General features: G+C 73.1%; 51 protein-coding genes, 1 pseudogene and 1 riboswitch (2 of these 53 running past the window's edge). Of the genes and pseudogenes, 15 read left to right on the forward strand and 37 right to left on the reverse strand.

The genetic code is table 11. The features are described from left to right. Positions 1 to 533: the 3' portion of a hypothetical protein gene (locus PV343_RS12540; RefSeq protein WP_319146943.1), read on the forward strand. The gene continues 364 nt to the left of window position 1, outside the view; 533 of the gene's 897 nt are visible here — the last part of the coding sequence; its start codon lies off the left edge, out of view; it ends in the stop codon at positions 531 to 533. Between the two features lie 107 nt (positions 534 to 640). After that, positions 641 to 1,741: a hypothetical protein gene (locus PV343_RS12545; protein ID WP_319146944.1), complete on the forward strand. Its 1,101-nt coding sequence runs from the start codon at positions 641 to 643 to the stop codon at positions 1,739 to 1,741. 22 nt (positions 1,742 to 1,763) lie between these two features. Here PV343_RS12545 and PV343_RS12550 read toward each other — a convergent pair whose 3' ends face one another. Beyond that, complete coding sequence (locus PV343_RS12550) at positions 1,764 to 2,894, reverse strand: sulfite oxidase (protein ID WP_319146945.1); 1,131 nt, start codon at positions 2,892 to 2,894, stop codon at positions 1,764 to 1,766. Between the two features lie 54 nt (positions 2,895 to 2,948). Then, positions 2,949 to 4,040 carry a hypothetical protein gene (locus tag PV343_RS12555; protein ID WP_319146946.1) on the reverse strand — a complete coding sequence of 364 codons (1,092 nt, stop codon included), beginning with the start codon at positions 4,038 to 4,040 and terminating at the stop codon, positions 2,949 to 2,951. A 128-nt stretch (positions 4,041 to 4,168) separates the two neighbouring features. On the opposite strand from PV343_RS12555, the gene PV343_RS12560 reads away from it, so the two are divergent. Together PV343_RS12560 and PV343_RS12565 are read left to right on the forward strand one after the other, a co-directional pair. Then, a complete protein-coding gene (locus tag PV343_RS12560) occupies positions 4,169 to 5,071 on the forward strand; it encodes a GNAT family N-acetyltransferase (RefSeq protein ID WP_319146947.1) in 903 nt (300 codons plus the stop codon). Between the two features lie 193 nt (positions 5,072 to 5,264). Beyond that, entirely contained in the window at positions 5,265 to 7,283 is a 2,019-nt protein-coding gene (locus PV343_RS12565) for a discoidin domain-containing protein (protein WP_319147085.1), read from the forward strand. Positions 7,284 to 7,340: 57 nt separating this feature from the next. Here PV343_RS12565 and PV343_RS12570 read toward each other — a convergent pair whose 3' ends face one another. Continuing rightward, positions 7,341 to 8,141 carry a thioesterase family protein gene (locus PV343_RS12570; RefSeq protein WP_319146948.1) on the reverse strand — a complete coding sequence of 267 codons (801 nt, stop codon included), beginning with the start codon at positions 8,139 to 8,141 and terminating at the stop codon, positions 7,341 to 7,343. Between the two features lie 238 nt (positions 8,142 to 8,379). Between PV343_RS12570 and PV343_RS12575 the strand changes: the two genes are divergently transcribed. After that, positions 8,380 to 8,508 (forward strand): hypothetical protein, encoded by a 129-nt coding sequence (locus PV343_RS12575; protein WP_319146949.1) that lies wholly within the window; start codon positions 8,380 to 8,382, stop codon positions 8,506 to 8,508. 25 nt (positions 8,509 to 8,533) lie between these two features. Here PV343_RS12575 and PV343_RS12580 read toward each other — a convergent pair whose 3' ends face one another. The 3 genes from PV343_RS12580 to PV343_RS12590 form a co-directional block, all read right to left on the reverse strand. Next, complete coding sequence (locus PV343_RS12580) at positions 8,534 to 9,061, reverse strand: GNAT family N-acetyltransferase (RefSeq protein ID WP_319146950.1); 528 nt, start codon at positions 9,059 to 9,061, stop codon at positions 8,534 to 8,536. Between the two features lie 14 nt (positions 9,062 to 9,075). Then, positions 9,076 to 10,488, reverse strand: a complete 1,413-nt coding sequence (gene lpdA / locus PV343_RS12585; protein WP_319146951.1) for a dihydrolipoyl dehydrogenase — start codon at positions 10,486 to 10,488, stop codon at positions 9,076 to 9,078. Positions 10,489 to 10,637: 149 nt separating this feature from the next. Continuing rightward, positions 10,638 to 12,029, reverse strand: coding sequence for an MFS transporter (locus tag PV343_RS12590; RefSeq protein WP_319146952.1), 1,392 nt, complete (start codon positions 12,027 to 12,029; stop codon positions 10,638 to 10,640). Positions 12,030 to 12,159: 130 nt separating this feature from the next. Between PV343_RS12590 and PV343_RS12595 the strand changes: the two genes are divergently transcribed. From PV343_RS12595 to PV343_RS12615, 5 genes are all read left to right on the forward strand, one after another. After that, complete coding sequence (locus PV343_RS12595; protein WP_387953262.1) at positions 12,160 to 12,747, forward strand: helix-turn-helix domain-containing protein; 588 nt, start codon at positions 12,160 to 12,162, stop codon at positions 12,745 to 12,747. 196 nt (positions 12,748 to 12,943) lie between these two features. Beyond that, entirely contained in the window at positions 12,944 to 13,357 is a 414-nt protein-coding gene (locus tag PV343_RS12600; protein ID WP_319146954.1) for a hypothetical protein, read from the forward strand. Continuing rightward, the gene (locus PV343_RS12605) at positions 13,354 to 15,264 is read left to right on the forward strand and encodes a GMC family oxidoreductase (protein ID WP_319146955.1); all 1,911 of its coding nucleotides are present in this window, start codon (positions 13,354 to 13,356) and stop codon (positions 15,262 to 15,264) included. The genes PV343_RS12600 and PV343_RS12605 overlap by 4 nt, the downstream gene beginning before the upstream one ends. Positions 15,265 to 15,315: 51 nt before the next feature. Continuing rightward, on the forward strand, positions 15,316 to 17,169 hold the full coding sequence (locus tag PV343_RS12610) for a peroxidase family protein (protein WP_319146956.1): 1,854 nt from the start codon (positions 15,316 to 15,318) through the stop codon (positions 17,167 to 17,169). Position 17,170: 1 nt separating this feature from the next. Then, positions 17,171 to 19,297, forward strand: a complete 2,127-nt coding sequence (locus PV343_RS12615) for a serine protease (protein WP_319146957.1) — start codon at positions 17,171 to 17,173, stop codon at positions 19,295 to 19,297. Here the strand turns inward: PV343_RS12615 and PV343_RS12620 are convergent. The 7 genes from PV343_RS12620 to PV343_RS12650 all read right to left on the reverse strand — a co-directional run bounded on the left by PV343_RS12620 (position 19,290) and on the right by PV343_RS12650 (position 26,455). After that, complete coding sequence (locus PV343_RS12620; RefSeq protein ID WP_319146958.1) at positions 19,290 to 20,159, reverse strand: carbohydrate ABC transporter permease; 870 nt, start codon at positions 20,157 to 20,159, stop codon at positions 19,290 to 19,292. The two genes, PV343_RS12615 and PV343_RS12620, sit on opposite strands and share 8 nt — an antisense overlap. After that, positions 20,156 to 21,118 (reverse strand): carbohydrate ABC transporter permease, encoded by a 963-nt coding sequence (locus PV343_RS12625; RefSeq protein ID WP_319146959.1) that lies wholly within the window; start codon positions 21,116 to 21,118, stop codon positions 20,156 to 20,158. The genes PV343_RS12620 and PV343_RS12625 overlap by 4 nt, the downstream gene beginning before the upstream one ends. Next, positions 21,112 to 22,452, reverse strand: coding sequence for an ABC transporter substrate-binding protein (locus PV343_RS12630; protein WP_319146960.1), 1,341 nt, complete (start codon positions 22,450 to 22,452; stop codon positions 21,112 to 21,114). Before PV343_RS12630 ends, PV343_RS12625 begins: the two co-directional genes overlap by 7 nt. Next, the gene (locus PV343_RS12635; RefSeq protein WP_319146961.1) at positions 22,449 to 23,429 is read right to left on the reverse strand and encodes a GNAT family N-acetyltransferase; all 981 of its coding nucleotides are present in this window, start codon (positions 23,427 to 23,429) and stop codon (positions 22,449 to 22,451) included. The genes PV343_RS12630 and PV343_RS12635 overlap by 4 nt, the downstream gene beginning before the upstream one ends. A 192-nt stretch (positions 23,430 to 23,621) precedes the next feature. Beyond that, positions 23,622 to 24,818 (reverse strand): DUF1343 domain-containing protein, encoded by a 1,197-nt coding sequence (locus PV343_RS12640; protein ID WP_319146962.1) that lies wholly within the window; start codon positions 24,816 to 24,818, stop codon positions 23,622 to 23,624. 159 nt (positions 24,819 to 24,977) lie between these two features. Beyond that, the gene (locus tag PV343_RS12645; protein WP_319146963.1) at positions 24,978 to 25,913 is read right to left on the reverse strand and encodes a hypothetical protein; all 936 of its coding nucleotides are present in this window, start codon (positions 25,911 to 25,913) and stop codon (positions 24,978 to 24,980) included. A gap of 104 nt (positions 25,914 to 26,017) precedes the next feature. Continuing rightward, positions 26,018 to 26,455 carry a hypothetical protein gene (locus tag PV343_RS12650; RefSeq protein WP_319146964.1) on the reverse strand — a complete coding sequence of 146 codons (438 nt, stop codon included), beginning with the start codon at positions 26,453 to 26,455 and terminating at the stop codon, positions 26,018 to 26,020. A gap of 163 nt (positions 26,456 to 26,618) precedes the next feature. On the opposite strand from PV343_RS12650, the gene PV343_RS12655 reads away from it, so the two are divergent. Then, positions 26,619 to 27,029, forward strand: coding sequence for a MerR family transcriptional regulator (locus tag PV343_RS12655; RefSeq protein WP_319146965.1), 411 nt, complete (start codon positions 26,619 to 26,621; stop codon positions 27,027 to 27,029). A gap of 56 nt (positions 27,030 to 27,085) precedes the next feature. Here PV343_RS12655 and PV343_RS12660 read toward each other — a convergent pair whose 3' ends face one another. Both PV343_RS12660 and PV343_RS12665 read right to left on the reverse strand, forming a co-directional pair. Continuing rightward, positions 27,086 to 27,862 (reverse strand): CbtA family protein, encoded by a 777-nt coding sequence (locus tag PV343_RS12660; protein WP_319146966.1) that lies wholly within the window; start codon positions 27,860 to 27,862, stop codon positions 27,086 to 27,088. A gap of 37 nt (positions 27,863 to 27,899) precedes the next feature. Continuing rightward, positions 27,900 to 28,121, reverse strand: coding sequence for a CbtB domain-containing protein (locus tag PV343_RS12665; protein ID WP_319146967.1), 222 nt, complete (start codon positions 28,119 to 28,121; stop codon positions 27,900 to 27,902). Between the two features lie 36 nt (positions 28,122 to 28,157). Continuing rightward, positions 28,158 to 28,313, reverse strand: a riboswitch (cobalamin riboswitch). 94 nt (positions 28,314 to 28,407) lie between these two features. Between PV343_RS12665 and PV343_RS12670 the strand changes: the two genes are divergently transcribed. Then, a complete protein-coding gene (locus PV343_RS12670; RefSeq protein ID WP_319146968.1) occupies positions 28,408 to 28,989 on the forward strand; it encodes a histidine phosphatase family protein in 582 nt (193 codons plus the stop codon). A 39-nt stretch (positions 28,990 to 29,028) separates the two neighbouring features. Here the strand turns inward: PV343_RS12670 and PV343_RS12675 are convergent, their stop codons facing one another. The 7 genes from PV343_RS12675 to PV343_RS12705 form a co-directional block, all read right to left on the reverse strand. Then, positions 29,029 to 29,475: a hypothetical protein gene (locus PV343_RS12675; RefSeq protein WP_319146969.1), complete on the reverse strand. Its 447-nt coding sequence runs from the start codon at positions 29,473 to 29,475 to the stop codon at positions 29,029 to 29,031. A 48-nt stretch (positions 29,476 to 29,523) separates the two neighbouring features. Further along, positions 29,524 to 30,126 carry a DUF2231 domain-containing protein gene (locus PV343_RS12680; protein WP_319146970.1) on the reverse strand — a complete coding sequence of 201 codons (603 nt, stop codon included), beginning with the start codon at positions 30,124 to 30,126 and terminating at the stop codon, positions 29,524 to 29,526. A 123-nt stretch (positions 30,127 to 30,249) separates the two neighbouring features. Further along, the gene (locus PV343_RS12685; protein ID WP_319146971.1) at positions 30,250 to 30,660 is read right to left on the reverse strand and encodes a hypothetical protein; all 411 of its coding nucleotides are present in this window, start codon (positions 30,658 to 30,660) and stop codon (positions 30,250 to 30,252) included. A gap of 188 nt (positions 30,661 to 30,848) precedes the next feature. Further along, positions 30,849 to 32,684: a GMC family oxidoreductase gene (locus PV343_RS12690; protein WP_319146972.1), complete on the reverse strand. Its 1,836-nt coding sequence runs from the start codon at positions 32,682 to 32,684 to the stop codon at positions 30,849 to 30,851. Beyond that, positions 32,681 to 34,102: a hypothetical protein gene (locus PV343_RS12695; RefSeq protein WP_319146973.1), complete on the reverse strand. Its 1,422-nt coding sequence runs from the start codon at positions 34,100 to 34,102 to the stop codon at positions 32,681 to 32,683. The genes PV343_RS12690 and PV343_RS12695 overlap by 4 nt, the downstream gene beginning before the upstream one ends. After that, positions 34,099 to 34,818, reverse strand: a complete 720-nt coding sequence (locus PV343_RS12700; protein WP_319146974.1) for a FadR/GntR family transcriptional regulator — start codon at positions 34,816 to 34,818, stop codon at positions 34,099 to 34,101. Before PV343_RS12700 ends, PV343_RS12695 begins: the two co-directional genes overlap by 4 nt. A 48-nt stretch (positions 34,819 to 34,866) precedes the next feature. Next, positions 34,867 to 35,355, reverse strand: a complete 489-nt coding sequence (locus PV343_RS12705; protein WP_319146975.1) for a cupin domain-containing protein — start codon at positions 35,353 to 35,355, stop codon at positions 34,867 to 34,869. Positions 35,356 to 35,545: 190 nt separating this feature from the next. On the opposite strand from PV343_RS12705, the gene PV343_RS12710 reads away from it, so the two are divergent. Further along, positions 35,546 to 36,976 carry a hypothetical protein gene (locus tag PV343_RS12710; protein ID WP_319146977.1) on the forward strand — a complete coding sequence of 477 codons (1,431 nt, stop codon included), beginning with the start codon at positions 35,546 to 35,548 and terminating at the stop codon, positions 36,974 to 36,976. Positions 36,977 to 37,005: 29 nt separating this feature from the next. On the opposite strand, the gene PV343_RS12715 is transcribed toward PV343_RS12710, so the two are convergent. From PV343_RS12715 to PV343_RS12740, 7 genes are all read right to left on the reverse strand, one after another. After that, positions 37,006 to 37,227, reverse strand: coding sequence for a hypothetical protein (locus PV343_RS12715; protein WP_319146978.1), 222 nt, complete (start codon positions 37,225 to 37,227; stop codon positions 37,006 to 37,008). 4 nt (positions 37,228 to 37,231) lie between these two features. Further along, positions 37,232 to 37,915 carry an HAD family hydrolase gene (locus tag PV343_RS12720; protein ID WP_319146979.1) on the reverse strand — a complete coding sequence of 228 codons (684 nt, stop codon included), beginning with the start codon at positions 37,913 to 37,915 and terminating at the stop codon, positions 37,232 to 37,234. 140 nt (positions 37,916 to 38,055) lie between these two features. Next, positions 38,056 to 38,256, reverse strand: coding sequence for a hypothetical protein (locus PV343_RS12725; RefSeq protein ID WP_319146980.1), 201 nt, complete (start codon positions 38,254 to 38,256; stop codon positions 38,056 to 38,058). 411 nt (positions 38,257 to 38,667) lie between these two features. Continuing rightward, positions 38,668 to 38,841, reverse strand: coding sequence for an alpha/beta hydrolase (locus tag PV343_RS40410; RefSeq protein WP_387953141.1), 174 nt, complete (start codon positions 38,839 to 38,841; stop codon positions 38,668 to 38,670). A gap of 17 nt (positions 38,842 to 38,858) precedes the next feature. Continuing rightward, positions 38,859 to 39,290: a hypothetical protein gene (locus PV343_RS12730; protein ID WP_387953140.1), complete on the reverse strand. Its 432-nt coding sequence runs from the start codon at positions 39,288 to 39,290 to the stop codon at positions 38,859 to 38,861. Between the two features lie 174 nt (positions 39,291 to 39,464). Continuing rightward, positions 39,465 to 41,111 carry an APC family permease gene (locus PV343_RS12735; protein ID WP_319146981.1) on the reverse strand — a complete coding sequence of 549 codons (1,647 nt, stop codon included), beginning with the start codon at positions 41,109 to 41,111 and terminating at the stop codon, positions 39,465 to 39,467. Positions 41,112 to 41,192: 81 nt separating this feature from the next. Continuing rightward, positions 41,193 to 42,464 carry an FAD-dependent oxidoreductase gene (locus PV343_RS12740; protein ID WP_319146982.1) on the reverse strand — a complete coding sequence of 424 codons (1,272 nt, stop codon included), beginning with the start codon at positions 42,462 to 42,464 and terminating at the stop codon, positions 41,193 to 41,195. Between the two features lie 349 nt (positions 42,465 to 42,813). Here PV343_RS12740 and PV343_RS12745 point away from each other — a divergent pair, with 349 nt between their 5' ends. Then, complete coding sequence (locus PV343_RS12745; RefSeq protein ID WP_401700502.1) at positions 42,814 to 43,923, forward strand: PP2C family protein-serine/threonine phosphatase; 1,110 nt, start codon at positions 42,814 to 42,816, stop codon at positions 43,921 to 43,923. Between the two features lie 96 nt (positions 43,924 to 44,019). On the opposite strand, the gene PV343_RS12750 is transcribed toward PV343_RS12745, so the two are convergent. Then, on the reverse strand, positions 44,020 to 45,447 hold the full coding sequence (locus tag PV343_RS12750) for an FAD-dependent oxidoreductase (RefSeq protein WP_319146984.1): 1,428 nt from the start codon (positions 45,445 to 45,447) through the stop codon (positions 44,020 to 44,022). Between the two features lie 83 nt (positions 45,448 to 45,530). Between PV343_RS12750 and PV343_RS12755 the strand changes: the two genes are divergently transcribed. Beyond that, the gene (locus PV343_RS12755; protein WP_319146985.1) at positions 45,531 to 46,154 is read left to right on the forward strand and encodes a TetR/AcrR family transcriptional regulator; all 624 of its coding nucleotides are present in this window, start codon (positions 45,531 to 45,533) and stop codon (positions 46,152 to 46,154) included. 115 nt (positions 46,155 to 46,269) lie between these two features. Here PV343_RS12755 and PV343_RS12760 read toward each other — a convergent pair. The 7 genes and pseudogenes from PV343_RS12760 to PV343_RS12790 all read right to left on the reverse strand — a co-directional run. After that, positions 46,270 to 46,518: pseudogene (locus PV343_RS12760) on the reverse strand (VOC family protein); the annotation flags it as partial. Between the two features lie 181 nt (positions 46,519 to 46,699). Then, complete coding sequence (locus PV343_RS12765; RefSeq protein ID WP_319146986.1) at positions 46,700 to 46,906, reverse strand: cold-shock protein; 207 nt, start codon at positions 46,904 to 46,906, stop codon at positions 46,700 to 46,702. A gap of 232 nt (positions 46,907 to 47,138) precedes the next feature. Continuing rightward, positions 47,139 to 47,672 (reverse strand): GNAT family N-acetyltransferase, encoded by a 534-nt coding sequence (locus PV343_RS12770; RefSeq protein WP_319146987.1) that lies wholly within the window; start codon positions 47,670 to 47,672, stop codon positions 47,139 to 47,141. Between the two features lie 78 nt (positions 47,673 to 47,750). Beyond that, positions 47,751 to 48,611: an alpha-L-glutamate ligase gene (locus PV343_RS12775; protein WP_319146988.1), complete on the reverse strand. Its 861-nt coding sequence runs from the start codon at positions 48,609 to 48,611 to the stop codon at positions 47,751 to 47,753. Continuing rightward, on the reverse strand, positions 48,608 to 49,612 hold the full coding sequence (locus tag PV343_RS12780; protein ID WP_319146989.1) for an ATP-grasp domain-containing protein: 1,005 nt from the start codon (positions 49,610 to 49,612) through the stop codon (positions 48,608 to 48,610). The genes PV343_RS12775 and PV343_RS12780 overlap by 4 nt, the downstream gene beginning before the upstream one ends. 175 nt (positions 49,613 to 49,787) lie before the next feature. Next, positions 49,788 to 54,062: a discoidin domain-containing protein gene (locus PV343_RS12785; RefSeq protein ID WP_319146990.1), complete on the reverse strand. Its 4,275-nt coding sequence runs from the start codon at positions 54,060 to 54,062 to the stop codon at positions 49,788 to 49,790. 924 nt (positions 54,063 to 54,986) lie between these two features. Then, positions 54,987 to 55,827: the 3' portion of an XdhC family protein gene (locus PV343_RS12790; protein WP_319146991.1), read on the reverse strand. 302 nt of this gene lie beyond the right edge of the window; 841 of the gene's 1,143 nt are visible here — the last part of the coding sequence; its start codon lies beyond the right edge, outside the window — the gene reads right to left on this strand; its stop codon occupies positions 54,987 to 54,989.

Below are 55,827 nucleotides of genomic sequence, written 5' to 3' on the forward strand. Positions count from 1 at the left end.
CGGCGAAGAAGGCCACGGCCACGAAGGCGCCGGCCGAGAAGTCCGCGCCGGCCACGAAGTCGCCGGCTGACAAGGCCACGGCCACCAAGACGCCGGCTGACAAGGCCACAGCCTCGGCCACGGGCACGGGCACAGCCACCAAGGCGACGACCGACAAGGCCACCAACGCCAAAGCCACGAACGTCAAGGCCACGGCCACCAAGGCACCGGCCGTGAAGTCGGCGGCCAAGCGGGCGCCGGCCAGGAAGTCGACGGTGAACAAGGCGGCCGGCAAGAAGGCGACAGGAGAGGCGACGGCGGCGAAGGCCGCCCGGCCGACACTGATCGATCTCGTCCTCAAGCACCTGACGGGTCAGCAGGAACCGCGCTCCGCCGCGGAAGTGGCCCAGGCGCTCGACCGGGAACACCCCGAGCGCGGTGTCCAGGCCACCGTGGTGCGCACCTCGTTGGAGAACCTGGTGGCCAAGAACAAGGCGCAGCGCAGCAAGCAGGGCACGTCCGTCTTCTACACCGCCGGGGCGGTGACCGACTGAGCCTTTACTTCGCCGGGGATCATGACCGAAACTTGTACGCCCCACGTACTCATCCGGTTCATGAGACGGTGCCCCACCCCGCCTCCACCCTCAGGTGAAGGACACCCATGCGACGCTCCACCTTGTTCACGCGCCTGTGCGGAATCGCCTCCCTGGGCTGCGCCGCACTTGCCCTGATCCTGGTGTTCGCACGCTACGACGCCCCCGCCCCGCGCTGGGACATCCTGGCGGCCCTCGGGGCGGGCGCCGTCACCGCCGGTGCCTGGGTGCTCGCCTGCCGGGCGGCGCCGCTCCTCGGGCCTTCGACGGCCCCGGCCGTTCCCGGACCGCGGGCCGAGGTGCCACCGCCGCCGCGCCGGCTCCCGTCGCCGGCGCGGGACACCGGCCGTACGGCGGGCGCCGTCCTGCTCCTGGTGACGCCGCTCGTCCTCGCCCGGCTGGCGGCCGGTTCGGGCGGGGTGCTCTCCGGGGTGGTGATCCTGCTCGTCGCCGTGTCGACGGTGAAGACCCTCGGCTTCGCGCGCCGCCGGGTCAGCCAGGCCGACGTACGCGCCAAGCTGCGGGTGCTGTCGGAGGACGCCGGGCGGAGCGAACTGCACGCCGTGCGCGTGCGGGTGGGGGAACCCGTCCGCATGCGTCACCTGGAGCGGGGCGACAAGCCCGGCCAGGTGAGCGCCACGCAGTACCACTGGATCGTCCTGCGTGCCGACGGGCGGGAGCTCAAGCTGGCCGCTCCCTGCGAGGAGGTGGGCAGGGCCGCCCTGTGTCTCGACGGCCGGGAAGGCTGGCTGTGCTGGCCGCAGCGGTGGAAGCTGATCGAGGCGGAACTGCCCGCCGCGTTCGTGGCGGACAGCGGCGAGGTGCTGACGGGGCTCTCCGACCCGGACGAGGCACGCCCGTACCTCAGGGCCGCCGTCCACCCGCCCGCCGCGGACCGTCCCGTCCGGCGGCTCCCCAGGACCGCCAAGTTCTCCGCCCCCGTGCACATCCCCATGCTCGGCGGCGCCCTGCTCGCCGCGCTGCTCGCCGCCCCGGTCCTGTACGTCGGCCCGGACCGGCTGCCCTGGGCCCTCGACTGGCTGCTGTGCGCCCTGGCCGCGGCCTCGGTCGTCGTGTTCCCGCTGCGCGGGCTCGGAGCGGCGAGTGCGGCCCTGCCGAAGGGGGTGTCCTGGACGGTGCGGGAGGAGTCGGACCCGTCGATCGCCTGAGCCGGACCGCACCACGGCGTCGTCACTCCGGGTCGTCGGGGTCCGGGCAGCACACCGGCACGCGCTGGACGGTGTTGTTGGCGAAGCCGCCCCGGTTCCAGGGCTGGTCCAGTGGCTGGGTGTTGCCCGTCTCGTCGCGGGCGCGTGCGCTGAGCACGTGGTCGCCGGGTACGGCGAACCAGCCGCAGGTCCACCGGCGCCAGGCCCAGCGGTGCCCGCGGTCGGGTTCCAGCTCGGCCTGCCGCCAGGTCGCGCCGTCGTCGGTGCTGACCTCCACCGACGTCACCGGGGCACGGCCCGACCAGGCCCGGCCCTCGAGGAGCACCGGGCCGGGCGGCACCACCCGCGTGCGGGACATGAAGTCGGGGAAGCCCGGCGGTGTCAGCAGCGCCCGGGGCACGATGCGGGTGACCGGCTCGCCCGCCTCCTCCGGCCGCTGCCTGATCCGGTAGGCGACGGACTGCTGGAAGCCGGTGAAGGGTGCGTCGACGACGGTGACCGCGCGCAGCCACTTCACCTGGGCCATCCCGTACCAGCCGGGCACCACGAGACGCAGTGGCCTGCCGTGCTGGGGCGGCAGGGGTGCTCCGTTCATGGCGTAGGCCACGAGCACGACCGGCTCGTCGGCGGTGGCGACGTCGACGGGCAGGCCACGCTCGTAGTCCTGCTCGACACCGCGCTCCACTCCGTGATCGGCGCCGGTGAACACGACGTCGACCGCGTCGGAGGCGAGGCCGGCCTCGGCCAGGAGCAGCCGCAGGGGCACCCCGGTCCACTCCGCCGTGCCCACCGCTTCCACCAGCCACGGCTGGCTCACCGGCCGCGGTGACAGCAGGGCCCTGCCGTTGCCCGCGCACTCCAGGGTCACGCGGGTGGTGACGGCCGGGCGGGTGCGCAGTTCCTCCACGGAGAGGTCAAGCGCGCGGCGGACGCGGCCGCCCACCGTCAGCCGCCACGCGGTCTCGTCCGGCGCGTACGGGATGTCGTAGTGGGTCAGCACGTAGTGCAGGCCGGGCGGCGTCACGTCATAGCGCAGGGCCTCCAGTGGCAGCCCGTGGTTGCGGGCGGCCAGCGCCAGCTCGTCCTGCCCCAGCCCCTCGCCTGTGGCGGCCAGCCGGGCAGGAGCGCTCACGTCGGAGAGCCGGCGCCCCATGCTCCGATTATTCGCCTCACCCGCCGCTCGCGCACGGGCGGCGGGTGAGGCGTTCTACCGGAGCCACGGCCGCCTCGCCTCGGCGGTCGCCGGCCTCGCCCACCGCGCCGCCCGGACCCTCCCCTGCTTCAGGTCCCGCTGGGGCAGGCGCAGGCCGAGTGCGGTGTCCAGGGCGTGGAAGAACAGCTCGAACTCGTCGGTCAGTTCGGGGTGGTCCAGTTCGGCCCGGCGTATCGCCTGGTTCAGGAAGTCGAGCCGGCCGCCGCGGTAGAAGGGTGCGCGGCCGCGGTCGTACCCGATCAGCTCGATCGCGCCCGCGTCGTCGGCGACCCGCTCGCCGTCGCGCGTGTGCTCGAAGGTGTAGATGGCCTTGGCGGAGCAGGCGCTCAGCAGCACGGTGTCCCTGACGCCGAGCCCGGCGAGCGCCGTGCGGTCCGCCCGGGTGCCGGGTGGCGCGTCGTGGTGCAGGAGGTACGTCCAGTCACCTTCCCGCCCGAAGCAGAGCGTCTCCCAGGGGATCTCCCCGAGGTCGCGGCCGGAGCCGTCCGTGTCGCACAGGTCCGACAGGCGGGTCCCGGCGGCGACCTGTACGGGGTCGGCCCCGTGGAGCAGGGCGATCTGCTCGGCGCTGACGTCCGCCCCGCGGAAGAAGGCGAGATGGGTGTAGGGGGCCTGGTCGCGCCAGGCGTCCGCGATCCAGGCGAGGCGCTCCAGCGGGTCGCGTCCGCACGGCCGCGCCGGCACCGTCCCCGTCCCGTCCACTCCGCCCGAGCGGAACCTGTCGCCCCATGCGGGGTCGATCCGGTCCAGCAGCCCGGCCTGGCCGGTGACCAGGTTGGCGGCCGGGCCCTGGCCCGGAGAATGGGCGACTATGTGCTCGGCGAGTCTGCGGACGGTGTCCTCGGCGGCGAAGTACAGCGCCCGGTCCAGGTCCTGGGTGGCGAAGACCTCGCGGTAGGGGTTGCGGTGGCCGCGCACCGTACCGGCCTCGTCCAGGACGAGGAAGAGGCCGCCGGGTTCGGCCACGCGTTGTGCGTACTGGTCGGGTGAGGTGCCGGTGGGCGGAAGCATGATGTCGTCGAGCAGGTCGGAACCCGCGGCCGTCCGGTGCCAGGCCCGCCTGAGTACGTGCTCCGTGATCCGCATGGTCGTCAGTATGGGGGTGGCCACTGACAACGGGCCGGACCAGGCCGAGCCGCCGCCACCGGGGGACGCCGGCAGGCGACTGCCGGGGGAAGCTCTCGCCGGGGCGAGCGGGTGAGGGATCATCGAGCATGCACTCGGACGACTGGCACCTGACCGAAGACATCGACGACTTCCTCGCCCGGGCCGGGGACTTCCTGCGTTCGCGCCCCACCCTGCACAACACACCGCTGACCGTCATCGAGAAGCTGCGGACCCGCGGGGCCGAGGCGTTCGGGGCCGGGCCCACCCTGTTCGGCCGGCTGGAGTCGCGGGGTGAGGTCCACGCCGTCTTCTACCGCCTTCCGACCCAGCGCCTGACCCTCACCCCGCTCTCCCCCGAGCACGCCGACGCCCTCGCCGTCCGCCTGTCCGGTGTCGGCCTGCGCCCGGCCGGTGTCACCGCGGACCACGACACGGCCACCGCGTTCACCGAGGCGTGGCAGCGGCACGCGGACGCGGTGGCGGTGCCCCACTGGTGGGGCCGCCTGCACCGGCTCGGCACGCTCACGCCGCCCGGGCCCCGCCCGGAGGGCCGGGGCCGCACGGCGGGCGAGCGGGACCGTGAGCAGGTCATCGGGATGTGCAACGCGTTCGCCGTCGACGTCGGAGAGGCGCCGTCCCCGGACGCCGCCGCCTGGCGCGTCTCACGCTTCGGCGACAAGCACTTCACGTTCTGGGAGACGCCGGACGGCGCCCCGGTCTCCATGGCGGGTTCGACCTCGATGGTCGCGGGCATGGTCCGGGTCGATCCCGTCTACACCCCGGCCCACCTCCGCGGTCGCGGCTACGCGGGCGCCGTGACGGTCGAGGTCAGCCAGGCGGCGCTGGACGCGGGCGCGACGGACGTCGTCCTGTTCACGAACCCGGCCAACCGCACGAGCAACGCCCTCTACCAGCGCATCGGATACGTCCCGGTGGCCGACTTCACCGGGTACGCCTTCTCCTACGACGCGCCGGAAGCCGGTCAGGGATCGCCCCCGCAGCGGTCTTGACGTCTTCGGCCGCAGCGGCGACCCTCAGGGGCGACCTTGTGTCGTACATGACAATCCGAGCCATGGCGCGAGGGAGCCCCGGGGTCCGCGGACCCGGGCGCCCGGGTCCGTCGACCGCGCCATCCCGCCGACCGAGGGAACGTGGGTCGTGACCGTACGCAGAAGCCCGGACCGCCGGCGCAGGGACATCGGCATGGTGTCCCTGCTGCTCCTCCTGCTGACCGCCGTCCTGAGCCCCACGCCGAGTTCGGCGGCGGACGGCGACTGGTGGAACCCGGTCTCCCGCCCCGCACCGGACTCACAGATCAACGTCACCGGTGCGCCGTTCACGGGCACCGACGCCCAGGGCAGGGTGCGGGGCTTCGTCGACGCCCACGACCACATCTTCGCCAACGAGGGCTTCGGCGGTCGTCTCATCTGCGGCAAGCCGTTCTCCCGTGCGGGTGTCGCCGACGCGCTCAAGGACTGCCCCGAGCACTACCCCGACGGCTCGCTCGCCGTCTTCGACTTCATCACCAAGGGCGGTGACGGCAGGCACGACCCGGTCGGCTGGCCCACCTTCAAGGACTGGCCCGCCCACGACTCGCTGACCCACCAGCAGAACTACTACGCCTGGGTGGAGCGGGCCTGGCGCGGCGGCCAGCGCGTGCTGGTCAACGACCTCGTCACCAACGGCGTCATCTGCTCGGTGTACTTCTTCAAGGACCGTGGCTGCGACGAGATGACGTCCCTCCGGCTCCAGGCGAAGCTGACGTACGACCTCCAGGACTACGTCGACGGCATGTACGGCGGTCCCGGCAAGGGCTGGTTCAGGATCGTCACCGACAGCGAGCAGGCCCGCGAGGTCGTCGAGCAGGGCAAACTGGCGGTCGTCCTCGGTGTGGAGACCTCCGAACCGTTCGGCTGCAAGCAGATCCTGGACGTTCCGCAGTGCTCCCGGCACGACATCGACGCCGGCCTGGACGAGCTGTACGGGCTCGGGGTGCGCAGCATGTTCCTGTGCCACAAGTTCGACAACGCGCTGTGCGGGGTGCGCTTCGACTCCGGCACCCTCGGCACGGCGATCAACGTGGGGCAGTTCCTGTCGACCGGCACCTTCTGGAAGACGGAGAAGTGCGCAGGAACCCAGCACGACAACCCCATCGGGAACGCGACGGCGGCCGGGGCCGAGGCGAAGCTCCCGGCGGGGGTCACCGTCCCCGCGTACTCCGCGGACGCGCAGTGCAACACGCGCGGGCTGACCGATCTGGGCGAGTACGCCGTGCGCGGCATGATGAAGCGTCACATGATGTTGGAGATCGACCACATGAGCGTGAAGGCCGTCGGCCGCGCGCTCGACATCCTCGACACCGAGTCCTACCCCGGCGTGCTCTCCTCGCACAGCTGGATGGACATGAACTGGACCGAGCGGGTCTACGGTCTGGGCGGCTTCATCGCCCAGTACATGAACGGCTCCGAGGGATTCACCGCCGAGGCCAGGCGCACCAAGGCCCTGCGCGACAAGTACGGCGTGGGATACGGCTTCGGCACCGACATGAACGGCGTGGGCGGCTGGCCGGGACCGCGCGGCGCCGACACCGCCAACCCCGTCAAGTACCCCTTCCGCAGCGTCGACGGGGGCTCTCTCATCGACCGGCAGACCACGGGCCGGCGCACCTGGGACCTGAACACGGACGGCGCGGCGCACTACGGCCTGGTGCCGGACTGGATCGAGGACATCCGGCGTGTGGGCGGCCAGGACGTGGTGGACGACCTCTTCCGGGGCGCCGAGTCCTATCTCGGCACCTGGGGGGCGACCGAGCGGCACCAGGCGGGTGTGGACCTGGCCAAGGGGGCTTCGGTGACGGCCAGTTCGACCGAGTGGAACCCGTTCACCAGCTACGCGGCGGGCCGGGCCGCGGACGGCTCCCGGGACACGCGCTGGGCCAGCGGGTGGAGCGACGACCAGTGGCTGCGGATCGACCTGGGCTCGACCCACCTGGTCAGGCGGGTCACGCTCGACTGGGAACGCGCGTACGGCAGGTCGTATCGCGTCGAGCTCTCGACGGACGGCGAGAACTGGCGCACCGCCTGGTCCACCACGAGCGGCGACGGCGGTCTCGACACCGTCCGGTTCAGCGGCACACCCGCCCGCTACGTCCGCGTCACGGGCACGGAGCGCGGCACGCAGTGGGGCTACTCGCTGTACGAGGTCGGCGTCTACAGCGGCTGAGGACGGCACCCGGAGGCGCCGCCGGCCGCTGAGGGCAGCGCCGGCGGCACCGCCGGCTCAGGCGCGCGCCGCCACGTACAGGCTCTGGGTGCTGCGGCCGAGCGGTCCCTTCTCGTCGTGCAGGGCGGACTCGGCGAGGCCGATGCCCGCGCCGTCCACCATCGTCCGGGCGTCCAGGCAGACCCACTCGCCCTGGGGATGGCGGTGCAGGGTGACGGTGAGGTCGCTGTTGACGAAGACGTAGCGCTTGAAGTCCAGTTCGGCACTGATGCCGTTGCCCGAGTCGGCGGCCGTCAGTACCCGGCTGAGCGGCCTGACCTCCTCGCCCGCGACCAGGGGCACCCGCATCCGCATCCACGCCGTGGCCGGCCCGGTCTCCAGGAACGAGCCCGCGGCGAAGCGCACCTCCATGGCGGTGTGGTAGCCCTGCTCCCAGGGGACCGGGAAGAAGGCCTTCTCGGGCACCACCCCGGGTCCGGGCAAGCGGGGCCCCGGCGCGACGTCCGGCACCGAGTCCGGCGCCGTCCGCATCAGCAGGGCCGTCACGCGCATCACCTCTTCGCCGCCGTCGGGGGCGAGCCCCGCCTCCACGAGTTCGACGCTGCGGCCGGCGCGCAGGACGCGCGTGGTCACGGTGAGCGGCCTGATCAGGACCGGCCGCATGATCTCGTACGTGAGCCGGGCGATCCTCATGTCCGCTCGTGCGCCCGGCCGTTGCTCGACGGCCAGGGCGAGCAGCGCGGCCGGCGGACCGGCGTGCTGGGAGCCCGCGTCCCACGGCCCCCGGGTGTACCCGGTGGGCAGGAAGCGCTCCGCGGTCTGCCGCTCGTAGAAGGCCTCGGCTTCCGACACGGACATGGTGGTCCCTCCTGACACGCGCGACTGTCCGCCGACCATGTTACTGAGCGCTTGCTCATTCCGGCAGGGCCGGCGGCGTCCCTGTCGGCGTGACCCGTCCCGGACGGCGGTGGGCGGCAGTCGGGCGGGGCTGACCCGCTCGCCCAGGCGAGCCCGGACCGGCCCTCCAGCGGCCCGCCATGGTCGCCGGGTAGAAGTCGTCGGCCTGCCGGATCGCCCCGTCGAAGTCGGCCAGCGCGTGCTGCAGCGGCTCGTAGACGGCTTCTGGTTCTTCGCAGCGGTGGCCCTGCCGGCCGTCGCCGCCGTCCTCACCCTGCCGGACCGGTCCGCGCCCGCACGGGAGGAAGCGGCCGGACCGGCACTGTGACGCGCGGTGCCCGAGGCGCCGCCCGTCACCCCTCCCCCAGTCCCCCCAGTTCCTTCTCCATCAGCGTGAAGGACTTGGGCGCCCCGCCCGGCTGCGGCTTGCCCTCCTTGCGGCCCACGACGCGGTAACCGGCGTTCAGGTAGTAGGCGTTGAGCGGCGCGTTGCCGGCCAGGCAGTCCAGCCGCGCGTACGACCGTCCCACCGCGGCCACCCGGTCCTCCGCTGCGCTCAGCAGCACCCGCCCTGTGCCGGGCGCGGCGGCGCCCCGGTCCACCATGAGCCGGTGCACGTATCCGGCGACGGGTGGCCGCGGCCCCCAGGCGTCCTCGTCCTGCCACCACAGCTCCCAGGCGCCGACCACGCTCCCGCCGGTCTCCGCGAGCCACACCTCGCCGTGCGCCATGACCCGGCGGAAGTGGTCCTCGCCCAGTTCCCCGGGCCGCCACTGCCCGGTGACACCCCGGCCGAGCATCCAGCGGGCCGCGGCGTCGCGAAGCCGGACGAGGGCCGCCAGGTCGGGTTCGGCGGCCGGGCGGAGACGCAGGTCGTCCATCAGGTCGGGCCGGCCTAGAAGTTGATCATGTGCCCGGCCAGGCCGTGCACGGCCTCCTTGACCGCCTCGCCCAGGGTGGGGTGGGCGTGGACGTTGCGGGCGACCTCGTGGACCGTCAGGTCCCACTGCTGGGCCAGGGTGAGTTCGGGCAGCAGCTCGGTGACGTCCGGGCCGATCAGGTGGCCGCCGAGCAGTTCGCCGTACTTGGCGTCGCTGATCAGCTTCACGAAGCCGCTGGCGTCGCCGAGGCCGTGCGACTTGCCGTTGGCGGTGAAGGGGAACTTGGCGACCTTGACGTCGTGTCCGAGCTCCCGGGCCTGCGCCTCGGTGTAGCCGAAACTGGCGATCTGGGGCTGGCAGTAGGTCGCGCGCGGGATCATCACGTAGTTCAGCTCCATGGTCTCCGCGTCGGCGATGGTCTCGGCGGCGACGATGCCCATCGCCTCGGCGGCGTGCGCGAGCATCAGCTTCGCCGTGACGTCGCCGATGGCGAAGATGTGCGGCACCGAAGTGCGGCAGCGGCCGTCCACGTCGATGGCGCCGCGGTCCGTCAGCCGTACGCCGGTCTTGTCCAGGCCGTAGCCCTCGACGTTGGGGCCGAAGCCGATCGCCTGGAGCACCTTGTCGGCCTCCAGCACCTGCTGCGCGCCGTCCTTCGCGGTGACCGTGACCCGGACCTTGGGTCCGGACTCGTCGATGGCGTCGACCCGGGTCGAGGTCAGCACGTCGATGCCCAGCTTGCGGTACTGGCGGGCGAGCTCGGCCGAGACCTCGGCGTCCTCCAGCGGGGTCATCCGGTCGAGGAACTCGACGATGGTGACCTTCACGCCGTAGTTGTGCAGCACGTAGGCGAACTCCACGCCGATCGCCCCGGCGCCCGCGATCACGATGGACCCCGGCAGTTCCTCGGCGAGGATCTGCTCCTCGTAGGTCACCACCCGGGAGGTCCGGCGGGTGCCGGGCAGCAGCTTCGGCGTGGCACCGGTGGCGATGATGCAGTGCTCGAAGCCGATGGTGCGGGTCGAGCCGTCGTACCCCGCCACCTCCAGCGTGTGCGGGTCGAGGAAGGTGCCGCGGCCGTCGAGCTCGGTGATCTTGTTCTTCTTCATCAGGTAGTGGACGCCCTTGACCCGGCCGTCGGCGACCTTGCGGCTGCGGCGGAAGGCCTCGCCGTAGTCGAACGACACCTGTCCGTCGACCTTGATGCCGAAGGTCTTCGCCTCGCGGGTGAAGATGTGCGCCAGCTCGGCGTTGCGCAGCAGCGCCTTGCTCGGGATGCAGCCCACGTTCAGGCACACCCCGCCCCAGTACTTCTCCTCGACCACGGCGACGCGCTTGCCGAGCTGCGCGGCCCGGACGGCGGCGACGTAGCCGCCGGGTCCGGCTCCGAGGACCACGACGTCGAAGCGTTCGTCCAGCTCGGGCATGGGGTGTGTCCTCTCGTGGAGCGGTACGGGGCGTCGGACGGGATCGGCCGCCCTTCCCGTGGATCATCCATGCGCCGGACCGGCCACCGCAACCGCTTCTCGACGATCTTGCCGGGCTTCGTCCGGAGCGGGTCCGCGGACGGGCGGGTTCACCCCCGGCGTTCCGCCCCCGGCCGCGCGGCGCGGGCCAGCAGGAGCACCAGCAGTCCGCAGCCGGCGACCAGCAGCCAGCCGGGGCGGGTGGCGCGGGCGAGCTGGGCGGGCCCGGTGCCCGCGACCAGGCCGCCGGCCAGCGCGACGCCGAGCGCGGAGCCGAGCTGGCGCGCGGTGGACGTGAGGGCGCCCGCCACGCCCGCGCGTGCGGCCGGCAGTCCGCCGACGGCGGTGTCGGTGATCGGCGCGTTGGCGAAGCCGAACCCGACGCCGATGAGCAGGTGGGCGAGGAGGATCAGGTACAGGCTCGTGTGCCGGTCGAGCCCGGTCAGGCAGAGTCCGCCGGCCGCGAGGAAGCCGCCCGCCAGGAGCAGCGGCAGCCGGGGTCCGAGCCGCCCCACCAGGCGGCCGGACCAGGGGGCGCAGACGGTCGCTCCGAGGGCCATGGGGAGGGTCGCCGTCCCGGCCTGAAGGGCCGTGAATCCCCGGGTGTGCTGGAGGTAGAAGGTGTTGAGCAGCAGGGTGGTGTTCAGGGCGACGAAGACGGCGACCGCGCCCAGGACCGCGCCGGTGAAGGCGGGGCCGCGGAAGAGGCGCGGGTCCATCAGGGGCTCGGCCCTGCGGGACTCCACCCAGCCGAATCCCGCCGTCGCCGCGGCGACGACCAGGCAGGCGGACGTGGCGGCGGGCGAGGTCCATCCGACGCGGGGGCCCTCGATGAGCACGCCGACCCCGGTCGCCATGGCCACGGCGAGCAGGGTCTGCCCGGGCAGGTCGAGCCGACGCGGCCGGGCCGCCCGCGACTCGGGTACGAAGCGCGCGCTGAGCACCAGGGCGGCCGCGACGACCGGGGTGTTGACCCAGAACAGGGAGCGCCAGCCGAACCCGGCGACGAGCGCGCCGCCGGTGACGGGGCCGACGGCCATGCTGAGGCCGAACACGGACGCCCAGACGCCGATGGCCCGGGCCCGTTCCCTCGGGTCGGGCATCGCGTTCACCACGATGGCGAGGGCGACGGGGCTGAGCATCGAGGCGCCGACGCCCTGCACCGCGCGGGCCGCGACGAGCGCGCCCACCGAGGGCGCCGCCGCGCACGCCAGCGAGGCCACGCCGAACACCGCGAGCCCGGACCGGAACACGCGCCGGCGTCCGAACCGGTCGGCCAGCGCGCCGGAGGAGATCAGCAGACCGGCGAGGACGACGGTGTAGGCGTCCACGGTCCACTCCAGGCTCCGCGTCCCGGCGCCCAGGCCGCGCCCGACGGCGGGCAGGCCGACGTTCACGACGGTGGTGTCAAGACCGACCAGGAACATGCTCAGACAGCAGACGGCCAGCACCGTCCACCGTCCGCGGGCGCTCAGCGCGGGCGGCGCGGAGGGAGTCGTCATCGTGGTCATGGTGGGCCTCTCACGTCCGGGAGCAGTGCCCGGTCAGGCTCGGCGAGGGCGGCGGCGCCCGGCGAGCGGATTTGCGGAAACCGCAAAAAGGCGGGTGCTCCGCGCCGCCGTCCGTCGGACACTGTGCCGTGTGGACGAGGAACTGCAGCGGCTGCTCGACGGCATCGGACCCCGGTTGCGGGCACTGCGCCGGGACCGCGGGCTCACACTCGAACAACTGGGGACGGACACCGGATTGTCGGTGAGCACGCTGTCCCGGCTGGAGTCGGGCAGGCGGCGCCCGACCCTCGACCTGCTGATCCCGCTCGCGCGTGCGCACCGGGTCGCCCTGGACGACCTGGTGGCGGCGCCGGCCACCGGCGACCCCCGGGTGCACCTGAAGCCGGTACGCAAGGGCCGTGCCGACGTCGTGGTGCCCCTGACCCGGTACCCGGGCCGGGTCCAGGTGTTCAAGCACCTGCTGGCTCCCAGGGAACCGAAGCTGGTGAGCCACGAGGGCCATGAGTGGCTCTACGTCCTCGCGGGCGAACTGCGCCTGCTCCTCGGCACGCGGGAGCACCTGCTCCGCCCGGGCGAGGTGGCCGAGTTCGACACGAGGGAGCCGCACTGGTTCGGCCCGGCCGGCTCAACACCCGTGGAGATCCTGCACCTCTTCGGCCCGCGGGGCGATCAGGCCGTCGTCCGCGCGAAGCCCTCGGCCGACGGGTGAGCGGCTACGGCGGCGCGACGAAGCCCATTTGGTTGAACAGAACCCCAAAACCGCAGGTCGCCCCCGAGATGCACGCGGACGGCGGGTCCCCTAGCGTGGTGATTGAGAGTGCGTCCAGGGTGTTCCTCTCCCTTGTCGTGGGGTTCGGCGGACGGTCCCGTCATCGCCGGCTACACCACACCCCCCAGGAGACATCATGGGCACGGTTCCCACCTCCCACCGCCCTGTCCCGGTGTACGCCCTCGCCGGGATACGAATCCTCAACGGCGCCGCCGGTCTGCTGGCTCCCGAGTTGCTCATCCGGCGGTTCGACCCCGACCGCCAACCCCCGAGCCCGGCGGCCGTCTACGCGTTCCGCCTCTTCGGCATCCGGACGGTCCTGCTCGGCCTCGATCTGCTGATCCACACCGGCGATCGACTGCGCGCGGACCTGTACGAGGGCATCCTCATCCACGGCAGTGACACCGCGACGGCGGCCACCCTCGGCGTCCACCGGCAGGTGTCGACGCGCACCGCGGTGACGACCACCCTGATCTCGGCCGTCAACACCGCGCTGGCCATCAGCGCCAGTGCCTCACTCGCCAACTCGCCCAAGGACAAGCCGAAGTGAACGCAGAGCCCTGGGCCGCCCCGGCCGCCGAGACGGGCTTCGACTACGTCGTGGTCGGCGCCGGTGCCGGTGGCGGACCGCTCGCGGCCAACCTCGCGGCGGCGGGGATGCGCACCCTGCTCCTCGACGCCGGGGGCGCCGAGGACGACGACAACTACCTGGTGCCGGCCTTCCACGCCGACGCCTCCGAGGACCCCGTCCAGTGCTGGAACTACTACGTGCGGCACTACGCGGACGAACAGCGGCAGCGGCGCGACAGCAAGCTCGTGCCGGACCGGGGCGTCCTCTATCCGCGTGCGGGGGCGGTCGGCGGGTGCACCGCGCACCACGCGCTGATCACCGTCTATCCGTACAACCGTGACTGGGACGCCATCGCGGAGGAGACCGGGGACGCGAGCTGGCACAGCGCGGCCATGCGGCGCTACTTCGAGCGCCTCGAGCGCTGCAGCTACCTGCCCAGGCCCAAGGAGCCGCCGGGCAACCGGCTGCTGGCCACGCTGCTGCGGGCCCTGCCCGTGGTGGGCGCCCGGTACCGCAACGACGCCCGGCACGGGTACGACGGCTGGCTGCCGACCGCGCTGGCGGATCCTCACCTGGCGGTGCGGGACGAGCAGTTGCTGAAGATCGTCCTGTCCGCCGCCGAGGACCAGCTCGCCGAACTCCTCGACCGGCCGCTGTCCCCGCTCGAAGGGCTCGGCTCCCTCGTCGATCCCAACGACTGGCGGGTGCAGACCCATGCCCTGCAGGGGCTGTGGCAGATCCCGCTGTCCACGGCGGGCGGCCGGCGCAGCGCGGTCCGCGAACGCGTCCAGGCCGTCCAGCGGGACCATCCGGACGGGCTCGTGGTCCGCACCCACGCGCTGGCCGCCCGGATCGTCCTGGACGGCGATGGCGAGGCGGCCGGCGTCGACTACCTGGACGAGCGGCACGCCTACCGGGCCGACCCCGCCGCCGGACCGGACGCCGGGCCGCCGGTGCTGCGCCGGGTCCTCGCCTCCCGGGAGGTGATCCTGGCCGCCGGCGCGTTCAACACGCCCCAGCTGCTGATGCTCTCGGGCATCGGACCGCCCGAGGAGCTGCGCCGGCACGGCATCGCGGTGCGGGCCGCTCTGCCCGGGGTGGGCACGAACCTCCAGGACCGCTACGAGGTCGGCGTGGTCAGCCAGATGGACCGGGAGTTCCCGGTCATCAAGGAGTGCGACTTCCACGCACCGGGGCCGGGCACCGAACCGGACCCCTGCTACCGGGCCTGGCAGCGCGGGGAGGGCCTCTACACCACCAACGGCGCCGTCCTCGGCATCACCCGCAAGTCACGCCCGGACCTGGACGCCCCCGACCTGTTCGTCTTCGGCGGCCCCTTCGACTTCCGCGGCTACCGACCCGGCTACTCCCTCGACCTGACCCGCCACAAGGACCGCTTCACCTGGGCCGTCCTCAAGAGCCGTACCCACAACACCGGGGGCCGGGTCCGGCTGCGCTCCGCCGACCCGCGCGACACCCCGCTGATCGACTTCCACTACTTCGACGAGGGCACGGACGCGGCCGGCCTCGACCTGGAGGCGATGGCCGACGCCGTGGAGTTCGTCCGCGGGATGAACCGCAGGGCCGGCTCGGTGATCCTCACGGAGCTGTGGCCCGGCGACGCGGCCGCCGACCGCGAGGCGGTCAAGCGGTTCGTCCGGGACGAGGCGTGGGGCCATCACGCGTCGTGCACCTGCCGGATGGGGCGCGCCGAGGACCCCTCGGCGGTGGTCGACAGCGACTTCCGGGTCCGCGGGGTGGGCCGGCTGCGGATCGTCGACGCCTCGGTGTTCCCCCGTATCCCCGGCTTCTTCGTCGCCGCCCCCATCTACATGATCAGTGAGAAGGCGAGCGATGTGATCCTCTCCGCCGCGGCCCGCACCTGACCGCAGCCTCCCCGACGCGACACGACCAGGAGTCACCCAAGGAGTATCCCGATGAGCACGCACCGACGCGCCGCACGGCCCGCCACGACCGGATACCGCACCTCACTCCCCTGGCGGATCGTCACCGCCGCCGCCCACTACGTCGACCGCCGCGTCGGCTGGGACCGACTGCCCGTCCTCGCGGGCCTGCTGACGCTGTTCGGCCTGCGGGTCAAACTGCGGCAGAAGAACCTGTACGACACCGGCGTGCTGCCCGCGGTCGACGAGCCCCAGCCCGCGCCGCCGTCCGCGAGCCACCGCGTCGACCGGACCGCCGACGGCAGCCACAACGACCTCGCCGAGCCGCGCATGGGCATGGCGGGCACCCGCTTCGGCCGGAACATCCCGCTGGACGCCATCGCGCCGGCCGCGCCCGAGGACGTGCTGTCCGCGCCCAGTCCGCGCGAGGTCAGCCGGGCGCTGCTGACCCGCGACCGGCTCATCCCGGCCGAGTCCGTCAACTCCCTGGTGTCCGCCTGGCTCCAGTTCATGATCCGCGACTGGTTCAGCCACGGCACCAGCCCCACCGACCGGCCCTGGGAGGTCCCCCTGGTGGCGGACGACCCCTGGCCGGAGAACCCGATGCGGATCCTGCGGACCCCGGACGACCCGACCCGCGACCCGCAGGCGCCCCCCGGGACGCCCGACACCCGCGTGAACGTGTCCTCCCACTGGTGGGACGCGTCCCAGATCTACGGGAAGAACGAGGCGGAGCAGCAACGGCTGCGCACCGGGCGGCTGGGCAGGCTGCACCTGTGGGACGACGAGCAGGCCCCCGTCCCGGCGGACCCCACCCAGGACCCCACCCGGGTGCCCGGCTTCTGGCTCGGACTCGCCATGATGCAGGACCTGTTCACCCGGGAGCACAACGCGATCTGCGACCACCTGCACGGCGTCTACCCGTCCTGGAGCGACGAGGAGCTGTTCCAGCGCGCCCGGCTGGTCAACTCCGCACTCCTCGCCAAGATCCACACCGTGGAGTGGACACCGGCCGTGATCAGCCACCCCACCACCGTCAAGGCGCTGCGCGCCAACTGGTGGGGCGTCGCGGGCGAACGCGTGCACAACCTCTTCGGCCGGGTCAGCGGCAGCGAGGTGGTCAGCGGCATCCCCGGTGGCGAGACCGACCACTACGGCGTGCCGTACTCCCTCACCGAGGAGTTCGTGGCGGTCTACCGCATGCACCCGCTGATCCGCGACGAGTGGCACCTGCGCGCCGCGGCCGACGACGCGTCCCTGCGGCACTGCACCCTGCGGGACATCTCGGGCCCGGGGGCGCTGAAGTTCCTGGAGACCACGGAGATGGCCGACCTGCTCTACAGTTTCGGCACGCTCCACCCGGGGCTGGTCACCCTGCACAACTTCCCCGCGTTCCTCCAGGAGTTCGAGCGGCCGGACGGCCACCTGCAGGACCTGGCCGCCACCGACATCCTGCGCTCGCGGGAGCTGGGGGTGCCCCGCTACAACGAGTTCCGGCGGCTGCTGCGGCTCGAGCCCGCGCGGAGCTTCGCGGAGCTGGCGCACGACCCGGCGACGGCCGGGCGGATCGAGCGGCTCTACGACGGCGACATCGAGAAGGTCGACCTGATGGTCGGGCTGTACGCGGAGAAGCTCCCGGCCGGATTCGCGTTCAGCGACACCGCGTTCCGCATCTTCATCCTGATGGCGTCGCGCCGGCTGAACAGCGACCGGTTCTTCACCACGTACTACACCCCCGAGGTGTACTCCAGGGCCGGCATGGCCTGGATCGACGACAACAGCATGATCACGGTTCTGCTGCGGCACCACCCCGAGCTGCGTACGGCCCTGTCCGGGCTGACCAACGCCTTCGTGCCGTGGCACAGCGCCGCACGGAAGGACGGCTGAGATGGTGGCCACGGAGAGACTGCGCCAGGAGCGCGCGCACCAGCTCGCGGCGGCCGCCGAGCGGTACCGCGCGAGCAGCGAGGAACGCCGGGACGTGGAGCGGCAGCAGGAGGCCGGCATCGCCTTCCCGGACTCACGGCAGGCGCTCGCCGCGCGCGCCACGCGCCTGCTGGACCGGCACGCGGTGCCGGCCGCCATGGCCGTGGAGGCCGTGCGTGCCGAACCGCTGGCCGCCCCCGACGCCTACGAGCGCATCCTCGGGGTGTCCAAGGACCTGCAGGCGTGGAGCTTCCTGCCGCGCGGCGCCCGGGCGGCGCGCACCGTCGCCCGCATATCGGTGCGGGAGAACGGCCGTGAACTGCCGCTCGGCACCGGCTTCCTGGTGTCGCCGCGCCTGCTGATGACCAACCATCACGTGCTCTCCGACGCGGCGGCGGCCCGGCAGTGCTTCGTCGAGTTCGACGCCCAGGTCACCGTCGACAACACCCCGCAGCCGTCGACGCGGCTCGAACTGGACCCGGACACGTTCTTCGTGGCCGACCAGCACCTGGACTTCGCCCTGGTCCCGGTGGCTTCCGGCCCGGACGGGCGGACGCCGGGCGAGACGTTCGGCTGGAACCGGCTCAGCGCCCAGCCGGGCAAGCTGGTCATCGGCGAGCCGGTCAACGTGATCGGCCACCCCATGGGACGGCTGAAGGAGATCGCGGTCCGCGACAACATGCTCCAGGTGCGGCTCGACGACTTCCTCCAGTACCTGACGGACACCGAGCCCGGCAACTCGGGGTCGCCGGTGTTCAACGACCAGTGGGAGGTCGTCGCGCTCCACCACAGCGGGGTGCCGAAGACCGACGAGCGGGGACGCGTGCTGCGCACGGACGGACAGGTGTGGCAGCCGGGCGACGGCGACGACGCGGTCGACTGGGTGGCCAACGAGGGGGTGCGCGTCAGCTCCATCCTGCGGCACCTCGCACAGTTGCCGCCCGGAGCGGGCCCCGGGCCGCTGGCCGAGATGGGCCCCGAGTCGGGCCTGGGTGTGACGGAGTCCGCCGCGACCGCACCGGCTCCGGTGGCCGTGGCCGCCGTACCCGTACCGGTCGGCGCACCGGCCGAGGTCCCGGCCGGCGTGCCGGCGGATGTTCCCGCCGCCGCACCGGCCGGCGCGCCCACGGCCGCCCACACGGGGCTGCGGGCCCGGGACGGCGCGTTCGGCGGCGAGCGGCATCTGGTCTTCCTGCACGGGCGCTCCCAGCAGGGCAAGGATCCGGCGGCCCTGCGCGACGCGTGGACGGCCGGCCTGAACCAGGGGCTGGTCGCGGCCGGGTTCCCGCCGGTCGACCCGGCCGACGTGTGGTTCCCCTACTACGGGGACCGGCTCGTGGCCGCGCTCGCCACGACCGAGGCCGTGCCCCGGATCCCCGAGGCCCTGAGCCTGTCCCCCGCCGAGGCGGTGGCCCCGCCCTCGCCCACGGCCCGTGCGGTGTACGAGGAGATGATCGGCGAGGCCGCGCTGCGCTGGAACATGCCCGAGGAGAGCCAGCCGGCCACCGAACGGATCTCGCGGGACGACCTCGTGGGACACCTGCACCGGCAGCTCGGCTGGCTCGCCGCGCGCAGTGACCTCGACGGGTGGACCATCGCCCTGGTCCTCCGTGACGTGGCCGCCTACCTGGACGACCGGCGGATCCGGGACTCCGTCCTGGACTGTGTGCTGGAGACGCTCCCGGAGGACGGGGAGATGATCCTCGTCAGCCACAGCCTCGGTACGGTCGTCGGCATGGACCTCACCACGCGGCTGTCCCCCGCCCTGCGCACGGTCCATCTCACCACGGTGGGCAGCCCGCTGGGGCTGGACAGCGTGTACAAGAGGCTGCTCATCGGCGGGACGAAGCGCCCCGACGTGGTGGCGGACTGGCTCAACGCGTGGTGCCCGGCCGACGCGGTGGCCGTCGGGTGCCCGCTGGCCGACGAGTGGGCGGGCTCGGTGACCGACGTCGCCGTCATCAACGCCCGTGACAAGGCGCACGACATCAGTCAGTACCTCTCCCACCCGGAGGTCGCCGGGGAGATCGCCGGGCACCTCGCACTCGGCCGAAACCTGTGGTCGGCACCGTCCGCCCGGGTCACTTGAGGCCGCTGAGCATGACCCCGCGGATGTAGTACTTCTGCAGCAGCAGGAAGAGGACGAGGACCGGCAGGACGCTCAGGACGAGCCCTGCCATGACGATGGGCATGGTGCGAGCCGGATCCACGTAGTCCTGGAGGAGCTGGATGCCCACGGGCAGGGTCATCACGTCCGGATTGGCGGTCGAGACGAGCAGCGCCCAGATGTACTCGTTCCAGGCGTCCACGAAGGTGAGCAGCCCGAGGGTGACCAGCACCGGGGTGGTCTGCGGCAGCACGATCCGCCACCAGAGCGCGAACTCCCCGGCGCCGTCGATGCGCGCCGCCTCCAGGACCTCGTCGGGGATCGCGACCATGAACTGACGGGTCAGGAAGATGCCGAACCCGTTGACGAGGAACGGCATGGCGAGCGCCACGATGCTGACGGTCAGGCCCGCACCGCCGCGTCCGAGCAGGTCGTTGCCGCCGGCCAGCGGCCAGTGGACCAGGATCAGGAAGTGCGGGATGAAGAACAGGAACGGCGGGAACATCATCGTCGCCAGCACCAGACGGAAGACGAAGTCCCGTCCGGGGAAACGGAGTTTGGCGAGTGCGTAGCCGGCGAGCGACGAGGTGAGCAGCACCGAGCCGGTGACCACGGCGGTGACGACGACGCTGTTGCGGAACAGCACCGGCAGGTCCAACTGGTCCACCGCGGCCCGATAGTTGGCCAGGTCGAACGCCTTGGGCAGGAACCGGTAGGGCAGCGTGCCGGCCTCGTCGGGCCCCTTGAAGGAGGTCGCCACCATGTCGAGGAACGGCACGACCGTGAGCACGGCGCCGGTCACGACGAGCAGGTACGAGAACCAGGGGAAGCCTCGGCGGTTCATGTGTCCTCCCCCTTGCGCCGGAAGATCAACAACTGCGCGAGGGTGACCACGAGCACCACCACGAAGAGCACGAAGGCGGCGGCGCTCGCGGTGCCCCAGTCGCCGTAGCTGAAGGCCTGCCGGTACATCTCCAGGGCCGCCACGTTGGTCGCGTCGCCGGGGCCGCCCTTGGTCATGACGATGATCAGCCCGAACGACTGGAGCCCGGTGAGGAACTGGGTGATGCACACGAACACCAGCGACGGCCGCAGCAGCGGCAGGGTGATCTTCCGGAAGACGGTGAAGGGCCCCGCGCCGTCGAGCGCGGCGGCCTCGTAGTACGACTCCGGGATGGACTTCAGTCCCGCGGTGAGGACCAGGATGGCCGAGCCGACGGAGGCCCAGGCCTGGACGACCACGACCGCGGGCAGCGCGGTGTCCGGGTCCTGGAGGAACGCCACCGAGCCGAGCCCGACGGCGTTCAGGACGCCGTTGACCAGGCCGCCCGGCTCGTACATGTACTTCCACACGTTGCCGACGGCGACGACGGTGGTGACGATCGGCAGGAAGTACAGGGTGCGCCACAGCCCCTGGAAGCGGAGCCGGTCGATACAGGTGGCGACGGCCACGGAGCCGGTGAGCGCGAGGGCCACGGTGCCGAGCGCGAACAGCAGCGTGTTGGTGAGGATCGGCGTCAGGAACGTCGATCCGTCCGCGAGCAGACCGGTGAAGTTGTCCGGGCCGACCGGGTCGATCCCGGCGAGGTCGAACCCGGCCCAGCGGGACAGCGAGAGCAGCAGCGCGAAGCCGAGCGGCAGGATCAGGAAGACGGCGAAGAACAGCAGCGTGGGCGCCAGGAACAGATAGGCGACGACGGTCTGGCGGCGCCGGGCCCGGCCCCGGCCCGCGACGGCGGGCTCGGCTGCGGGTCTGCCGCGCGCCGCCCGCTCGGTCGTCTCCGGCGTCAGGACGTTCACCATGACCGGGCCACCTCCTGGTCGACCTGACGGCGGGTGGTGCGCAGGGCCTCGTCGACCGACTGCTGGCCGGTCCACAGCGCCTCGATGTTCTTGCGCAGCAGCGACTTGGCCTGCTGCGCGCCCGGCACGTTCGGCTCCGGCACCGAGTACGCGAGCGCGTCCAGGAACGGCCGCAGGTTGGGGTCGCCGCCCGCACCGAGCAGCGTCCGCATGTCGTCCGCACGGCCGGTCAGGGAGCCGACCGACACCTGGAGGGCGCTCATCCGGGTCGCGGTCGCGCCCGTCGCCGCGCTGCGCACCTTCACCGGGTCGGAGTTGAGCCAGCGCAGGAACTCCCATGCCTCGCCCGGGTGCCGGCTGGCCGTGTTGACGCCCAGCATGAAGCCGGTGGAGAGCGTGGCCCGCGGGTCGGACGCCTCGGGGACCGGCACCGGCGCGACGCCGACGTCCCGGTAGCCCGCGCCCATCAGGGACTTCAGGGTCCCGCTCCACCAGCCGGCGCTGACCACCATGGCCACCTGCCCGGACGGGAACGCCTTGTACACGTTGACGCCGGGGGCGCTGACGCCCTCGGCGACGAGCCGGTGCTCCAGGTCGAACACGGCCCGGCCGGCCGGTGAGTCGATGGCGGTGCGCCTGCCGTCGGCGGAGACGAAGCTGCCGCCCGCCGCGTTGAGCAGGGCGAGCGTCTGGCCGACGGTGGTGGAGTCGTCGTAGGTCGACAACCCGAACCCCTGGACCAGTGTGTTGCCGTACCGGTCGCGTCGCGCGGTGCGGTGGGCCGCGTCCTCCAGCTCCCGCCAGGTGCGCGGGGGGCCGTCGACGCCCGCCCCGCGCAGCAGCCGCTTGTTGTAGTAGAGCGCGTACGTCTGCACCTCGGTCGGGTAGCCGTAGACCCTGCCGCCGACGGAGGCGGCGCCGACCGCGGCCGCGCCGTACCCGCGCCGGATCTCCTCGGCGAGTCCGGGCGGGGCCGGCCGCAGGACGCCCGCCTGCACGAGCTGGCCGTTCCACAGGCAGTACGGGTGCAGGATGTCGGCGCCCTGACCGGCGGCCTGCCGGACCATGAACGTGGTCAGCAGGTCGGAGAACTCGACCGCCTCGGTGCGCACCTTGACCCGGTCGTGGGTGGCGTTCCACTCGTCGACCGGGCCCTGGAGGGCGTCCTTGAGCTCGCCGCTCGCGTAGTGGGAGAGCAGGGTGAGGACGATCGGGTCCCCGAGCCGCCCGGTGCCCCGGTGGGGCGCGGCGCACCCGGAGGCGAGCAGCGCCGAGGGCAGGGCGAGCGCGAAGTGCCGGCGGCTCAGGCGGGCGGGGCGCCGGGCCGGCGTCATCCCGCTGCCTCCCGGCGCAGTACGCGGAAGACCCGGGTGGTGGTGAAGCCGGTCGCGCGGTAAAGGTGGCCCGCCGGGGACCGTTCGCCGGTCCACAGGAACCAGGCGCTGTGGCAGCCGCGGGCCCGCATCCGCTCCAGGGCCAGGTGCAGCAGGACCTTCCCGAGTCCGGTGCCGCGCGTCTCCTCCAGTACGCCGAACGGCCCGAACCGCTCGTCCAGCGAGTCGTACGCGCCGTGCATCGCCCACCCGACCAGGCGGCCCGCGGGGTCCCAGGCGGCCACGATCCGGTCGAGCGGGGTGCCCGAGGCCAGGCATGCGCGGATGGCGCGGGCCCAGTCGGCGGTGAAGTGGTTCCCGGCGAGGGCGAGGAGGGGCACCAGGTCGTCGTCGGTGGGGGTGGCGAACCGGTGGCCCCGGGCGGTCAGTTCGGCGGCGCGGCGGACGACGTCCTCCGGGAGGCGGTAGCCGACCAGGCTCCGGTCCATGGCGGCCGCCTCGTACAGGACGCGGAATCCCAGGGAATCCAGGAGTCTCCCGGCCGCCGGGTAGGTCTCGGCGTCCAGTCCGGGGAGGAAGTAGTGCGGGGTGTACGAGGCGAAGTCGACCCGGGTGCGGCCGTGGCCGTGCAGCCAGCCGAGGGCCTCGGTCAGCAGGCGGCGGCCGAGGCCGTGCCCGCGGGCGGCCGGGTCGACGAAGAAGAACGGGATCCAGCCCTGCTCCGGCTCCAGGTCGGTGCCGCCCATCGGGGTCAGCCTGCGCACCGCGTAGGCCGCGCCGACGACCCGGTCGCCGTCGACGGCGACCCGGAGCCCCTCCGGATCGAAGTTGGCGTCGAGCAGCACCAGGGAGCGGAAGCGTTCCGGGGAGACGGGGTCGGCCGGCGCGCTCCGGCGCCAGGTCTCCACCAGCCGGGGACCGTCACCCGGCCGGAAGCCGCGGATCAGGCTGCGGGGTGGTGGGGCGAGAGCGGTCACGGTCCCGGGTGGGGCCGTGGGAGCGGCCCCGGGGGGCGCGGTGGGAGCGGGATCGGTCACGGTCCGGAGCGGCGCGGCCGGAGCCGGATCGGCGACGGTCCGTGGTGGTGAGGCGGGAGCGGGATCGGTCATCGTCGGGGTCGTCCCTCCATACATCCGTTGAGCAGCGGGTCACGCGGCGGGCAGGAGGTGTCAGGCGTAGAGCAGTGCGGCTTCGCCGGCCCACCGGGCGGGCGGCGCCGGCGGATCGCAGAGCGGCAGCGGGTCGTCGCCCGCGTCGACGGTGTGCCGCAGCCGGTCCGATCCCCACAGCAGGTCGATGAAGTGCCGGTGGCCGGTGCCCTCCGCGCCGCCGTCCGTGGTGTGCCAGGCGAAGTCGTCCGGGTAGAGCCGCCGCAGCGTGGCGAGCATCGCGACGGCGGTGCGCACCGGGGCGAAGCTCCGGCGGTCGGTGACGTGCAACTGGACTCCGCGCAGCGGCCGTCCGGCGTGCTTGTGGAAGGCGGGTACGAACCGCAGCTCGCGGAAGCGCACCCCGGGCAGTGCCAGCTCGGCGAGCGCCGGGGCGAACCGGGAGTCGAGGTAGGGCGCCCCGACGGTCTCGAAGGGCTGGGTGGTGCCGCGCCCCTCCGAGAGGTTGGTGCCCTCGAACAGGCAGCCGCCGGGGTAGACGGCGGCGGTGGCGGGCGTCGGGATGTTGGGCGAGGGCGCGACCCAGGGCAGGCCGGTGGCCTCCGCGTCCATGGCCCGCCGCCAGCCGGTGGCCTCGATCACCGTCAGGTCGACGGGGCCGCCCGCCGCTTCGGGCACGGCGGAGGTGTTGAGGTGCCGGGCGAGTTCGCCGCAGGTGAGGCCGTGCCTTACGGGGACCGGGGCGCGTCCGACGAAGCTGGCCCAGGCCGGGTCGAGCCTCGGGCCCTCGCTGACGAGTCCGCCGAGCGGGTTCGGCCGGTCGGCGACCACGAACCGTACGCCCGTACGGGCGGCCGAGACCATCAGGTCGAACATGGTCCACACGTAGGTGTAGAACCTGGCCCCGATGTCCTGGAGGTCGTACACCAGGGCGTCGACGCCGCTGTCGGCCAGCAGTTTGTCGAGGTCTTCGCCGCCGCACCGGTAGGTGTCGTGGACGGGCAGGCCGGTGCCGGGGTCCGGCCCGGCGGCCTCGCTCGCGCCGGCCTGGGCGGACCCGTGCAGCCCGTGCTCGGGACCGAACAGGGCGACAAGCCGCGCGCCGGCGTCGAGCAGCGCGGGGGCGACGGGCCGCAGGTCGGGCAGCACACCGGTCTGGTTGGTCACCAGGCCCAGGCGGCCCGGCCCGGCGAGCCCGGGCGACGCGTGCAGGCGCGCGATCCCGGGCGTCACCGCGACCCGGCCGTCCGTGCTCATCCTCTGCCCCCGTCTGCCGGTGACGCCTCGAACCTCTCGAACCTCTTGAACCACGCGAAGCGGTGCTCGGAAATGTACTGGGATGTCCAGTGATTTCCGAGCAACCGGTGGTTCGTGCCGGGGGTCCGTCGGGAGGTTCCGGTCAGCCGACGCGCAGGGTCAGCCGACGCGCAGGGTCAGGGCGGCGGTGTGCAGCCTGCCGCCGGTGCGGAACTGGAGGAAGAGCCGCCAGTCACCGGCCGTGGGCAGTTCCGCGTGGAAGGACAGCTCCGGGCCCCCGTGGTCGCCGCGGACGGGGGTGGTGGGGTGGAGGTGGGCGAAGGCCGCGTCGCCCCGGTGGAAGGCGGTCAGGTGGGCGTAGGTGTCCAGGTAGGGCTGGAGATCGGTGACGGGCTCGCCGTCCTTGGTGACGCGCACGGCCAGCGGGTGGGCCATGCCGGCCATGGGTTCGCCGGACACGGTGACGGTGTAGCCGTCGACCCGGGCCGAGTGCGCCGCCGGGGGCAGCGCGGCCGTGGTGGCCTCGCCGGGGACGGTGAGGGTCCGGCTGAGGACGAGGTCCTTGCCCTCGCCGCTTCCGCCGCCGGGTGCGAAGGAGGCGAACACGCGCCAGGAGCCCGGTGTCAGGGCGGCCGGCTCGGCGGTCCACGTGCCGTCGGCGGCCATCGTGGGATGGAGGTGCTGGAAGCCGGTCAGGTCGGAGCGGATGGCGTAGAAGTGCATGCGCTTGGTCTGCTCGGGGGCGAAGCGGGTGACGGCCCTGCCGTCCGGGCCCGTGATCGTGAACCGGTACGGAGCCGTCCTGCCGGCCGGCAGGGTGGCGTGGGGGCTGGTGAGGCGGTAGCCGTCCGCGCTGTCGGCCAGTCCGTCGCCGGTGACGGCCCCGCCCATGCCGGGCATGCCGCGCATCGAGGCGCCGTGGCCCGCCGGGGCGGTCGCCGACGGGGTGCCGTCGTGGTGCGTGCCGGGCATGGACGAGTCGTGGGACGAGCCACCGGACGAGCCGCACGCGGCCAGGGTGAACGCCAGCGCGGTCGCGAGACCGGCCGCCGCGCGGGCCCGGTTGCGCGGAGTGGGGCGGGTGGAAGCGGTCATCGTTGTTCGAGGTTCTTTCCGGGTGGCGCACCACGCGGGGTGCGCGATGTGGGCAGGACCGAGTCCGGAGGACCCCGCCGGCGGCGGGTTCCGGCACGGTCCGCTCACGTCCGTGCGATGCACACCTGGAGCAGGAGACGGCGGCCGCCCGGCGGGCCGCGCCGCCGGGTCCCGTCGGGGTCCCACGCCCAGCGCAGGGCCCAGGCCGCGAGTGCCGCGAGCGCGGCCACGCCGACGAGCGGCGCGACAGGCACCGGGATGTCACTCGGGGCGGGCACGGCGACGCACAGCGTCCCGTGCGGGGGGACGCCCGACGCGACTTGGAGGCGGTCGGCCGCCGGCCGCGACGACACGGCCCGCTCCGACATGGCCGGAACGCGGTGACTCCCGTCGGCCGTGACGGCCATGTCCATGGCGCCATGGCAGCCGCCCACGGCAGTCGCGGGGGCGCCGTGCATCAGGAAGAGACCGAACAGGAGCGTGGACACGGCCCACAACCGGGCGACGCCCGGGCGTGCGGGTGCGCTGCCACGCGTCGTCACACGTCCTCCCTTCCCTGCGATCCCCCATGGGACAGGCGCCGCGAGCGCCCACCCAGACCATACCCCCTACCCGGTAGGGGTACGGACGCGGGTGCTGGAACGCCTATGCGACGGCTTTTGCGGTTCACTGGTCATGGCCGCCAGACTGCGACTTAATGTCGGCATGAAGTCAACCGACGCCGAAGACGAGTTGAGCATCGGGGAGCTCGCCGGCCGCTACGGCCTGGCCGCACATGTGCTGCGGCACTGGGAGGCGAGAGGACTGCTGGCGCCGGCCCGTGACGGCGCGGGGCGGCGGCGCTTCACGGTCGCCGATGTCACCCGGGTCGCCGTCATCCTGAGGGCCAAGGAAGCCGGTCTGCCGCTGGAGACCATCCGCTCCCTGACCTCCACCGGTGATCCGGCGGCCCGGCACGCGACGCTGAAGCAGGAGGCGGACGCGCTGCGGCAGCGGATCGCCGCGGCGCAGGCGTCCCTCGAACTCATCGAGTGCGCGCTGCGCTGCGACCACGACGACTTCACCCAGTGCCCGCACTACCGGCAGACGATCACCGAACGCGTCGGCGGCGACTGAGCCGTACGGAAGGGCCCCGGCCGTCGCGCCGGCCGGGGCCCTTCCGTACGGCGTCCTCAGCGGGGAACCGGTGTCGCTCCCGCCTCGGCGGCCGCGGACGGGCGTGCGCCCGCCTGCCGGGCGGCCTTCGGGACGAGTACCCGCTCGGCCAGCGGCCCGAAGACGAGCCCGAAGGCCGTCCACAGGGTCAACTGGATGGTCAGGGCCGCCAGGCGGAACTGCCAGAGCAGGGTGGCCGAGAAGTCCTTGGGGACCTCGTTGACGGTGGGCAGGAACGCGTACGCCGACCCGACGGCCAGGACGAAGAACGCCCCCGCGGCCATCGTCGCGTTCCAGTTGCCCAGGCGCGGTGCGAGACGCTTGCCGAGGATCACGGTGGCGATCGCCAGCAGCACGCTGAGCAGCATCATGAGGAAGTACAGGGTGGTGCGCTTCCCGATGGTGTCGGGGTCGCCCACGGACGGCGGGTTGGCCGGGTACTTCAGGAACGGCACGACATAGACCGTGAGCAGACCGGCCGCCGCCAGGAGCAGCGCGCTCGCGCGCGGCCCGAAGCGGCCGATGCGGCCCAGCGCGAAGCAGAACGCGAGGGCGGCGATGCCGCCGAACGCGACCCCGTAGACGAGGACGCCGGTGGCCAGACCACCGGTGGACTGCATCGTGCGACTCACGGCTTCCATGCCGTGTTCGTGGGAGTGCGCCTCTTCGTAGGCGATGGCCGAGTCGACGCGCGGCTCGCCGAGGAAGTAGGCGACGACGAGGGCGAGCAGGCCCGCGGCGAGTCCCGCGAGCATGCCACGCACCAATAGATTTCGGACAGTTGCCGAGTTCATGGACGGTCCTTGACCTGGGTACCGGTACCGGGCGCCGTCAGTGGCAGGGGAAGCCGAGCAGGTGACGGGCGTCGTGCACCCACTCGTGGACGTCCGTGCCGGACATCACGGAGGTGGCGCCCTGCTCGGCGCCGACGAAGTAGAGCAGGACGAGCATGAGGATGCCGAAGAAGACCGCCCAGGGGGCGATCGCGCCGATCGGCAGCTTGGCGGGGGTGGCGGTGGGGGCTGTGGTCGGCTGGGCGACGGACTGCGCCATGGCAGAACCTCCTGGGGAACTCGCGTCCCGTCTCGGTGGTGCACAGGACAACGGGGCGGGTCTGACTTCCCCGGCCCGTACCGCGAGCGGCGTGGGCGAGGCATACAGTGGCGCGACCGTGCCGGATTCCCACCGGCTTCCGCGTTCCGTCGTCTATTTCGCCGAGAAGGTACCGCGAAGCGGAGGCACGGCCAAGAGCGCACGGGGGGCTCGCAGGCGCTCCCCGGGCCGCCCTTGCCCTCCGATTCCCTGTGATTGCAGGGCCGTCGACCGCGAAAGTGAGCACGTGACCAGCCGAGTGATCTTGATCTCACCAGCGATGAGCGCGGCGCTGCGCGAGGCACGCTTCGACGACGGCTGCCCTCTGGAGGACGGCGCCGCGGCCCGGGCGCGCTCCGCCGCGGGCCTGCTCCCGCGGGCCGGGCGGGCGTTGACGGCTCCCGGTGTGCGGTGTCGGCAGACCGCCTCGGCGCTCGGTCTCGACGCGTCCGAGGCGCCCGGTCTGGCCGGTCTGGACGTGGGCCGCTGGCGGGGCCGGACGCTCGCCGAGGTGAGCGCCGCCGAGCCGGAGGCGGTGGCCGGGTGGCTGTCCGACCCGGCGGCGGCCCCGCACGGCGGGGAGTCGGTGCGGGAGTTCTGCGGGCGGATCGCGAACTGGCTCGCGGAGGACGGGGTGTTCTCCGGCCGTACCGTCGCGGTGGTCGAGCCGGACGTCGTACGCGCCGTGACGGTACGGGCGCTGGGAGCGCCCGAGGCGGCCTTCTGGCGGATCGACGTACCGCCGTTGCGCGCCGTCGAGTTCAGTGGCCGCGCGGGCCGCTGGAACCTGACTCCCGGCCGGCCCCTCGACCGGTCCCCCGACCACTGAGCGAGCGCGAACGGCGAACGGCCGCCTGACCGGGCCGCCTCAGCTGCCGCCCACGCCCAGCGCGGCCAGCAGGACGAGTACCAGGCTCGCCGCGCCCAGCAGGCCGTGGGCGGCCACCACGGGGACGGGCAGGTGCCGTTCCGCAGGGGTGGTCTCCTCCCGTGCGTCCCCGACGGCTGCCGAGGCGGGCGCGGCGGTGCGGTGGACCGGCACCCAGCGGGCGAACATCGCGAAGCCGAGCAGGGCGACGGCGACGAGGACGCAGAAAGACGTCCAGGCGAGTGCCGGCCGGTCGGCGGCGAGGTAGACGATCCAGACGATCAGCCCGGCCGCCGCGAGCAGGAAGTGCCCGAAGACGAGGGGGGCCGGGAAGCGGGTCGTGCCGGTCCGCTGCTGCCGCAGGCCGCCGCGGGAGATCCAGCGGGCCAGGAGCACGAATCCGCCGAGGGCGGTGACCACCCAGGCGACGAGAGCGGCGATGTCCATGTCGTCCTCCAGGGGTGCGGAGTACGGGATTTCGGAGGGCGGACGCCCTCAGGGCCCGGCGTCGTGAGGTCGGGCGTCGTGACGTCGGGCGTCGTGACGTCGGGCGCCCTCAGGACCGGACGTGGTGCGGTATCCCTCGGCCTGGACCGACTCCTCGGCCACCCGGACGCCGTAGCGGTAGGCGAGTTTGCCGCCGAGGTAGCCGGACAGACCGAGGACGGCGAGCGCGACGACGGAGAGCGCCAGTTGCCCGTACCCGACGCCCCGCCCCTCGGGGTATCCGGCGCCCTGCCGCCAGGCGAAGCCGGCCGCGTATGCGACGGTGACCGCGAGGTTCAGCGCCATGTGCGTCAGGGCCGTGCGGTGGGCTGGGGTGCCGGTGGGGACGGCGAACAGGTCGAGGAAGCCGACGCACGCCGCGGCCAGCGCCCCGAGCACGCCGATGGCGATCAGCCAGGCCGACCCGTGGGTCAGGAAGGCGGGCCGGCCGACGGCGCGGGAGGCGATGTCGAAGACCAGGCTGGACACCCAGGCACCGATCGGCACGGTGACCAGGAGGGGGTGGAACGGATGCCCGTACGGTCCCGCGAGGGCGCCGCTGACCGGGCGCTTCGCCTGGTGCAGGTCCTTGAGCTCACTGTTCACGGTCATACGGCACCTCGTCCCTGAGCTGCCCCCGCTGTTTCACCAACAATTGTTCGTCTTATTCGGCGGGCAGGTCAAGGGGCGCGTCACCCCGCCGGAGGGAGCGCGTGCGGGGCGTCGCCCCGGCCGTCACATGCCGCGCAGGACGACCAGGAGAACCAGGAGCACGGTGGCGCCGGCGCTCGTGCCGTGGGCGACCACGGCGGTCAGCGGGAAGTGCCGCTCGGCGGTGGCGGCGCCCTGCGAATGGCGTCCGGAGCTGGGCATCCAGCGCAGCAGCATCATGAAGCCGAAGGCGGCCACGATCAGGACGACGGCGCAGGCCGCCCAGGCCGAGCTCCTGACGTCGCCCAGCAGGTACGCGGTCCAGGCGGCGAGCCCGGCGACGGCGAGCGCCACATGGCCGAGGACCAGCCAGAGCGGCAGCCGCGTCACACCGGGCGTGCGCTGCCGCAGCCCGCCGTGCCGGATCCACACGGTGGCGAGACAGCCGCCCAGACCCGCGGTCAGCGGCCAAGCGCACAGAACGAAGACACGCATACGCCCTTGTCCCCCTGTCCGGCGCGGCCCGTCCGGGCGGGCCGGGGCGGCGGGCCTCAGGACACCGCACCGGACGGGAAGCGGCCCGGACATTCATCCATCGATTCACCCGTAGGTGTGAATCGTGGGGCGAACCGCGTGCGGAGGCTCTTCGGGACGAGCACCACGAAGCACGGCTGGCCGCGCGCTCATCCGGACAGCCACGCCTCCGTGCTCGCCAGGACCGCCGCCATGATGCTCAGCTGCGGGTTCACCTGGGGGCAGCTGGGGAGCACGGAGGCGTCCGCGATCAGTACGCCGTGCACCCCGCGCAGGCGGCCCCGCGGGTCGGCCGGGAAGCGCTCCGGGCTCGCGCCCGCGGCGACGGTGCCGGTGGGGTGGTACGCCGACAGGTGCAGCTGTCGCGCGCTCGTCACGGCGAGGACGGCGTCCAGCTCCGCGAGGCTACGCACCCGGGGCGCGGTGGGGATCCCGGTGAGCACTTCCTCGGCCCCTGCGGCGAACAGCAGCTCGCCCATGGCGCGGACGGCCCGCAGCAGACGGCCCGCGTCGCGGGGGTCGAGGTCGTAGCGGAGCAGGGTGCGGTCGCGGCCGAGGACACGGCCGGAGGGACGGTCGGCGATCATGGCGCCGAGCGTGGCGAGCCGGTCGGCGCCCTCCAGCTCGCGGCGCAGCTCGCCCCCCAGCCCGGGGAGGATGAAGCTGCCCATGCCGGGCGGGGTGGCGGTGGCCTCGATGAGGACGCCCCGCGCGTGGTGCTCCTCCACGCCGACGCTCTGCAGCACGCCTTCCCAGGCGGTGACCGGTTCGGCGAAGCGTCCGGCGACGCTGGTGGCCGGATGGACGCTGAGGTTGCGGCCGAGCCGCGGATGGCGGCCGAGGCCGGAGCGGCGCAGCAGCGGCGGGGACTGCGTGGCGCCCGCGGCGACGACGACCAGGGGCGCGAGGATCTCGAAGGCGGTGCCGTCCGGCCCGTGGGCGCGTACGCCCGCCGCCCGGGGGCCGCCGGGCCGGTCCGTGTCGACGAGGACGCGGTCGGCCCGCGCGCCGGTGACGACGCGTGCCCCGGCGGCGCAGGCGTCGGGCAGGACCGAGAGCTGCACGCTCTGTTTGGCGCCGGTCGGACAGCCCACCACGCACTGGCAGGAGCCCAGGCAGCCGGGCGCGTTGCGGCGCAACGGCGCGGCGCGCCAGCCGAGTTCGCGGGCACCGGCGAGGGCGATGCGGCCGTTGTGGCCGAGGACGTCGACGGGTTGGGTGGCGACGCGCAGGGTGCGCTCCGCCTCGTCCAGGTGCCGGTCGAGGTCGTCGGCCAGCGCGCACCCGAACTCCCGTGTCCAGCGGGCAAGGACGTGGGCCGGAGTGCGGTAGCAGGTGCCGGAGTTGACGACGGTGGTGCCGCCGACGGCCCGGCCCACCGGCAGCAGCAGCGGCGGGTTGCCGACGGCGACGGTGGCTCCGCCGTCCCGGTACAGCTCGGTGAACCGGTCCAGGGGCGCGCGGGCGCCGAACGACTCGGTGGAGTGGTGCCGGCCTTCCTCGAGTACGACGACGTCGAGTCCGGCCCGGGCCAGCGTGCGGGCGGCCGTGGCCCCGCCCGCTCCCGAGCCGACGACCACCGCGTCGGCCGTGGAGCGTGTGGGCCAGTCGGCCGCGGGGGTCAGGTCGAGCGGTGGGTCCGGGCGGGTGGGGCGGCGCGGGGCGGGGGCGTTCTGGAGCATCCGCTCGGTCCCGGCCGCGAGGAGGACGGGCACCTTGAGCACGTCCAGGAGCGGGAGCAGGGCGGGCCTGGCGGCCAGTTGGGCCAGCACGGACTCCCTTTCGGGGGCGGTGAGCGCGCCGAGGGGGCGTCCGGTGCGTGCCGTCGCGTAGCCGTCCACCGCGCGGGCCGCCGCCCGCAGTCCGGCCCGGGCGGGGCGCGGCATCGCGGCGAGGACCGTCTCCAGGCGGGCGGGGACGCGGCGGGGCCAGTCGGCGGTGCCGTCGTCGGCGAGGAGGGCGGAGACGAGGCCGGTGAGGCTCATCGGGTGCCCACCTCGGCGTGCGCGGTTCCGTCGAGCGTCCACTCGGCCTCGGTCCGCCAGCCGCCGAACCACCACCGTTCCAGCAGGACGTGCGCGTCGGCGCGTTCGCTGTTGCGGCAGGTCGCGTGCCGGCCGTCGGGGTCGGTGTAGTCCAGGGTGAGGGTGCGGTCCGCGGGCTGGGTGACCTCGACGCGGATGCGGCGGAGGCCGGCCCGGCCGGTGACGGTCCAGGTGGGCAGGCCGACACGGGCGCGGAAGCGTCCGGCTCCGGCCCAGCCGACGGCGGCGCGCTCGGCGCGGCGGGGCCAGGTGCGGCCCCGGCGGTGCAGCCGCAGGAACACCAAGGGGGGCAGCCTGCGCAGTCCCGGGCGGGTGGAGACGGCGGCGACGATCTCCAGGACGTCCCCGCCGCCGAGGTCGGCGTGCAGCCAGGCCCAGCGGTGCGCGTTGCCGTGGCCGTAGATGCGGGCGGAGGCGCCCGGGGCCGAGGTGAGGGTGAGTGTGGTGCCGTCGTGGGTGACGGTGCCGTCGTAGGCGGCGCGTGCGGCGGGGAGCATCTGGGCGGCGGGCAGCAGGGGCCGGCGCCAGGCCCATCGGGGGAAGGTGAACAGCGGTGGCCGGGTGGGACGTTCGGTGAGATTCCAGCGCAGGGCGCCGTCCTCGGCCGCTCCGGTCAGGTGTCCCGGGCGCACCGTGACCCCGTCGGCGCTGAAGCCGGTCCGACCGGGGGTCCACGCGGCGGGGCCGAACCGGGCGTGGCGTACCGGGCCGTCCGGGGGGAACACCGCGGCCCAGCCGTGCGCGTACGGCGCCGATCCGTCGGCCGGGGCGGTCAGTTCGTGGTGCAGCCACACGCCGCTGCCGGTGTCCGGGTCGGTGAGGGTCGTGTACCAGACCTCGGTGCGGCCCGGCTCGCCCCGCCAGCGCGGGGCGAGGAACGCCCCGCCGCCGGCCGGCCGGGGGAAGCGGAAGCTCGCCAGGAACGGCAGCAGCTGGGTGCCGAGCGGGAAGCGGAGGGTGCCGGTGCCGATCCGGGCGCCGTCCTCGTACAGGGTGTACGGCAGCACGGTCATCGAGGCCACGGGCCGGCGCGGGGTGACGGACTTCCAGCCGTCGAGGGTGATCCGGCGGCCGTCCGCGGTGAAGGTGAGGCGGTAGCGGATGCGGCGGCGCGCGAGGGGCGAGATCTCCAACTCGCCTTCGGTGTGCGGGTCGTCGGCCCATCCGGCGACGCGTGTCCGGCCGTCGGCGCGGGCCCCGGTAGTACGGAGGGGGCGCAGGAGGCGGTCCGCCGAGACCGTCAGGTCCAGCCGGACGCGGCGGTCACGGGCCTCGCCGTCCAGCCGCACGGTCCCGAGCATCGTCTCGCCGAAGACGGTCCCGCGACCGGGTCCGGCGGTGCCGGTGCCGCCGCTCATGCGAGGCTCTCCAGCATGATCCGCTCGGTGACCGCCAGATAGTGCTCGGCCGCGTGCCGGGCGCCCGCCTCGTCGCCGGCGGCCACCGCCTCGACCACCGGCTCCAGCCGCCCGTGCGCCACCCGGGCGTCCATGAACGGCGCCCTGAGCACGGCGCGGACGGGGAGGTAGGCGTTGAAGAGGGTGTTGGTCAGCAGGACGTAGACGCGGTTGCCGGTGGCGCGCGCCAGAGCCCGGTGGACCTCGACGTCCGCGAGCTGGACGGCGTCGGCGTCGGCCGCGTCCCCGACGGCCGTCAGCAGCACGCGCAGCCCGGCCCGCTGCCGTTCGGTCGCGCGGGCGGCGGCGCGTCCGGCGATCAACGTGCCGATGTGGCGCCGCACTTCGAAGACCTCGCCGATCCAGTCGGGGCTGTGCCGTACGAGCATGGGCAGCAGGTCGGCCCCGCCGAGGCGCAGGTAGTCGCGGACGCGGGTGCCGACGCCGTGCCGGGTCTCCAGCAGACCGGCCTGCGTCAGCCGGCCGAACGCGTGCTTGAGCGTGGTGCGCGTGACGCCGTACCCGTCGGCGAGGGTGCGCTCCGGAGGCAGATAACTGCCCGCCGGGTGGCGGCCGGCGAGGATGTCCTCCCGCAGCCGGCCCTCCAGCACGTCGACGATGGTCTCGCGGGGCAGTGCCTCCACGCCGTCCTCCCAGTGGCTCAGTGGATGAGCCACTCAACCAACACGGGCCCGAGGAGTCAATGGCCACGGCGCGAAGATCGGCTACTTGGCCAACGGCTCCTGGTGCGAACGGGTTCGGTAGCGGGCGCGGAACTCGGCCAGCAGCTCCTCGGTGGCCTCGGCTCCGGCGCTCACGGCGGCGTGGACGTCGCGGAAGTAGTCCTCGTAGCCGGCGGGCGTGTAGAGGCACAGGGCGCGTGCCGTGACGTCTCCGGCGTTGCGGAAGCCGTGCGGGGTGCCCCGGGTCGCGGCAAGCAGGGCCCCCGGACCGGCGGTTGTCTCGCCGTCCCCGGTGTGGAGCGTCAACTCGCCTTCGAGGACGTAGAAGTACTCGTCGTGTCCCTCGTGCACGTGCGGCCTGGCACCGATGGTGCCGGGGGCGAGGCTGAACTCCTCGAAGGCGAACCGCCCGCCCGTGTGCTCACCGGTGAGCCGGAAGAGGTGCGCGACACCGGCGACGTCGATCAGCTCACCGTCACCGGGTCGGCGCAGGAGCGGGCGGTCGGGCGTGCGGGGCTGGTCTGCGGTCATGGAGGCATTGTGACAAGGCCGGGGCGCGCGTACCGGGCGGTCGGCGTGACGCGTCCCGTCACCCGTCCGGCCGCGCTCACCTTGATAACGGACCGGCGTGGTCCCGTAATGACAACGAGGGCCTCCTGGTCGGAGCCGTCCTGTGGGGGGATGCCATCAACCACCATCTCGCCATCCCCACGGAGTCGCCATGACGGTGCAGCAACACGCCACGATGCCCACGGTTCTGGTGTACGAGGACGACCCGGGATTTCCTCCCCAGGTCCACATGCCCGTACCGCATCCGGTCCCGCACCTCGACAGCCGGCCCTTCCCGATGGCCATAGCGGATCCCGCGCCGCAGCCCGACGGTGCCGGGCCGGGCACCGAGGCCTTCCGCTACTGGGTGGCGGCCGACGGGCTCAGCAGGGCCGGCCAGACCTGGGGCCCGCTGGTCCCGGCCGGAACGCGGTGGCACGCGTCGGTCGGCAGCGCCCTCACCGCGCACCTCGACGCGGGGGACGACCTCAACGCCTTCTACGACCGCAAGGGCCTGTGGTTCTTCCGTCACACGCTGGCGGGTGTCACCGTCGCCGCGTGCGAGAGCACCGAGGTCGTCGCGCACGAGACGGGGCACGCGATCCTCGACGCGCTGCGCCCGCAGCTGTTCAACACGGCGAGCGCGGAGACGGCCGCCCTGCACGAGGCGTTCGGTGACATCAGCGCGCTGCTGACCTCGCTCCGGCTGGAGTCCCTGCGGGTCGCGGTGCTGGCCGAGACCCAGGGCGACCTCGAACTGTCCTCGCGCGTGTCGCGGATGGCCGAGCAGCTCGGCGCCGCGATCCGCAAGGGCCAGCCGAACGCGGTCGACCCGGACTGCCTGCGCAACCTGGCGAACAGCTTCTTCTACCGCGACCCGGTACAGCTGCCGCCGAGCGGACCCGCCAACACGCTGTCCAGCGAGCCGCACTCCTTCTCCCGGGTGTTCAGCGGCGCGTTCCTGAAGGTCGTCGCCGGGATCTTCCGGCAGCAGGACCTGCAGGACCAGGCGGGCCTGGCCAGAGCTGCCGAGATCGCGGGGCAGCTGCTGGTGGACGCGGCGGTGGCCGCGCCCGTGGTGGCCGCGTACTACGCACAGCTCGCGGGTCACATGATCGCGGCGGACCAGCGCCGCAACGGCGGCCTGTACAGCCAGGCCCTGCGCTCGGCGTTCATCCGGCACGGCATCCTCTCCCTGGAGGCCGCCGCGTCCCTCACCGAACCCGAGGTGACCCGCCGGGCCGCCGGGATCGACGAGTCGATGCCGGGCGGTGCCGACGACGACGGGCTCGCGGACGTCACGGTCCACGGGGCGCCGTACGGCGTCACGCAGCCCGTGACCCTCTCCGCTCCCGCGGGGGAACGGCGGTTCGGCATCGCGGGCTCCGACCCGGCCGGCGGCTCCCTGCGCCCCGCCGATCCCGAGCGGGTGGCCACGTCGTACCTGGAGGACCTGTTCCGCCGCGGCCGCGTCCACGTGCCCGCCGAGCACCGCTCCGCCGCGGCGTTCGTCGACGACAGCCCCTCGCGGATCAAGACGCACGAGATCGTGCCGAGCACGACCGGTGAGGGCCTCGCCCTGGTCCGGCGGGGCTTCGACTGAGCGGTCGGCCGGACCGGCGGACGACCGGATCAGTGAAAACGCAGACGACGGACGGTCAGCCGTCCGTCGTCCTCGCGCCTGACGACGTGCGTGGTCCTGGCCGTCGGCTCCTCCCCCTCGAACACCGCCTCGCCGCGCGCCAGCAGATCGCTGACGAACCTCTCGGCCGCCCGGCGCTCGGCGTCGTCGCCCCGCTCCCCCGCGCCGCCGCCCGCCGGGTCCTCCTCGCCGTTCGCGTTCGTACCGGGCACGGTGTCACCGGCCGGGCCGCGGCGCGTCCGCGAGCGGCTCCTCCGCCGCCGGGCGGCCCTGCCACCCGTGGAAGGTCTGCGTGGCGTCGACCGGGCCGCGCGGTTCCACCGTGAAGCCGGCCTGCTCCAGCGCCTGGGCGCCCGCGGCGGTCACCAGGGCGAGGACGAGCCGCTCGGAGACGGTCTGCACGACGACGGCCTCGGTCTCGTTCACGGCCGTGGCCAGCTCGGACAGGTCCCGTCCGGCCGGCAGTTCGACGCGCGCCCGGAGCACGGCCCGGTTCCGCGTCGCGGCGAGGGCGAAGACCGGGTGAGCGGCCGTCCGCATCCCGGCCTCGCGGGCGAAGGCGCGCTCCTGGGCGTCCTCGCCGACGAAGACGCAGGCGTCGGCCGCCGCTCCGCCGGTGCTCGCGACCGCCCGGTCGAAGATGCCGCGGCTGTCCTTGGCGCCCCAGTGCACCAGCGCCTCGTCGGCGAACCGGCCGGGGAACGCCGCGTGCAGCGCGGTCGCGACGCGCCGGACGTCGTCCTCGCTCGGGCCGGGGTTGGAGATGATGCCCCGGCGCACCTCGTGGAGGGCGTCGAGCACGGCCATGACGCGTGGCAGGGGCCGGAGCACCAGGGAGCCGTCGGGTCCCGTACGGGCGTCCGCCAGGGTCGCCCCGATGTCGAAGAAGATCACAGGCATGTGCAGTGCCTGCCCGCGGTGAGCCCTTCCGAGTCGGACCGCCCGGGTGAAAGAGCCGCGCGGGGCCGACCGGGCACGGCGACCGGCGCGGGGGCCCGGGCCGGTCGGCCCGGGCCCCCGCGGCGGTTTGCGCGTGGCCGTCACACAGTGGTGGCGTGCAGGCTCGCGCCCGCCGTGAGGCCCTGCGGGGAGGCGGCGGCCAGGAGGTCGCCGCTGACGGTCCCGAGCGGGGTGTCCAGGTAGAGGCAGCCGGCACCCCCGGCGGCGAGACCGCCGGAGACGTTGTCCAGCTCGGCGTCCGAGATCTCGGTGGTCTCCATGCGGGCGGCACGGTTCGTCATGTTTCCGGATTCCCTTCGAGACAATCAATGCGAAAGGGCCGGAACCCACCCCGGCGTCCTTACGGAGAACGCTTTTCGGCGAGTCCCGCCACCCGCAGGATGAAATCACGGGCGCAAACGTCGGGCCAGCCATGGCGGGCCGGGCCAGGGCGGCACGGGCAGCCGGGCTTCACGGCAGTGACGGGTTGGTGACCGGATTCTTCGCACCCTTTCACACGCTCTGCCACCGTGCCGCGCTCCTCCTCTTCGCCGCCGGTGCGGTGAAGCCGAATTCCCCGGACGTGGCACCGGACGCGGTGCCCGCTCCCGGCGTTTTCGGCTCGTGTGCGCACCGGCGGCCGGGGCTGTGCAGGTTCGACGGATGTTTTCGGCCGGACCTGCGACCCCGGTCCCCCTGCAGCCTCCCGGCCGTCATGCGGTGGGCCGGGAGCAGGTGAGGTCCCGCTGCGGCAGACGGCCGTCCGCGAGGTAGACGTTGACGGCCGAGTCCACGCAGGAGCCGCCGAACACGCCGTGGACCGCGTGCTGGTCGGTGCCGCGCAGGGTCACCAGGCGGGAGCCGGGCCGGTCACGGCGTATGGTCAACGCGCCCCGGTCGTCGGTCACGGGGGCGGACAGGCGGTCCCGGGTGCCGGCGCGGCGCAGGTCGCGCCAGTAGGTCTCCGGGTCGCGGGGCGCCGGAACGTCTCCGCGCGGGATCGCGGTCTGCGCGCTCCGGTAGGCGGAGTCGTCGCCGTCAGCAGGAACTTCAGCGACTCGGCCGGCCACGGTGTCGGGGTGACGGCCCGGCCCTCGGCGGCGCGCCGCAGGTCCCGGACCGCCTGTGCCAAGTCCCCGAACGCGGCGGGGTTGTCCTGCGAGAGTCCGTTGAAGAGGAAGACGGGCACGATGTGCTCGTCGACCCGGTACGAGCCGAGCCTCAGCGGGATACGGACGGCGGCCGCCTGGACGGCGTCGACGGTCGCGAGCACCGCGCCGATCACGCCGTCCAGGACGACCCGGTCGACGCGCCGCGGGTACATCGTGGCGTACACCTCCCCGAGGTAACTGCCGTATTGCGGTCGAAGCCGGCCCGGTGCACGCCGGCCCCGCGGATCATTCTGCCGGTGCCGCGATCACTCCGGCAGGCGGCCGCTTCGGAGTGGGGGCAGTACCACCGCGGCGGGGGAGACAGCCCCGGCTCGGGCGGCCGTGCCGCGCGGGGCCGGTCAGGCGAGGTTCTCCTCCTCCGGTACGACGACCTGGTCGATCAGCGTCTGGATCTTCTCGGTGGGCAGCGCGACGGCGAGCGCCCAGTAGTAGATGACGAGGCTGAAGACGGCGGTGACCCCGATGTCCCACCACAGCGGGAACCAGGGGTGCTTGAGGGGACCGAAGTCGCTGAGGTAGACGATCAGCCCCATGCCGACGAGATAGACCGGCAGCCACTGGGCGGCGCGCAGGTCGAGCTGGGGAGTGATCGGGTTCAGCCGGAACACCCGGTTGCCGATCAGGATGACGTAGCCGATGAGGATGGCGACGCCGAGCTTCCAGTCGGTGGTCCACCCCGACCACAGGATCAGCAGGTTGGCGACGACGAAGGCCAGCGGCGACATCCAGCTCCCGCCGGGGAGGCGGTAGGGGCGGTGGGCGGCCGGCAGCCTGTTGCGGAACACCCCGAAGGACAGCGGGGCTCCGGCGTACATGAGCACGCTGGCGCTGGTGATCAGGCCGACGAGCGAGCGCCAGCTCGGGAAGGGCAGGAAGCAGACGCAGCCGATCACGAAGGCGGTCAGCAGGCCCGCCCAGGGGACGCCGCGCCGGTTGGTGGTCTCGAACACGGAGGGGACGTAGCCGTTGCGGCTGAGGCCGTAGGAGACGCGGGAGGAGCCGGTGATGTAGATGAGGCCGGTCCCGGCCGGGGAGATCACGGCGTCGAGGTAGAGGACGGTGGCCAGCCAGCCGAGGCTGATGAGGGTGGCGACCTGGGCGAAGGGTCCGCTGAGCGCGGTGAACGCGGAGGTGGCCCAGTGGCTGCCGATCTGGGACGCGGGCAGCGCGGCGAGGAAGGTCACCTGAAGCAGGACGTAGATCACGATGCCGAGGATGATCGAGCCGATCACCGCGCGCGGGATGTCGCGTTTGGGGTTGGCGCTCTCACCGGCGAGCTGGTCGGCCTGCTCGAAGCCGAGCAGGGCGAAGATGATGCCGCTGGTGGAGACGGCGGACAGGATGCCCTTGGCGCCGTAGGGGTTGAACCCGTCGGCGGCGGTGAAGTTGGCGGTGTGGAACTGGGCGACGGCGAAGACGAAGATGGTCAGCAGCGGGACGCCGACCTTCCACCAGGTCGCCGCGCTGTTGGTGCGGGCCAGCAGCCGGATGCTGAGGAAGTTGACGGCCGTGATGACCGCCATGAGGCCGACGGCGACGGCGATGCCGGGCGGGGTCAGGACGTGTTCGCCGCCCTGGATCTTCTCCCAGCCGCTCGCCCAGGAGTAGTGCTGGGCGTAGGTGATCATCGCGAGTACTTCGATGGGCGCCACGGTGGCCGCCTGGAGCCAGGAGAACCAGCCGAAGGACGCCCCGGCGGCGCCGCCGAAGGCGTAGTGCGGGAAGCGCGCGGTGCCGCCGGAGACCGGGTACATGCCGCCCAGTTCGGCGTGCACGAGCGCGAGGATCAGGATCGCGAGGCCGCCGATGCCCCAGGAGATGATGGCCGCGGGTCCCGCGGCCGCGAGGGCGCCCTGCGCGCCGAACAGCCAGCCGGAGCCGATGATCGAGCCCTCCGAGGCCCAGATCAGTCCGATGAAGCCGATCTCGCGTCTCAGTCCCGGACGGTGGGTGTCCGAGGCGGGCGAGGATTGGGACACGGCCATGTCGCCACCCCCTGCGCGGGGCGATGTTCACCACCATCGTGCCACGTCCGGACCGCTTCGGCGGGTGCGGCAGGCCCTGTTTCACGGCCTGCGCACGGCGGCCCGGGGCGGGCGTTCGCGCAGCGCGCCGTAGCCGATGAAGTAGGCGGGGACGCGGCGGATCCAGCGCCGGCCGGTGAGCAGCCGAGCGGCGCGCTGGGCCCGCGCCGCGCCGCCGAGGGGCGGCCGGCCGGCCAGGACGGGGGCGATGAAACGGGCGTGGGCCGTGCGTTGGAGCGTCTGGGTGGCGACGGTCGTCGGACGGCGGCGGCGTTGCACCGCGCGTACGTCCCGCAGGCGTACGGTCCCGCGGCTCAGCGGCCCGGCCAGGTGGCGGGCGGCGGCGACGGCGTCCTGGACGGCGAGGTTGATGCCGATGCCGAAGACCGGGGACATCGCGTGGGCGGCGTCGCCGATGCACAGCAGCCCCGGGCGGTGCCAGCGGCGCAGCCGGTCCAGGCGTACGTCGAGGAGTTTCACCTCGTCCCACGAGCGCAGCCCGGGCGCCCGGTCGGCGAGCCAGGGGGCGGCGGCGGTGAAGTCGGCCAGGAAGCGGTCGAGGCCGGCGGCGCGGCGCGGGGTGTCGGTGCCCTTGGGGATGAGCGCGGCGCACTGCCAGTAGTCGCCGCGGTCGATCATCGCGGTCAGGAAGCGGTCGCCGGCCCCGCCGACGAGTCCGCGCGGGTCCCCGGGCTGCCGTGGCAGGCGGAACCACCAGGCGTCCATGGGGCAGGGGAACGCGCGCAGGCCCAGTTCCGGCCGGGAGCGGGCCAGCGATCCGCGGCCGTCGCAGGCGACGGTGAGCAGGGCGCGCAGCTCGCCGGTGCGGCCGTCGGCGTTGCGGTAGCGCACCCCGCGGACCCGGCCCGCCTCGATCAGGAAGGAGGTCGCCTCCGTGTTCATCCGCAGGTCGAACGTCGGTTCGCGCCGGGCCTCGGCCACGAGCAGGTCCAGCAGGTCCCACTGGGGCACCATCGCCACGTAGTTGTAGGGACCGGGGAGCACGGTGAGGTCCGCCACCGTGACCGCCGAGTGGCCGTCGCCGATCGGGAGCTGGACGGTGTTCACCCGGCGCTGGGGCAGCCGGGCGAAGCGCTCGGCCAGGCCCAGGTCGTCCAGCAGCGCGAGGGTGGAGGGGTGGACGGTGTCGCCGCGGAAGTCGCGCAGGAAGTCTGCGTGCTTCTCCAGCACCGTCACGCGGACGCCGGAGCGGGCCAGCAGCAGGGCTAGCACCATGCCCGCGGGGCCGCCGCCGATGACGCAGCAGGTCGTCGTCGAGGGCGTGGTGGTCGTGGTGGTGGTGTTCTGGTCCATGGCGGGCCCTGCCCTTCGCTGGAGCGGTGACGGCCATTAATTCATCAGTCGATGAATAGTATACCCGCAGGCCGTCGGAACAGCGGATCAGCCGGATCAGCCGGATCAGCCGGATCAGCGGAACATGCCGCTGAGTGGAGCAATGCCCGGTGCGCCCCGGCCCGGCCGAGCAGGCTGGACCCCATCTCGGGGTCGTCCGACAGGAGTCCGGTGTGCCAAGGCCGCACGAGTCCGACCGCCAGGCGTGTGGCCCGGCTCACCGGAGCGACCGGTGAGGCACGAGCGTGCCGCCGGGGCCCCGGATGCCAGGCTCGGGGTACGGACCGGGCTGTCCGCTCCCCCGGCCTGGATGCGCTGGCTCCCGGTCCTGTACGTCGCGGCGGTGCTGCTGCTCGAACCGGTCACGCCCGTGGACTGGCCGGTGAGCTTCGTGCTGGTAGCCCTGCCGCTGGTGACCGCCTTCGCGCACGGCCCCCGCGCGGTCGCCGGCGCCACCGTGTTCGCCGTCCTCCTCGAAGGGGTGCTGGCCGGCACCCCGTGCTGTGCGGGCCGGCCCGTCGGCTACCTGTGGGACCGCCACTACGTCGCCGCCTACGTGTGCACCCTCCTGGTCGGCGCCCTCGGCACGATCCTGGCCGCCCACCGGGTCCGCCGCGAGCGGACCCTGGCCGACGTGCGCTTCGTGGCCGAGATCGCGCAGCGCGTCCTGCTCAGACCGGTACCGCACCGCGTCGGCAACCTGCTCCTGGAAAGCCTCTACCTCGCGGCCGCCGCCGAGGCCCGCATCGGCGGCGACCTCTACGAGGCCGTCCCCACCCCCTACGGGGTGCGGCTGCTCATCGGCGACGTCCGGGGCAAGGGCCTGCTCGCCGTCGAGACCGCGGCCGCCCTGCTGGGCGCGTTCCGCGAGGCCGCGCACGACGAGCCCGACCTGCCCGCGCTCGCCGCCCACGTGGACACGAGCATGAGCCGCAGGGCCCGCCTCCTCGGCGGAAACGAGATGACCGAACGGTTCGTCACGGCCGTCTTCGCCGAGATCCCCGCGGCCGGCCACGTCGTCCGCGTGGTCAACTGCGGCCACCCGCCACCGGTCCTGATCCGGCCCGACGAGGTACGGGAACTGGACCGCGGCCGGTCGGCCCCGCCGCTGAACCTCGGCATGCTGGTGGGAGACGCGTACCCGCTCGACGAGTACGCCTTCCGCCCCGGCGACCAACTCCTGCTGTACACGGACGGCGTCACCGAGACCCGTGACCCCGAAGGCACCTTCTACCCCCTCCTGCCCAGACTCCGCTCCTGGGGCCCGCTGCCGCCCCACGAACTGATGGAACGCCTCCACGAGGACCTGCTGGCCCACAGCCACGACTGCTTGCGGGACGACACGGCGGCACTGACGGCGTGTCTGCTCGATGACGGTGGCGGCGGGGGCGGGGGCGGTGGGGACGAGGGTCGGGGGTAAGGGGGTTCGGCCACTTCTGCGGTACGGAAAGCGCAGCTCACCGGCGCTCGACCGCACCCGTGGGCGGGCGGGGCACCACCACGGCGCCGGTCTCGCTCAACTCCTCCCGAGCAGGGGCCAGCACGCGTTCGTGGTGAGGAGGTCCAGGTCGGGTTCCGTGTCCGCCGCCCAGGCCGCGTAGCCGTCGGGGCGGATCAGGACGGCGCCGGGCAGGCCATTCACCGGCCGGACCGGGGTGGCGCCGAGGTCGGGTGGGAGGATGCCGGCCGCGTCGAGCAGGACCGGCCTGCCGGAGCGGAAGAGCGCGGGGTCGAGTCCGGGGACCCGGTGACCGGTCAGCGGGTGGGTGCCGGGCAGGTCGTAGGCGTGCGAGAGGCCCGACATCAGCCCGGCCAGGTGCCGGTTGGTCTCGGGCAGGCGCATCAGGCCGGTGAAGACCTCGCGCAGTTCGACCACGTCCGCGCTGGGCCGCGGTGCGGCGAAGACCCGTTGTGCCTGGGTGATGTGCAGGACCCAGGCTCCGGCGGGGTGGCGCTCGGTGTGGTAGGTGTCCAGCAGGTCCGCGGAGGCGTCACCGCGCAGGACGGCCGCCAGCTTCCACCCCAGGTTGAAGGCGTCCTGGATGCCGAGGTTCAGGCCCTGGCCGCCGTACGGCGGGTGGATGTGCGCGGCGTCGCCGGCGAAGGACACATGGCCCGCGCGGTAGTTGTCGATCTGCCGGGTGGCGTCGCTGAACCGGGAGGCGTTCTCCACCTCGGCCGGCACGGTCCGCTCGCCGTACACGTGGCGCAGCAGCCCGGCGATCTCGTCGAGCGTGACCGGCTCGTCCTTGGCCGGCTCGTCGCCGTCCAGCCGCCCGCCGGTGAACCGATAGCGGTCACCGCCCAGCGGGAGCAGCATTCCCCAGCCGTCCTCGGCCTCACGGGTGAGGGTGCTGATGTGCCCGGGTTCCGTGGGCACGAGGTCGGACGCCGACGCGAGCCGGACATCGGCCAGCACTGCCGTGAACGTTCCCGGCCTGCCGGGGAACGGCACACCGAGCAGCTTCCTCACCGTGCTGTGCGCACCGTCGCAGGCCACCAGGTGGCGGGCCTCGAGGCGCCGGCCGGCGGCCGTCACCGTCACGCCGTGGTCCGACCGCTCCACCAAGGTGACCGGGGTGTCACGCAGCACCTTGACCCCCAGTTCGGCGGCGCGCTCCTCCAGGACTTCCTCGATCTCCCACTGCGGGAGCGAGAGCACGTGGGGGTGCGCGGTGTCCCAGACCGTGCAGTCCAGGGGCACCGGCAGCAGGGCGAAGTGGCCGCCCAGCGGCTCGCGCGGCACGGCCCGGGCCTGCATCGGCTCCAGCAGACCGCGCAGTTCCAGCAGTTCCTGCGTGCGCGGCTGGACCGCACCGCCCTTCGTCTGCCGGATCCGGTGCGGCAGACGTTCCAGCACGACGGTGTCCACTCCGGCCAGGGCCAGTTCGCAGGCCAGCGTCAGTCCGGTGGGGCCGGCGCCCACCACGATCACATCGGTCATCGCTCCTCCAGTTACTTCACTGAGAGAAAAAGTACACCGAGTGCAGAAAATGTCCAAGTGCAGTTTTCGGCTACCATGGCGGCATGACTGGGCTGCGCGAACGCAAGAAGGCACGCACACACGCCGCCATCTCGGAGGCGGCCATCGCGCTCTTCCTGGAGCGCGGCTTCGACCAGGTGTCGGTGGCGCAGGTCGCGGAGGCCGCCGAGGTGTCGAAGCGGACCGTGTTCGCCTACTTCCCGGCGAAGGAAGACCTCGTCATCCACCGCTTCGCCGACCACGAGGACGAACCCGCCCGGGTGGTGCGCGCCCGCCCGCCGGGCACCCGTCCCCTGGACGTCCTGCGCGACCACTTCCTGCGGGCGCTGCGCGACCGGGACCCGGTCACCGGACTCAACGACCTTCCGCAGATCCTCGCGTTCACGCGCATGGTGCACGAGACACCGGCCCTGCGGACGAGAGCCGTCGGCTTCCAGGAAGGGTCCGCGCGCATGCTCACCGAGGCCCTCCAGGACACCGCGCGAGTCCCCGCCCTCACCGCGCGCCTGGCGGCCACGCACGTGGTGAGCACCCACTGGCTTCTGTCGATGGACAACTTCGGGGCCCTGGACGGCGGTCGGTCCGCCGACGAGCGCTACCCGCAGGCGGTCGCCGACGCCGAAAACGCCTTCACACTGCTGGCGGAGGGACTGGCGAGTCACCTCTGACGGGCTCCAGCCCCTCCTCGCGCGACCTCAGGCGAACATGCCGCCGCGGGGACGCCGCCGGGCCCGAGCCAGCCGTACGCGAGCGTCTGTGTGCGGCGTCAGCGCGCGAACTCTTCGTGGGCCCGTTGACGAAGTCGGTGCCGAAGCCGGTCAGGTTCCGGTGCACGCGGTCCACGTCGTCGACGAGGAGCTCGGTGATGACGCTGCGGTTGTCCGCCGGGCGGCCAGAGCCCGGGGCGAACAGCGGGACGGTACGCGTGCCGGCGATCGCGAGGGTGGCGCCCGCGGTCCTGAGTCCGGCGAAGTCCTCGGTGGCCCAGCTCGCCTGCGTCCCCGCGGCTCGCTCGTGGAACTCGACCGCTCGGTGTGGAGGGGCGCATCGTGCGGCGCTACGTGGGCCGGCTGATCGACCTGGACGTGCCCGTGCGAGGCCGCGCGGGTGGACACTCCGCGCGGTGTCGAGGTCAGGTGTCGAGGGGAGGCGTCGCCTCGACCCTCGCGGCCCCCGGAGAGTGCTCTCCGGGGGCCGGCGTCAGGCGTCTACCTCAGGCGACGACCGTGATGTTCTCCGCCTGCGGGCCCTTCTGGCCCTGCGTGACGTCGAAGGTGACGGACTGGCCTTCCAGCAGCTCACGGAAGCCGGAAGAGTTGATGTTGGAGTAGTGCGCGAAGACGTCGGGGCCCCCGCCGTCCTGCTGGATGAAACCGAAGCCCTTTTCGGCGTTGAACCACTTCACGGTCCCGCTGGCCATGCTTATACCTCTCGGTCGAACCGGGTCCGCACCGCGCAGACCCGACAGCGATTGCCCTGGCCACGCCGCACAACCCAAAATGCCCGCACCTGGCGGCACGGGCGGGAACGGCGAACCACGACAACCACTGAGACGCTACACGCCGCACACGGCCGGCGCCACAGCGAAACAGGTCCCGCGGCCCGTCGACCTGCGCGACCCCCTCTCCGCTGCGGCCGTGGCAGCCGCCGGTTCAGGCCTGGAACTCGGTGAGGTCGATGGCGTGAACGCGCAGCGGGTAGCCGTGCGCCGGGTGTGCCGTCTCCCGCTCGAACACCATGCCGAGCTTGCGGATGACGTTCTCGGAGGCGTTGTCCCCCACCCGGTTGATGCTGATGACACGGTCCAGGCCGCGGTCCTGGAGCGCGAACTCCAGCGTGGCGTGAGCGGCCTCGGAGGCGTACCCCTGGCCCCAGAACTGCGAGCCGATCCGCCAGCCGACCGCCACCGCGGGCATCACCTCCGGCAGCCACTCCGGCACGGACAGCCCCGCGAAGCCGATCAGTTCACCCGAGGCCAGCAACTCGACGGCGAACAGGCCGAAACCCTCCTCGTCCCACTCCTCCTCCCACCGCTCGATGTCCTCGGCCGTGAGCTCCAGGTCGCGCACCGAGCCGTCGTCGATCCAGCGCATCACCCGCGGGTCCGCGTGGATGTCCGCCATCGGGACGAGGTCGTCGTCGTGCCAGGGACGCAGGAGGAGACGGGGGGTACGGATCTCGGTCATACGCCCATCCTGCCGAACGCGACCGCCTCACCGGTAATCCGGCACTCCCTCGCCACGCCGCTCCGCGATCACGAGGCGTCAAGCACGTCGGCCGCCCGCGTCGGCGGGTCGTGGTGCCTGCCGCTCGGGCGGTACGGGTGTCGCCGCGCCCGCCGTGGCGAGGGTGAGGGCGGCCAGGGCCTGGGGGGCGCCGGGCTGGGCGCGGATTCCGGGGAAGGCGTTGATGTCCACGATCAGCGGGCCGTCCGTCCCCCTGTCGATGACGTCCACGCCGTAGACGTCCAGGGCGAAGACCTCGCCGACCCGGTGGACCAGGGCGGCCCAGCCGGGCGGCAGGCCGGCGGGGTCGAGCGGTCGGGTGGGGCCGCGGCCCTCGGGTGAGAGCTCGGAGCGGCGCAGCGCCGAGAAGACGCGGTCCCCGATCGCCCACAGTTTGTGGTCCCAGCCATCGTTGGGCGCGAACTCCTGGGTCACGACGGGCTCTTGTGGGTGCCCGGCGGCCAGTTCGCGCAGCATCACGTCGGTGTCGACGCGGGCCACCAGGTCGTGCTTGCGGCTGTGCCGGCTCTTGACCACCACCGGGCCGGAGAGCCCCGGCCCCGCGGCAAGCCGGGCGAGTGTGGGGTAGGTGCGGGTGGCCGCGAACGGCAGCCCGGCCCGCAGGGCGTGGTCCGCCATCGCCGTGCGGTCCTGGCACAGCGCGGTCGCGGCGGCCGAGTTCACGACCCGGGCCCCGCGCCGCTCCAGGGCGCGGGCGAGGGAGATCGCCCGCGGTGTGCGCGCCTTGAGCAGATACACGTCGGCGGTGGGCTCGGCGGCCGCGGGGTGCTCCGCCGTCTCCGGGTCCAGCGTCCCGACGGTGTGCTCGCGGGCGAGCAGCGCGGTGGTGGCGGCCAGCAGGGGGTGGTCCGGGTCGGAGCTGATCAGGCCGATCCTCATCCGTTCTTGCCCGCCGCCAGCAGCACCTGTGCCGAGCCGGAACGCAGGGGTGACGCGGCTGACGCGGCCGGCGTGGCCGGGACGGCCGGTGCGCCGGACATTCCGGGCGACGACGCGCCGGCATCGGGCGCCTCCCGCTGTTCCGGCATGCGCGGGAGGGCGGCGGGCTCGACCGGTTCGGCGGCCCTGCTGCCGCGGGCCGCGAGGGCCAGTACGGCGCGCGCCACCCGCGCGGTCGCGTCGGGGACTTGGCGGAAACTGGGGAAGTCGTTCACGTCGACGACCACGGGCCCGTCCGGCCCCAGCACCACGTCGACGCCGTACAGATCGAGGCCGTAGACCGCGCCGGCCCGGGCGGCGATGGCGGCCACCTCGTCCGTCAGCGGCACGGGGCGCTCGGGCGCCACGCGGTCGGGGTGGAGCGGGGAGCGGCGTTCGGTCGCGTACAGCTCGCCGCCGACGCCGTACACCTTGATGTCGACGCCCGAGTTGGGGACGTACGGCTGGGCGATGAGCATGCCCTCACCCACCAGTTCGGGAAGCATCTCGGTGAGCCGGTCCGGCGACGTCACCAGGTGCACGGCCCGCCCCGAGCTGCCGTCGGCGGGCTTGACCACGATCGGGTACTTGGACTCCGGTATCTCCGCGAGGAGTTCGGGCCGGGCCGCCGCGTAGGTGGGCGGCAGCGGGAGCCCCTGGCTGCGGCCGATCGCCGCGGCCAGCGCCTTGTCCCGTACGCCGCGGATCGAACGGGCGTCGTTGATCGTCGTGGTCCCGGCCACGGCGGCGGCCTCCAGCAGAGTGAGCCCCGGGCCGCCGGAGACCGTCTTGAGCACCCAGGCGTCGTGGGCGGCGCACTGCAGCGCCTCCGTCATGCGCAGCAGTGAGCCGCCCGGCCGCAGCACGTCCACCTGGTGTCCCCAGGACGTCAACCGGCGGATCACCTCGACCGGCATGCCGTCGTGGCGGTACTGCTCCTCCACCAGAAAGCAGAGTTTCATCGATCTACCCCGACCCCCCGGACGCCCGCCCTCGTCGTCCGGCTCTCCATGACACTGTGACGACACAGGATGTCACGCCCGTTGCCTGCCGGTGGCGGGGTCTGTCCACGGCGCGGGGCCGCCCTCGTGGAGGACGGCCCCGTGCCGTTCGTACTCGTTCCTGCCCCTCCTCCGGCTACTCGACGTTGATCTTGAAGGTGCTGGTCGTGTTGCGGATGTCCTGGGCGTTGCCGCTCATCCGCAGGTTGCGGAAGGTGGCTTCACCGACGGCCGGGCCCTGGCCGGGTTCCGGCAGCTCGTTGGCCCAGATGCCGAAGCCGGACTTGGCGTCGAAGGCGTCTCCGCTCTTCTTCGAGTCGGTGATGGAGAGGTCGGTGAAGACCGTGTCCTTCACCGGGAACTGTGGCCGCCCTCCGACGTAGTCGGTCTGGAACATCACGCCTCCGTAGGTGGAGTCGTCGATGTCGACGTCGTTGACCCGTATCCCCTGGAAGACCTTGGAGGCGGAGAACGCCCAGATCGCCGGGAAGACCTGCGAGCCCCAGAAGTGGCCGCCCGTCCTCTCCAGGGAGACGTTCTCGATCGTCGTGGGCACGGTCCCGAAGCCGTTCATCGGGTAGCCGAAGTCCAGCGAGGAGATCGTGATGCCGGAGTAGACCAGGGTGTCGGCGACGCGGATGTTGCGGAAGGTGTTGTCGTAGCCGCCGTAGACGGCGATTCCGGCCGCCCGCCAGGTGAGCGTCGACGTCAGGTTCTCGTAGAGGTTGTTCTTCTCGTCGGCGCCGCCGGCGTCGATCGCGGAGAACAGGGCGAAGCTGTCGTCGCCGGTCGCCCGGGCGTCGTTGTTGACCACGTGGTTGTCCGTGGAGCCGTTCGTCATGTTGATGCCGTCGGCGAACATGTCGCGGATCCGGGAGTTCTTGATGGTCATGCCGTCGGTGTTGGCGCCCCAGTAGAGGCACACCATGTGCTCCACCCAGATGTCGTCGATGGTGATGCCGGAGACGTTGGAGAAGTCGAACACCTTGCCCGGACCGTCGATCCGTGACGTGTAGTTGCCGAAGTAGGAGAACCCGCTGAACGTGGAGCCGTTGGCACCGGCCTCGGCCCGGAAGCCCACGTCGGTGTTCTCCTGGGAGGCGGGGGCGTGGAAGCGGGTGAACCACGGCCCGGCGCCGACGACCTTGACCGCCTTGCCGTAGACCTGGAACTTGCTGGAGGTCTCGTAGTCACCGGCGGGCAGGTAGACGCCGACGAGCTTGCCCGTGGTGTCCATGCGGACCTTGTCGAGCGCGTTCTGCACGTCCTGGTGCGAGAAACCGGCCGGGACGGCGTAGCCGGCGGGGTCCGGGTTCGGATTCGCCGTCGCCTGCTCGGTGTTGATGAAGTCGACGGCGTAGGTGGAGGTGTTGGCGGCGTCCTTCTGCAGCCTGATCCTGGATCCCGCCGGGACTGTCTTGCCGAGCGGCAGGCCGGCCTCGTCGTAGATGTGGCGCGGGGCGCCGGAGCCGGGCGAGTTGCCGGGCGAGGTCTCGTTGCCGTAGAGCCAGGCGTACTTCGAGGTGAGGTCGACGGCCTTGAGGAACTGGCCGTCGACGTAGACGTCGAGCGTGGTGTTCGTGCCGTCGGGGACCGAGAAGCGGGTGACCAGGGTGTTGGTCGCCGCGCGGGTGGTCCACTCGACGTACTGGCCGGTGTCGTTGAGGGTGACCGCCTTGCGGCCGCTGGCCTCGCCGGCGAGGTCGCCGATGGTGCGGTTGGGGCCGACGACCTTGGCGCCGCCGCCGAGCGTGCCGTCCTCGGCCTCGTACATGTCGTACGGCATGTCGGCGCCGCGGCCGATGAACAGGGGTTGTGTGGTGGTGTTGTTGTCCCGCTTGACGGGCAGTTCGTTGGCGTCGCTCGCGATGACGGTCTTCACGGTGTACTTGCCGTTGGCGGCCGTCCAGGAACCGAGGGCGACCGGGGCGGTGGTCCGGCCCGCGGTGACGGCGCCGTTGTAGGAGCCCGTGAGTGTCTTGACGGTGGCGCCCTTGGCGTCCTGGATCGTCAGCGTGACGTCGTGGGCTCCGGAGGCCGAGGCCAGAGATCCCTGGTTCTTGATCGCCACGGTGAACTCGACGTCGTCGCCGGCCGAGGCGCTGGACGGGGTCCAGGAGACCGGGGCGGCGAGCAGGTCGGAGCTGGCGACGGGCTTGACGACGAGGGCGTCGGAGCGGGTGAAGACGTTGTTCGCCTCGTTCTGCTCGATGACCTTGTTCGACGGGTCCACCTCGGCGCCGACCGGGTAGCTGCCCGCGTCGTGGGCGCCGATGCTCGCGGTGACCGTCTTGGACTCACCGGCCGCGAGGGCGGGGACGTCCGCCGTGCCGGCCTTGGTGCCGCCGAGCGTGAAGTTCAGGTCGGTGGCCTTGGCCGCCTTGCTGCCGCTGTTGGTGACGGTCGCCGAGAGGCTGATGGCGTCCGACTCCACCGGGTCGGCGGGCGAGTTGGTGATCGCGGTGACCTTGAGGTCCGGGTTGGCGGCCGGGGTTCCGATCACCTGGAACTCGGCGACCTGCCCGCCCGGTGCCCCGGAGTTCGCGGTGAACCTGAGCTGGACGTCGGCGGCGGACCCGGACACGGGGATGGTCACGGTGCTGCCGGTGGACGGGTTGAAGGTGTAGTCCTTCGCCGCGGCGAGGCTGGTGAAGGCGGTCGCGTCCTGGTCGCGACCGAGCACCTGGATGTTCTGTGTGCGCGTGGACCAGGCGGCGTCCGGGTTGAGCTTCACGACGACCTGGCTGAGGTCGGCGTTGGCACCGAGCCCGGTGGTGAGGGTGGCCGGGTAGGCGCCGCCCGCGCTCTCCCAGTAGGTGCTGGTCCGGCCGTCGTTGGCGTTGGCGGCGACGTACGTGTAGACGTACGACGACGCCTCGACGGGCTTGCCCTCGGCGAGGTTGGAGCCGGCCCCGGTCGAGCCGGTCCGGGTGACGCTGTTGCTGGCCGCCGACACGTTCCCGGCGGCGTCCGTCGCCTTGACGTAGTAGGTGACGGTGGCGGACGCCGGCGGGGTGTCGGTGTACGTCGTGACGTCGCCCGCCACGGACTTGAGGAGCTTGTTGTCGGCGTAGATGTCGTAGCCGGTGACCTTGACGTTGTCGCTCGACGCCTGCCAGGTGAGCTTCACGTCGCCGCCGGACTGCGTGCAGGCGAGGTTGCCCGGCGCCGTGGGGGCCTGGGTGTCGCCGCCGGATCCCTTGCGGGTGACGCTGTTGCTGTTGGCCGAGACGTTGCCCGCCGCGTCCTTCGCCCGCACGTAGTAGGTGATGTCGCTGCCGGCCGGCTGGGTGTCGGTGTAGGTCAGGGCGTTTCCGGCGACGCTCGCCCGCAACTGGCCGTTCGCGTAGACGTCGTAGCCGGTCACGGCGGTGTCGTCGGTGGCCGCGCTCCAGGTCAGCTTGATCTGCCCGGTGGCCGGCTCGGTGTAGCCGAGACGCGACGGCGCGGTGGGTGCCTGGGTGTCACCGGTCGCGGGGCCGTAGACCTCCAGCTCGGACGCCTGCCCGGCGGGCCAGCCGGTGTTGGCGGTGAACAGCGCGCGCACGTACCGCGTCGTGGTGGTGTCGAAACCGATGGTGGCCGACTGCTCGTTGCCGCTGTCGAAGGTGTACGCCTTCGAGGCCGTCAGGTCGGTGAAGTTCTGGTTGTCGGTGGAGCCCTGGATCTTGAGTGTCTGGCTGCGGCTCGGCCAGCCGCCGGGCAGCCGCAGTGTCACCTGGTTCACCTTGACCGAGGAACCGAGGTCGACCTGGAGCCACTGCGGGAAGGCGTTGTTCCTGCTCTCCCAGTAGGTGTCGCGGTTGCCGTCACCGGCGTTCGCCGCGCCGTAGACGTCGGCGTGCCCGCTCTCCGTGAAGGGCTTGCCCTGGGCGAGGTCGGGGGTCGAGGCGGCGGTCGTGAGGACCTGCATCTCGCCGAGCTGCGCGGTGGCGGCGACCGAGTTGCGGCTGAAGTCCGCCCGTACGTACCGGGCGAGGGTCGCGGGGAAGGAGATCTTCACCGTGTTGCCGTCGCCGGGGCTGAAGACGTACTGCGCCGAGGACTTGAGCGTGGCGAAGGTCTTCCCGTCGGGGCTGCCCTGGAGCGCCAGCGTCTGCCTGCGGGTCTGCCAGTGCTCGGGCAGGCGCAGCACGACCTGGCGGACCCGCTCGGGCCGTCCGAGGTCGGTCTGCACCCACTGGGCCGACTTCTTCCCGGCCTGCCAGTAGGTGCCGGCGTCGCCGTCGGTGACGTTCGCGGCCGAGTGTGCGCGCAGGGCGCTGCCCGCCCTGGTCACGGCGTCGGCGGCGGCGTTGGGCCCGCCGGCCGCGTGGGCGCCGACGGCGGGCATGCCCAGAACCGTGACGGCGGAGGCGAGCGCGGCGGTCGCCGTTCGTCGCCTCCAGGTTCGTGGCTTGTGTCGAATCATGCGGTGTCCTCCTGCGGAGGTGCGCGCGCCGGTAGGGGCGGCGGGGGCGGCTCGTTCCTGGGCAGAGCGGACGCACGATCCCCGGAGGAGAGCGTGCGAGCATGCGCGTGTTCTTGCAGTGGTTCATCGCAATATTGCAGAGGCGCATAGGCCCGTCTACTGTGCGGGCGACACCAATTTCACGGGTGGCGCGCGGATCCGAGCAGGGGCGGAGGGGTGGCCGATACCCCTCCCCGCCCAGGGGACCGGCGTCCGGGCGCCCCGAGGACGCAGGCGTTACGTCAGACGCTTCACAAGCTGACGCAAGGAGCGCAATTTCTTGCGCTCACGGTGTCATGAGGTGTCGTCTTCTTGCGCTACGCGCCGTCGCCCTCGAACGCGGCGGCGTCGACGGACTCGCCCCCGGCGACGGCCAGTTCCGGCCCCTCGCCGACCGCTGAGAGCCGGCCTGCGCGCACGGGAGGCCGGAGCGCCGGGCCGACGCGGGCAGGAAGACGCGGGGCGGGCGGACACGGGACGTTGGGCAGGAACGTGCACCGGGCGACCGGCGACCGGGCGCGCGAGCACGCGGCCGGCGGGGCAGGCCGTCGTCGAGGACGCGGCGGTCGCGTTCGGGGCGGAACCGAACGTCGTGGAGAGCGGCGGCTGCCGCCTCAGCGCCGGGCTGCGCAGCGACCCGTTCTTCGCCGACCTGGACGGCATCGTCGACGACTCCAGTGGACCGGCAACGATTTCGGCATCGACAAGAACGTCTTCGGCGTCGTGCAGGAGGCCCCCGACAGCGAACCGGGCGACGGCCCGATCTGTGTGTGGGCGCGGGTCAGCCTGGAGCGGAACGGTGAGCTCGTCTCCGTCGACCGCGGCGCCCACCCCCGACGACGTCGCCTCCGCCCGGCCGGCCCCCGGCGGGCCACCTCCGCCGGTTCAGGCCGCCGTCGCCCCCTCGTCGGGTGGGCGGTCGCGGTGGATGGGGGTCGTCGCACCGGTGAGGGGGACGCCCGTGCCGCCCCGGCGGGCGGCGACGATCTCGGCCGTGATGGACAGGGCGGTCTCCTCCGGGGTGCGGGCGCCGAGATCGAGGCCGATCGGGGAACGCAAACGGGCCAGTTGACGCTCCGTCACGCCCTCCTCGCGCAGCCGCCGGTTGCGTTCCTCGTGGGTGCGGCGGGAGCCCATCGCGCCGACGAAGGAGACCGGCATCGCGAGGGCCGTCCTGAGCAGGGGTACGTCGAACTTCGGGTCGTGGGTGAGCACGCACAGGACGGTGCGGGTGTCGGTCCGGGTGCGCCGCAGGTAGCGGTGCGGCCAGTCGACGACGACCTCGTCCGCGTCCGGGAAGCGGGCCCGGGTGGCGAAGACGGGGCGGGCGTCGCAGACGGTCACGTGGTAGCCGAGGAACTTGCCCGCACGCGCCAGCGCCGACGCGAAGTCCACCGCGCCGAAGACGATCATCCGCGGGGGCGGTACCCGCGACTCGACCAGCAGGGTGAGACCGCCGGGGCAGTGCGACCCGTCCGCAGACACCTCCACCGTGCCGGTGCGCCCCGCCTCCAGCAGGGCCCGCGCCTCGGCCGCCGCCGTCCGGTCCAGCTCCGGGTGGCCGCCAAGCCCGCCCTCGTACGTGCCGTCCTCGCGGATCAGCAGGGCGCGGCCGAGGAGTTCGGCCGGGCCGCGGGCGACCCGGGCCAGGGCCGCCCGCTCGCCCCGGGCGGCGGCCGACAGCGCCGACGTCAGGACGGTGCGGACCGGTGTGCGGCCGCGCACC

Origin of the sequence: Streptomyces sp. WI03-4A (genome assembly GCF_033792105.1) — a bacterium.
Classification (GTDB): domain Bacteria; phylum Actinomycetota; class Actinomycetes; order Streptomycetales; family Streptomycetaceae; genus Streptomyces; species Streptomyces collinus_A.

Excerpts from the sequence above, each read along its gene's own strand:
- PV343_RS12545 (WP_319146944.1), top strand. The coding sequence starts at position 641 with ATGCGACGCTCCACCTTGTTCACGCGCCTGTGCGGAATCGCCTCCCTG.
- PV343_RS12770 (WP_319146987.1), bottom strand. The coding sequence starts at position 47,672 with ATGACCGAGATCCGTACCCCCCGTCTCCTCCTGCGTCCCTGGCACGAC.
- PV343_RS12690 (WP_319146972.1), bottom strand. The coding sequence starts at position 32,684 with ATGAGCCTCACCGGCCTCGTCTCCGCCCTCCTCGCCGACGACGGCACC.
- PV343_RS12775 (WP_319146988.1), bottom strand. The coding sequence starts at position 48,611 with ATGAGGATCGGCCTGATCAGCTCCGACCCGGACCACCCCCTGCTGGCC.
- PV343_RS12565 (WP_319147085.1), top strand. The coding sequence starts at position 5,265 with ATGGTGTCCCTGCTGCTCCTCCTGCTGACCGCCGTCCTGAGCCCCACG.
- PV343_RS12755 (WP_319146985.1), top strand. The coding sequence starts at position 45,531 with ATGACTGGGCTGCGCGAACGCAAGAAGGCACGCACACACGCCGCCATC.
- PV343_RS12645 (WP_319146963.1), bottom strand. The coding sequence starts at position 25,913 with ATGACCGCTTCCACCCGCCCCACTCCGCGCAACCGGGCCCGCGCGGCG.
- PV343_RS12785 (WP_319146990.1), bottom strand. The coding sequence starts at position 54,062 with ATGATTCGACACAAGCCACGAACCTGGAGGCGACGAACGGCGACCGCC.
- PV343_RS12555 (WP_319146946.1), bottom strand. The coding sequence starts at position 4,040 with ATGCGGATCACGGAGCACGTACTCAGGCGGGCCTGGCACCGGACGGCC.
- PV343_RS12720 (WP_319146979.1), bottom strand. The coding sequence starts at position 37,915 with ATGCCTGTGATCTTCTTCGACATCGGGGCGACCCTGGCGGACGCCCGT.
- PV343_RS12625 (WP_319146959.1), bottom strand. The coding sequence starts at position 21,118 with ATGGTGAACGTCCTGACGCCGGAGACGACCGAGCGGGCGGCGCGCGGC.
- PV343_RS12570 (WP_319146948.1), bottom strand. The coding sequence starts at position 8,141 with ATGTCCGTGTCGGAAGCCGAGGCCTTCTACGAGCGGCAGACCGCGGAG.
- PV343_RS12615 (WP_319146957.1), top strand. The coding sequence starts at position 17,171 with ATGGTGGCCACGGAGAGACTGCGCCAGGAGCGCGCGCACCAGCTCGCG.
- PV343_RS12675 (WP_319146969.1), bottom strand. The coding sequence starts at position 29,475 with ATGGACATCGCCGCTCTCGTCGCCTGGGTGGTCACCGCCCTCGGCGGA.
- PV343_RS12640 (WP_319146962.1), bottom strand. The coding sequence starts at position 24,818 with ATGAGCACGGACGGCCGGGTCGCGGTGACGCCCGGGATCGCGCGCCTG.
- PV343_RS12740 (WP_319146982.1), bottom strand. The coding sequence starts at position 42,464 with ATGGACCAGAACACCACCACCACGACCACCACGCCCTCGACGACGACC.
- PV343_RS12750 (WP_319146984.1), bottom strand. The coding sequence starts at position 45,447 with ATGACCGATGTGATCGTGGTGGGCGCCGGCCCCACCGGACTGACGCTG.
- PV343_RS12560 (WP_319146947.1), top strand. The coding sequence starts at position 4,169 with ATGCACTCGGACGACTGGCACCTGACCGAAGACATCGACGACTTCCTC.
- PV343_RS12550 (WP_319146945.1), bottom strand. The coding sequence starts at position 2,894 with ATGGGGCGCCGGCTCTCCGACGTGAGCGCTCCTGCCCGGCTGGCCGCC.
- PV343_RS12620 (WP_319146958.1), bottom strand. The coding sequence starts at position 20,159 with ATGAACCGCCGAGGCTTCCCCTGGTTCTCGTACCTGCTCGTCGTGACC.
- PV343_RS12735 (WP_319146981.1), bottom strand. The coding sequence starts at position 41,111 with ATGGCCGTGTCCCAATCCTCGCCCGCCTCGGACACCCACCGTCCGGGA.
- PV343_RS12655 (WP_319146965.1), top strand. The coding sequence starts at position 26,619 with ATGAAGTCAACCGACGCCGAAGACGAGTTGAGCATCGGGGAGCTCGCC.
- lpdA (WP_319146951.1), bottom strand. The coding sequence starts at position 10,488 with ATGCCCGAGCTGGACGAACGCTTCGACGTCGTGGTCCTCGGAGCCGGA.
- PV343_RS12685 (WP_319146971.1), bottom strand. The coding sequence starts at position 30,660 with ATGCGTGTCTTCGTTCTGTGCGCTTGGCCGCTGACCGCGGGTCTGGGC.
- PV343_RS12745 (WP_401700502.1), top strand. The coding sequence starts at position 42,814 with ATGCGCTGGCTCCCGGTCCTGTACGTCGCGGCGGTGCTGCTGCTCGAA.
- PV343_RS12680 (WP_319146970.1), bottom strand. The coding sequence starts at position 30,126 with ATGACCGTGAACAGTGAGCTCAAGGACCTGCACCAGGCGAAGCGCCCG.
- PV343_RS12705 (WP_319146975.1), bottom strand. The coding sequence starts at position 35,355 with ATGACCGCAGACCAGCCCCGCACGCCCGACCGCCCGCTCCTGCGCCGA.
- PV343_RS12725 (WP_319146980.1), bottom strand. The coding sequence starts at position 38,256 with ATGACGAACCGTGCCGCCCGCATGGAGACCACCGAGATCTCGGACGCC.
- PV343_RS12590 (WP_319146952.1), bottom strand. The coding sequence starts at position 12,029 with ATGACGACTCCCTCCGCGCCGCCCGCGCTGAGCGCCCGCGGACGGTGG.
- PV343_RS12765 (WP_319146986.1), bottom strand. The coding sequence starts at position 46,906 with ATGGCCAGCGGGACCGTGAAGTGGTTCAACGCCGAAAAGGGCTTCGGT.
- PV343_RS12665 (WP_319146967.1), bottom strand. The coding sequence starts at position 28,121 with ATGGCGCAGTCCGTCGCCCAGCCGACCACAGCCCCCACCGCCACCCCC.
- PV343_RS12710 (WP_319146977.1), top strand. The coding sequence starts at position 35,546 with ATGACGGTGCAGCAACACGCCACGATGCCCACGGTTCTGGTGTACGAG.
- PV343_RS12600 (WP_319146954.1), top strand. The coding sequence starts at position 12,944 with ATGGGCACGGTTCCCACCTCCCACCGCCCTGTCCCGGTGTACGCCCTC.
- PV343_RS12695 (WP_319146973.1), bottom strand. The coding sequence starts at position 34,102 with ATGAGCGGCGGCACCGGCACCGCCGGACCCGGTCGCGGGACCGTCTTC.
- PV343_RS12780 (WP_319146989.1), bottom strand. The coding sequence starts at position 49,612 with ATGAAACTCTGCTTTCTGGTGGAGGAGCAGTACCGCCACGACGGCATG.
- PV343_RS12580 (WP_319146950.1), bottom strand. The coding sequence starts at position 9,061 with ATGGACGACCTGCGTCTCCGCCCGGCCGCCGAACCCGACCTGGCGGCC.
- PV343_RS12610 (WP_319146956.1), top strand. The coding sequence starts at position 15,316 with ATGAGCACGCACCGACGCGCCGCACGGCCCGCCACGACCGGATACCGC.
- PV343_RS12660 (WP_319146966.1), bottom strand. The coding sequence starts at position 27,862 with ATGAACTCGGCAACTGTCCGAAATCTATTGGTGCGTGGCATGCTCGCG.
- PV343_RS12630 (WP_319146960.1), bottom strand. The coding sequence starts at position 22,452 with ATGACGCCGGCCCGGCGCCCCGCCCGCCTGAGCCGCCGGCACTTCGCG.